This window comes from Synechococcus sp. CS-1329 (assembly GCF_025128055.1).
Classification (GTDB): Bacteria; Cyanobacteriota; Cyanobacteriia; order PCC-6307; family Cyanobiaceae; genus Regnicoccus_A.
Window position 1 is genome coordinate 1 of record NZ_JAHLYS010000036.1, and the last position, 52913, is coordinate 52913.

The 52913-nt window shown below is 67.5% G+C and carries 63 protein-coding genes, 2 tRNA genes and 1 riboswitch (1 of these 66 running past the window's edge); of the genes, 35 read left to right on the forward strand and 30 right to left on the reverse strand.

Annotated elements, in window-relative coordinates; all coding sequences use genetic code 11:
• Together coaBC and KQ304_RS08355 are read right to left on the reverse strand one after the other, a co-directional pair.
• Positions 1-876 (reverse strand): bifunctional phosphopantothenoylcysteine decarboxylase/phosphopantothenate--cysteine ligase CoaBC (coaBC, locus tag KQ304_RS08350; RefSeq protein WP_259736648.1); only part of this gene is annotated, 876 nt, incomplete at its 3' end.
• Entirely contained in the window at positions 866-1078 is a 213-nt protein-coding gene (locus tag KQ304_RS08355) for a DUF2555 domain-containing protein (protein ID WP_259736649.1), read from the reverse strand. The genes KQ304_RS08355 and coaBC, both read right to left, overlap by 11 nt.
• A 138-nt stretch (positions 1079-1216) precedes the next feature.
• Between KQ304_RS08355 and KQ304_RS08360 the strand changes: the two genes are divergently transcribed.
• The 4 genes from KQ304_RS08360 to KQ304_RS08375 all read left to right on the forward strand — a co-directional run bounded on the left by KQ304_RS08360 (position 1217) and on the right by KQ304_RS08375 (position 2216).
• A tRNA-Ala gene (locus tag KQ304_RS08360) sits at positions 1217-1289 on the forward strand.
• A gap of 24 nt (positions 1290-1313) precedes the next feature.
• Complete coding sequence (locus KQ304_RS08365) at positions 1314-1475, forward strand: PCP reductase family protein (RefSeq protein WP_259736650.1); 162 nt, start codon at positions 1314-1316, stop codon at positions 1473-1475.
• A gap of 86 nt (positions 1476-1561) precedes the next feature.
• A complete protein-coding gene (locus tag KQ304_RS08370; protein ID WP_006172336.1) occupies positions 1562-1762 on the forward strand; it encodes a hypothetical protein in 201 nt (66 codons plus the stop codon).
• 115 nt (positions 1763-1877) lie between these two features.
• The gene (locus tag KQ304_RS08375; RefSeq protein WP_311133901.1) at positions 1878-2216 is read left to right on the forward strand and encodes a DUF565 domain-containing protein; all 339 of its coding nucleotides are present in this window, start codon (positions 1878-1880) and stop codon (positions 2214-2216) included.
• On the opposite strand, the gene KQ304_RS08380 is transcribed toward KQ304_RS08375, so the two are convergent.
• The gene (locus KQ304_RS08380; RefSeq protein WP_259736652.1) at positions 2203-3246 is read right to left on the reverse strand and encodes an aspartate carbamoyltransferase catalytic subunit; all 1044 of its coding nucleotides are present in this window, start codon (positions 3244-3246) and stop codon (positions 2203-2205) included. The two genes, KQ304_RS08375 and KQ304_RS08380, sit on opposite strands and share 14 nt — an antisense overlap.
• A complete protein-coding gene (locus KQ304_RS08385) occupies positions 3243-3923 on the reverse strand; it encodes a DNA-3-methyladenine glycosylase (RefSeq protein ID WP_259736767.1) in 681 nt (226 codons plus the stop codon). Before KQ304_RS08385 ends, KQ304_RS08380 begins: the two co-directional genes overlap by 4 nt.
• Before the next feature lie 85 nt (positions 3924-4008).
• On the opposite strand from KQ304_RS08385, the gene KQ304_RS08390 reads away from it, so the two are divergent.
• Positions 4009-4152: a hypothetical protein gene (locus KQ304_RS08390; RefSeq protein WP_259736653.1), complete on the forward strand. Its 144-nt coding sequence runs from the start codon at positions 4009-4011 to the stop codon at positions 4150-4152.
• A gap of 31 nt (positions 4153-4183) precedes the next feature.
• On the opposite strand, the gene KQ304_RS08395 is transcribed toward KQ304_RS08390, so the two are convergent.
• Complete coding sequence (locus KQ304_RS08395) at positions 4184-4483, reverse strand: DUF6679 family protein (protein WP_259736654.1); 300 nt, start codon at positions 4481-4483, stop codon at positions 4184-4186.
• 155 nt (positions 4484-4638) lie between these two features.
• Between KQ304_RS08395 and KQ304_RS08400 the strand changes: the two genes are divergently transcribed.
• Both KQ304_RS08400 and gatC read left to right on the forward strand, forming a co-directional pair.
• Complete coding sequence (locus tag KQ304_RS08400) at positions 4639-5412, forward strand: creatininase family protein (RefSeq protein WP_259736768.1); 774 nt, start codon at positions 4639-4641, stop codon at positions 5410-5412.
• A gap of 58 nt (positions 5413-5470) precedes the next feature.
• A complete protein-coding gene (gatC, locus tag KQ304_RS08405; protein WP_259736655.1) occupies positions 5471-5764 on the forward strand; it encodes an Asp-tRNA(Asn)/Glu-tRNA(Gln) amidotransferase subunit GatC in 294 nt (97 codons plus the stop codon).
• Between the two features lie 15 nt (positions 5765-5779).
• On the opposite strand, the gene crtR is transcribed toward gatC, so the two are convergent.
• The 4 genes from crtR to KQ304_RS08425 form a co-directional block, all read right to left on the reverse strand.
• Positions 5780-6820, reverse strand: coding sequence for a beta-carotene hydroxylase (gene crtR, locus KQ304_RS08410; RefSeq protein WP_259736656.1), 1041 nt, complete (start codon positions 6818-6820; stop codon positions 5780-5782).
• A 35-nt stretch (positions 6821-6855) separates the two neighbouring features.
• Entirely contained in the window at positions 6856-8112 is a 1257-nt protein-coding gene (gene arsJ / locus KQ304_RS08415) for an organoarsenical effux MFS transporter ArsJ (RefSeq protein ID WP_259736657.1), read from the reverse strand.
• Positions 8109-9182: an ArsJ-associated glyceraldehyde-3-phosphate dehydrogenase gene (locus KQ304_RS08420; protein WP_259736658.1), complete on the reverse strand. Its 1074-nt coding sequence runs from the start codon at positions 9180-9182 to the stop codon at positions 8109-8111. The genes arsJ and KQ304_RS08420 overlap by 4 nt, the downstream gene beginning before the upstream one ends.
• 93 nt (positions 9183-9275) lie before the next feature.
• Positions 9276-9905, reverse strand: a complete 630-nt coding sequence (locus KQ304_RS08425) for an EF-hand domain-containing protein (RefSeq protein ID WP_259736659.1) — start codon at positions 9903-9905, stop codon at positions 9276-9278.
• Between the two features lie 36 nt (positions 9906-9941).
• Between KQ304_RS08425 and KQ304_RS08430 the strand changes: the two genes are divergently transcribed.
• Complete coding sequence (locus KQ304_RS08430) at positions 9942-10262, forward strand: helix-turn-helix transcriptional regulator (RefSeq protein WP_259736660.1); 321 nt, start codon at positions 9942-9944, stop codon at positions 10260-10262.
• 6 nt (positions 10263-10268) lie between these two features.
• Here the strand turns inward: KQ304_RS08430 and KQ304_RS08435 are convergent, their stop codons facing one another.
• The 4 genes from KQ304_RS08435 to pstS all read right to left on the reverse strand — a co-directional run bounded on the left by KQ304_RS08435 (position 10269) and on the right by pstS (position 13918).
• Entirely contained in the window at positions 10269-11336 is a 1068-nt protein-coding gene (locus KQ304_RS08435) for a cell wall metabolism sensor histidine kinase WalK (RefSeq protein WP_259736661.1), read from the reverse strand.
• A 101-nt stretch (positions 11337-11437) separates the two neighbouring features.
• Positions 11438-12142 (reverse strand): response regulator transcription factor, encoded by a 705-nt coding sequence (locus tag KQ304_RS08440; RefSeq protein ID WP_259736662.1) that lies wholly within the window; start codon positions 12140-12142, stop codon positions 11438-11440.
• A gap of 34 nt (positions 12143-12176) precedes the next feature.
• Entirely contained in the window at positions 12177-12812 is a 636-nt protein-coding gene (locus tag KQ304_RS08445) for a Crp/Fnr family transcriptional regulator (RefSeq protein ID WP_259736663.1), read from the reverse strand.
• A gap of 125 nt (positions 12813-12937) precedes the next feature.
• A complete protein-coding gene (pstS, locus tag KQ304_RS08450) occupies positions 12938-13918 on the reverse strand; it encodes a phosphate ABC transporter substrate-binding protein PstS (protein WP_259736664.1) in 981 nt (326 codons plus the stop codon).
• A gap of 209 nt (positions 13919-14127) precedes the next feature.
• On the opposite strand from pstS, the gene KQ304_RS08455 reads away from it, so the two are divergent.
• From KQ304_RS08455 to KQ304_RS08475, 5 genes are all read left to right on the forward strand, one after another.
• On the forward strand, positions 14128-14379 hold the full coding sequence (locus KQ304_RS08455) for a Nif11-like leader peptide family natural product precursor (RefSeq protein ID WP_259736665.1): 252 nt from the start codon (positions 14128-14130) through the stop codon (positions 14377-14379).
• 12 nt (positions 14380-14391) lie between these two features.
• Positions 14392-15045 (forward strand): ParB-like protein, encoded by a 654-nt coding sequence (locus KQ304_RS08460; RefSeq protein WP_259736666.1) that lies wholly within the window; start codon positions 14392-14394, stop codon positions 15043-15045.
• A 136-nt stretch (positions 15046-15181) separates the two neighbouring features.
• Positions 15182-16303: a DUF1611 domain-containing protein gene (locus KQ304_RS08465; RefSeq protein ID WP_259736667.1), complete on the forward strand. Its 1122-nt coding sequence runs from the start codon at positions 15182-15184 to the stop codon at positions 16301-16303.
• Positions 16300-17427, forward strand: a complete 1128-nt coding sequence (locus tag KQ304_RS08470) for an alanine/ornithine racemase family PLP-dependent enzyme (protein ID WP_259736668.1) — start codon at positions 16300-16302, stop codon at positions 17425-17427. The genes KQ304_RS08465 and KQ304_RS08470 overlap by 4 nt, the downstream gene beginning before the upstream one ends.
• Before the next feature lie 270 nt (positions 17428-17697).
• Positions 17698-17872, forward strand: a riboswitch (cobalamin riboswitch).
• Between the two features lie 25 nt (positions 17873-17897).
• Positions 17898-18512, forward strand: a complete 615-nt coding sequence (locus tag KQ304_RS08475; RefSeq protein WP_259736669.1) for a HupE/UreJ family protein — start codon at positions 17898-17900, stop codon at positions 18510-18512.
• Between the two features lie 9 nt (positions 18513-18521).
• Here the strand turns inward: KQ304_RS08475 and KQ304_RS08480 are convergent.
• Positions 18522-18603, reverse strand: a tRNA-Leu gene (locus tag KQ304_RS08480).
• Between the two features lie 54 nt (positions 18604-18657).
• Between KQ304_RS08480 and KQ304_RS08485 the strand changes: the two genes are divergently transcribed.
• Together KQ304_RS08485 and ileS are read left to right on the forward strand one after the other, a co-directional pair.
• Entirely contained in the window at positions 18658-19377 is a 720-nt protein-coding gene (locus KQ304_RS08485) for a Ycf66 family protein (RefSeq protein WP_259736670.1), read from the forward strand.
• 102 nt (positions 19378-19479) lie between these two features.
• Complete coding sequence (ileS, locus tag KQ304_RS08490; protein ID WP_259736769.1) at positions 19480-22437, forward strand: isoleucine--tRNA ligase; 2958 nt, start codon at positions 19480-19482, stop codon at positions 22435-22437.
• A gap of 32 nt (positions 22438-22469) precedes the next feature.
• Here the strand turns inward: ileS and KQ304_RS08495 are convergent, their stop codons facing one another.
• Positions 22470-22781: a ribbon-helix-helix domain-containing protein gene (locus tag KQ304_RS08495; RefSeq protein WP_259736770.1), complete on the reverse strand. Its 312-nt coding sequence runs from the start codon at positions 22779-22781 to the stop codon at positions 22470-22472.
• A gap of 365 nt (positions 22782-23146) precedes the next feature.
• On the opposite strand from KQ304_RS08495, the gene KQ304_RS08500 reads away from it, so the two are divergent.
• The 4 genes from KQ304_RS08500 to KQ304_RS08515 all read left to right on the forward strand — a co-directional run bounded on the left by KQ304_RS08500 (position 23147) and on the right by KQ304_RS08515 (position 25512).
• Complete coding sequence (locus tag KQ304_RS08500; RefSeq protein ID WP_259736671.1) at positions 23147-23365, forward strand: hypothetical protein; 219 nt, start codon at positions 23147-23149, stop codon at positions 23363-23365.
• A 113-nt stretch (positions 23366-23478) separates the two neighbouring features.
• On the forward strand, positions 23479-23751 hold the full coding sequence (locus KQ304_RS08505; RefSeq protein WP_259736672.1) for a hypothetical protein: 273 nt from the start codon (positions 23479-23481) through the stop codon (positions 23749-23751).
• A 205-nt stretch (positions 23752-23956) separates the two neighbouring features.
• Positions 23957-24865 (forward strand): sigma-70 family RNA polymerase sigma factor, encoded by a 909-nt coding sequence (locus KQ304_RS08510; RefSeq protein WP_259736673.1) that lies wholly within the window; start codon positions 23957-23959, stop codon positions 24863-24865.
• Between the two features lie 116 nt (positions 24866-24981).
• Complete coding sequence (locus tag KQ304_RS08515; RefSeq protein ID WP_259736674.1) at positions 24982-25512, forward strand: hypothetical protein; 531 nt, start codon at positions 24982-24984, stop codon at positions 25510-25512.
• A gap of 188 nt (positions 25513-25700) precedes the next feature.
• On the opposite strand, the gene KQ304_RS08520 is transcribed toward KQ304_RS08515, so the two are convergent.
• On the reverse strand, positions 25701-27821 hold the full coding sequence (locus tag KQ304_RS08520; RefSeq protein WP_259736675.1) for a glycogen debranching N-terminal domain-containing protein: 2121 nt from the start codon (positions 27819-27821) through the stop codon (positions 25701-25703).
• On the reverse strand, positions 27811-28890 hold the full coding sequence (locus KQ304_RS08525; protein ID WP_259736676.1) for a glycosyltransferase family 4 protein: 1080 nt from the start codon (positions 28888-28890) through the stop codon (positions 27811-27813). The genes KQ304_RS08520 and KQ304_RS08525 overlap by 11 nt, the downstream gene beginning before the upstream one ends.
• A 428-nt stretch (positions 28891-29318) precedes the next feature.
• Between KQ304_RS08525 and KQ304_RS08530 the strand changes: the two genes are divergently transcribed.
• The 3 genes from KQ304_RS08530 to KQ304_RS08540 all read left to right on the forward strand — a co-directional run bounded on the left by KQ304_RS08530 (position 29319) and on the right by KQ304_RS08540 (position 30033).
• Positions 29319-29468, forward strand: coding sequence for a CsbD family protein (locus KQ304_RS08530; protein ID WP_259736771.1), 150 nt, complete (start codon positions 29319-29321; stop codon positions 29466-29468).
• Positions 29469-29478: 10 nt separating this feature from the next.
• Entirely contained in the window at positions 29479-29643 is a 165-nt protein-coding gene (locus tag KQ304_RS08535) for a DUF1328 domain-containing protein (RefSeq protein ID WP_259736677.1), read from the forward strand.
• Positions 29644-29796: 153 nt separating this feature from the next.
• On the forward strand, positions 29797-30033 hold the full coding sequence (locus tag KQ304_RS08540; RefSeq protein WP_259736678.1) for a CsbD family protein: 237 nt from the start codon (positions 29797-29799) through the stop codon (positions 30031-30033).
• A 419-nt stretch (positions 30034-30452) separates the two neighbouring features.
• On the opposite strand, the gene KQ304_RS08545 is transcribed toward KQ304_RS08540, so the two are convergent.
• Entirely contained in the window at positions 30453-30776 is a 324-nt protein-coding gene (locus KQ304_RS08545; protein WP_259736679.1) for a hypothetical protein, read from the reverse strand.
• Positions 30776-31414: a DUF3177 family protein gene (locus tag KQ304_RS08550; protein WP_259736680.1), complete on the reverse strand. Its 639-nt coding sequence runs from the start codon at positions 31412-31414 to the stop codon at positions 30776-30778. The genes KQ304_RS08545 and KQ304_RS08550 overlap by 1 nt, the downstream gene beginning before the upstream one ends.
• Positions 31415-31448: 34 nt before the next feature.
• Between KQ304_RS08550 and KQ304_RS08555 the strand changes: the two genes are divergently transcribed.
• The 4 genes from KQ304_RS08555 to KQ304_RS08570 are packed head-to-tail and all read left to right on the forward strand — an operon-like array spanning position 31449 to position 35846.
• Positions 31449-32756, forward strand: a complete 1308-nt coding sequence (locus KQ304_RS08555) for an FIST N-terminal domain-containing protein (RefSeq protein ID WP_259736681.1) — start codon at positions 31449-31451, stop codon at positions 32754-32756.
• Positions 32757-32762: 6 nt separating this feature from the next.
• Positions 32763-33431 carry a tRNA (guanosine(46)-N7)-methyltransferase TrmB gene (gene trmB / locus KQ304_RS08560; RefSeq protein WP_259736772.1) on the forward strand — a complete coding sequence of 223 codons (669 nt, stop codon included), beginning with the start codon at positions 32763-32765 and terminating at the stop codon, positions 33429-33431.
• Positions 33431-34825 (forward strand): IctB family putative bicarbonate transporter, encoded by a 1395-nt coding sequence (locus tag KQ304_RS08565; protein ID WP_259736682.1) that lies wholly within the window; start codon positions 33431-33433, stop codon positions 34823-34825. The genes trmB and KQ304_RS08565 overlap by 1 nt, the downstream gene beginning before the upstream one ends.
• On the forward strand, positions 34818-35846 hold the full coding sequence (locus KQ304_RS08570) for an N-acetylglucosamine kinase (RefSeq protein ID WP_259736683.1): 1029 nt from the start codon (positions 34818-34820) through the stop codon (positions 35844-35846). The genes KQ304_RS08565 and KQ304_RS08570 overlap by 8 nt, the downstream gene beginning before the upstream one ends.
• Here KQ304_RS08570 and glmM read toward each other — a convergent pair.
• On the reverse strand, positions 35833-37242 hold the full coding sequence (glmM, locus tag KQ304_RS08575) for a phosphoglucosamine mutase (protein WP_259736773.1): 1410 nt from the start codon (positions 37240-37242) through the stop codon (positions 35833-35835). The genes KQ304_RS08570 and glmM overlap by 14 nt on opposite strands.
• A gap of 55 nt (positions 37243-37297) precedes the next feature.
• Positions 37298-37510, reverse strand: a complete 213-nt coding sequence (locus tag KQ304_RS08580) for a hypothetical protein (protein WP_259736684.1) — start codon at positions 37508-37510, stop codon at positions 37298-37300.
• Between the two features lie 64 nt (positions 37511-37574).
• On the opposite strand from KQ304_RS08580, the gene KQ304_RS08585 reads away from it, so the two are divergent.
• On the forward strand, positions 37575-39587 hold the full coding sequence (locus tag KQ304_RS08585) for a lytic transglycosylase domain-containing protein (RefSeq protein ID WP_259736685.1): 2013 nt from the start codon (positions 37575-37577) through the stop codon (positions 39585-39587).
• Between the two features lie 27 nt (positions 39588-39614).
• On the opposite strand, the gene KQ304_RS08590 is transcribed toward KQ304_RS08585, so the two are convergent.
• Positions 39615-40142, reverse strand: a complete 528-nt coding sequence (locus tag KQ304_RS08590) for a hypothetical protein (RefSeq protein WP_259736686.1) — start codon at positions 40140-40142, stop codon at positions 39615-39617.
• Positions 40139-40552, reverse strand: a complete 414-nt coding sequence (locus KQ304_RS08595; protein WP_259736687.1) for an NIL domain-containing protein — start codon at positions 40550-40552, stop codon at positions 40139-40141. The genes KQ304_RS08590 and KQ304_RS08595 overlap by 4 nt, the downstream gene beginning before the upstream one ends.
• A gap of 91 nt (positions 40553-40643) precedes the next feature.
• Here KQ304_RS08595 and KQ304_RS08600 point away from each other — a divergent pair, with 91 nt between their 5' ends.
• Positions 40644-41222, forward strand: coding sequence for a thioredoxin domain-containing protein (locus tag KQ304_RS08600; RefSeq protein ID WP_259736688.1), 579 nt, complete (start codon positions 40644-40646; stop codon positions 41220-41222).
• A gap of 64 nt (positions 41223-41286) precedes the next feature.
• Positions 41287-42009, forward strand: coding sequence for an FAD-dependent thymidylate synthase (thyX, locus tag KQ304_RS08605; protein WP_259736689.1), 723 nt, complete (start codon positions 41287-41289; stop codon positions 42007-42009).
• Positions 42010-42046: 37 nt separating this feature from the next.
• Here thyX and dcd read toward each other — a convergent pair whose 3' ends face one another.
• Entirely contained in the window at positions 42047-42640 is a 594-nt protein-coding gene (gene dcd, locus KQ304_RS08610) for a dCTP deaminase (protein WP_259736690.1), read from the reverse strand.
• Positions 42634-43227, reverse strand: coding sequence for a cob(I)yrinic acid a,c-diamide adenosyltransferase (locus KQ304_RS08615; protein ID WP_259736691.1), 594 nt, complete (start codon positions 43225-43227; stop codon positions 42634-42636). Before KQ304_RS08615 ends, dcd begins: the two co-directional genes overlap by 7 nt.
• Positions 43228-43434: 207 nt before the next feature.
• Between KQ304_RS08615 and ntcA the strand changes: the two genes are divergently transcribed.
• Genes ntcA through KQ304_RS08630 form a run of 3 tightly spaced genes read left to right on the forward strand, consistent with a single transcriptional unit; the run spans position 43435 to position 45917 of the window.
• Positions 43435-44163, forward strand: a complete 729-nt coding sequence (gene ntcA / locus KQ304_RS08620; protein WP_259736692.1) for a global nitrogen regulator NtcA — start codon at positions 43435-43437, stop codon at positions 44161-44163.
• 45 nt (positions 44164-44208) lie between these two features.
• Positions 44209-45471, forward strand: coding sequence for a DUF3084 domain-containing protein (locus tag KQ304_RS08625; protein ID WP_259736693.1), 1263 nt, complete (start codon positions 44209-44211; stop codon positions 45469-45471).
• Positions 45468-45917 (forward strand): resolvase, encoded by a 450-nt coding sequence (locus KQ304_RS08630; RefSeq protein ID WP_259736694.1) that lies wholly within the window; start codon positions 45468-45470, stop codon positions 45915-45917. The genes KQ304_RS08625 and KQ304_RS08630 overlap by 4 nt, the downstream gene beginning before the upstream one ends.
• A 7-nt stretch (positions 45918-45924) precedes the next feature.
• On the opposite strand, the gene KQ304_RS08635 is transcribed toward KQ304_RS08630, so the two are convergent.
• Genes KQ304_RS08635 through psbH form a run of 4 tightly spaced genes read right to left on the reverse strand, consistent with a single transcriptional unit; the run spans position 45925 to position 47515 of the window.
• Complete coding sequence (locus tag KQ304_RS08635) at positions 45925-46182, reverse strand: DUF3146 family protein (RefSeq protein ID WP_006172412.1); 258 nt, start codon at positions 46180-46182, stop codon at positions 45925-45927.
• Between the two features lie 35 nt (positions 46183-46217).
• On the reverse strand, positions 46218-46844 hold the full coding sequence (pth, locus tag KQ304_RS08640; protein WP_259736695.1) for an aminoacyl-tRNA hydrolase: 627 nt from the start codon (positions 46842-46844) through the stop codon (positions 46218-46220).
• A 50-nt stretch (positions 46845-46894) separates the two neighbouring features.
• Positions 46895-47263, reverse strand: coding sequence for a TatA/E family twin arginine-targeting protein translocase (locus tag KQ304_RS08645; protein ID WP_259736696.1), 369 nt, complete (start codon positions 47261-47263; stop codon positions 46895-46897).
• A 51-nt stretch (positions 47264-47314) separates the two neighbouring features.
• Complete coding sequence (psbH, locus tag KQ304_RS08650; RefSeq protein ID WP_259736697.1) at positions 47315-47515, reverse strand: photosystem II reaction center phosphoprotein PsbH; 201 nt, start codon at positions 47513-47515, stop codon at positions 47315-47317.
• 191 nt (positions 47516-47706) lie between these two features.
• Here psbH and psbN point away from each other — a divergent pair, with 191 nt between their 5' ends.
• Positions 47707-47847, forward strand: a complete 141-nt coding sequence (gene psbN / locus KQ304_RS08655) for a photosystem II reaction center protein PsbN (protein WP_006172418.1) — start codon at positions 47707-47709, stop codon at positions 47845-47847.
• Here the strand turns inward: psbN and KQ304_RS08660 are convergent.
• Positions 47816-50824 (reverse strand): alpha-mannosidase, encoded by a 3009-nt coding sequence (locus KQ304_RS08660; protein ID WP_259736698.1) that lies wholly within the window; start codon positions 50822-50824, stop codon positions 47816-47818. The two genes, psbN and KQ304_RS08660, sit on opposite strands and share 32 nt — an antisense overlap.
• A 101-nt stretch (positions 50825-50925) precedes the next feature.
• Here KQ304_RS08660 and KQ304_RS08665 point away from each other — a divergent pair, with 101 nt between their 5' ends.
• Positions 50926-51045 (forward strand): photosystem II reaction center protein I, encoded by a 120-nt coding sequence (locus KQ304_RS08665; RefSeq protein WP_006172424.1) that lies wholly within the window; start codon positions 50926-50928, stop codon positions 51043-51045.
• Between the two features lie 139 nt (positions 51046-51184).
• Positions 51185-52913: the 5' portion of a DUF3769 domain-containing protein gene (locus KQ304_RS08670; protein WP_259736699.1), read on the forward strand. Its footprint extends 1451 nt past the window's final position; 1729 of the gene's 3180 nt are visible here — the first part of the coding sequence; it begins with the start codon at positions 51185-51187; the stop codon falls past the right edge of the window.

The window sequence follows — 52913 nt, forward strand, 5'->3', positions numbered from 1 at the left end:
GCCGCGGCCGTGGTCGGCCACGGCCGCGGCCATGGCCAGCGCATCAGCCGCCGGCTGCAGCCCCTCCAGGGCTTGCCCCATGGCCGCAGCGGTCTCGGCGGGGTGGAGGTGCAGCCCTTCCAGCAGCAGCGGATCGAGGCTGAGGGGACCGTGCACCAGGTCGACTTCAGCGCCCCGCAACCGCGCGGCCTGGGCGAGCATCACCCCCATCCGGCCACTGCTGGGGTTGGTGAGGCAGCGGGCGGGATCCAGCCATTCGCGGGTGGGGCCAGCGCTCACCAGCAGCCGGCGCCCCCGCCAGTCGCGGCGCCAGCCATGCAACCGCAGGGTTTCAAGCCCCAGCAGCAATTGCTGCGGATCAGCCATCCGGCCGGCCCCCTGGCGGTCGCAGGCCAGCAGGCCGGCGGCGGGGCCCAGGGGCAGCACCCGCTCGAAGCCCTGCAGCTCCTCCCAGTTGCGCCGCACCCCGGGGGAGCGCCACATGGCTGTGTTCATGGCGGCCGCCGCCAGCACCGGAGCTTCCGTGGCCAGCAGCGTGCTGGCCAGCAGGGTGTCACCACAGCCCTGCACCCAGCGGGCCAGGCTGGTGGCACTCAGGGGCGCCAGCAGCACCAGCTCGGCCCACTCGGCCAGTTCCACATGCAGGGGCCGGGGCGCCCGGTGGCTCCACTGGTCCTCGTCGAGGTGACAGGGGGCGCGGCTGAGGCTGGCCAGGGCCACCGGGCTCACCAGCCGGGCGGCGCTGGGGGTGAGCAGGCAGCGAACCTGGGCGCCGCGCTGAACCAGGGCACTGACCAGAGCCGGCAACTTGACGGCGGCGATGCTGCCACTGATGGCCACCAGGATCCGGCAGCCAGCCAGCGGCTCACTCCTCATCGAAGGGTTCCTGATCCACCAGATGCACGTAAGGGCGTGCCAGATCCGGGCGGTGGATGGCCAGGGCCCGGATCAGGTGCCAGTCCTGCAGGGCTTCAAAGGGATTGGGGTAGTCGTCGTCATCCAGGCGCTGGGCCAGCTCGGCGATGGCGGCCTCGTCGAAGGCGGCCAGTCGCTCAGGCGTGATCGGGGTTGCGGACACGGGGCCAGTGGAGCGAAGCACCCCTCAATTCCAGCGCATCGGCCCCACCCCTGGGCCAGGGCGGGGCGAGATGGGCGGATGCGCCCACGATCATCGGCCAATCGGCGGTGATAAATTGCCCAAAGGGATACCTCCCCAGGGGAATTAGCTCAGCTGGTAGAGCGCTGCGATCGCACCGCAGAGGTCAGGGGTTCGAGTCCCCTATTCTCCATGCTGACTTCATTGCACGCGGCGGATGGAGTGGACCCCCGAGGCGGAAACCAGGCTCAAGGAAGTGCCTTTCTTCGTGCGTCCCGCCGTGCGGCGCCGGATTGAAAGCCTGGCGCTCGAGGCCTCCCTCACCAGCATCGATCTCGCCTTCTACACCGCCGCCAAGGCCCGCTTCGGCGAGAAGTAGGTGGTCTGGCAGGCCGTTGTGGCCTGGATGGGGCCGCCGAGGCCGGCCATCAGGTAAAAGGGAGGGCAACAGAGGATGCCCCATCCATGTCGCAATCCAAGCGCGAGCAGGTGGTGAGTCACCTGCGCTACATCCGCCAGGAACTCCGGGAGATGCACCAGGGGGTGATGGAAGACGGTCTGCTGCCGGAGGCCGGTGAGGTGCGTGGGGTGATGGCCCAGATGGAGGCGCTGCTGGAGCTGCTGGAAGGCAAGGGCTCGCGCAAGAACAAGGACAGCGAAAGCTGAACGGCGGCGCCCGACTGGCAGGGCGCTCTGAACGGGTGTAAACCTGCGGCAGTCGGCCAGTTGCCCCAGCCTCTGGAGCCAGCAACGGCCCCCACCTTCTTCCATCGGCCCCTTGGTGATCCGCCCGCAGCAGACCCGGTTGCATCGTCAGGTGGCTCTGCAGGGAGAGCGCCTGCGCCATTGGGCGGAGAATCCCTGGCGGCGGCTCTCACTGGTGCTGATCACCGGGTTCGGAGCCTTCTTTTTCGGCGGCGCCGTGGGGATGCTCACCGGAGCCCTGTCCTATCTCGATCCGCTGGCGGCCCTGATCTGCGTGGTGCCGATCGAGGTCTCGATCCGCTGCCGCCGCTGGCTGATGCAGCGCCCCCAGGACCGCCTCACCCTGCAGCTGGTGGATGCGGGCCGCATCGGCCTGCTCTACGGCCTGCTGCAGGAGGGCTTCAAGCTTCTCTGAGCTCGTCGCCGCGGGCAGCCAGCAGGTAGAGCAGGGCCATGCGCATGGGGATGCCATTGCGCACCTGCTCGGCCACCAGGCAGCGCTCGGGGTCATCCAGCAGATCGCCACTCATCTCCACCCCGCGGTTGACCGGGCCCGGGTGCAACACAGGCACCGTCGGCCCGCACAGCTTCAGGCGGGCCTGGCTGAGACCGAAGCGGCGGTGGTAGCTCTCCAGGCTGGTGAGCAGGTGCTCGTGCATCCGCTCCCGCTGCAGCCGCAGGGTCATCACGGCATCGGCCCCCGGCAGGGCCCGCTCCAGCTGCCGCTCGATCCGGATCGTGCCGCGCTGCGCCACCGGATCCAAGGCCTGGCCTGGGGGCGGGGCTGCAACGAACTGGGTGAAGGCCTCGGGCAGCAGCGTGGGCGGGGCGCAGAGCACCACATGGGCGCCGCAGGCGGTGAGCGCCCAGAGGTTGGAGCGCGCCACGCGCGAATGCAGCACATCACCGACGATCACGATCGTGCGGCCACTCAGCGCCGCCGGGGTGGGCTGCTCCGGCGCAAAGTGACGGGCAAGGGTGAACAGATCCAGCAGCCCCTGGCTGGGGTGGCTGTGCAGTCCATCCCCACCGTTGAGCACCGCCACCGGCCGGCCACCGCTGCGCCTTTCCCGGTCGAGGTCGCGGGCCAGGGCCGCCGGAACACCGGCGCAGCGGTGGCGCACCACCAGCACATCGGCGCCCATGGCCACGTAGGTGAGGGCGGTGTCGAGCAGGCTCTCCCCTTTGCTCAGGGAGCTGGAGGAGGGGGAGAAACTCTGCACATCCGCGGAGAGGCGGCGGGCCGCCAGCTCGAAACTGCTGCGGGTGCGGGTGCTGGGCTCAAAGAAGAGGCTGGTGACCTGCCGGCCCTGCAGGGCCGGCAGCTTGCGGGAGCCACTGACGGGCATCACCCGGAAGCGCTGGGCCAGCTCCAGCACGGTGGTGAAATCCTCGAGGCTGAAGGCCGCCAGATCGATCAGGTGCCGATGGGACCAGCCGCTCACGGCTCCAGCTCCGCTGCTACCGCTGCAGGCAGCACGGCGGCGGGCTCGAGGGCCAGGCCGCGGGCCCAGGTGCGGTCAGCGCGGGCCCGGCGGCTGACGCTGCGGCTGGCCCTGAGGTACCAGCGCCAGGGCAGCTCCAGCGCCTGGCTGATGCCGATGCGGGTGGTGGTGACCAGCGGGATCTGGCCCTGCAGCTCCTGCTGCTGCCACCAGGTCAGCAGGGCCGGGGGGCGCGGCAGCAGCCACGCTTCGCCGGTGCCATCCAGCGGCTGGCCGTCGTGACGGCGATCAAGGCCGAAGCGACGGGCCAGCAGGGCGGGACCAGCGGCGGTGCGTTCGGGCTCACCCGCCAGGGCCACGGCCCTCAGCAGAACACCGTTGGCCCAGCCCTCACGGTCGGTGACCACATTCACGCAGTGATGGATGCCATGACTGACGTAAACGTAGAAGCGCCCCGGCGGGCCGAACAGGGTTTCGTTCGAGGGCGAACGGCGGCGGTGGCCATGGCAGGCGGGCTCGCTCTGGCAGTAGGCCTCGGTCTCCACCACCAGGCCCCGGAGCCAGCGCCCATCCTCGAAGCGGCGCAGCAGCTGGCAGCCCACCAGATCCGGACCCACCAGATGGGCGCCCCGCGCAAAGAAGGCGGGCGTCAGCGGATCGACACCCCCGGCAGCGATGGCGGCCCCGGCGGCGGAAGCCGCCAGACTGAGGTTCACCGCTCCGTCAACGGATCGGTCCCCGGCACTCCCTCGCGTCTGTTTCGTGTCCAACGCTCTCTCCAGCTTCAATCTCGGCACCGTGCTGCTGCTCGGCAGCGGTCTGTTCTGCCTGACGACCCTCTACTTCGGCACCCGGGGTGGGTACTACGACAGCGACGACTACGACGGCAACGGCACCGCCCACTGAACTCCATCTCGAGGCTTGCGTGTCGCTGGGCTCAACCCTGGCGACGCAACTGCTCCGATTCGGGGCAGTCTTCGGCGGTTTCGAGATCCTCAGCCCTGGCGGTGCGGCTGAAGAAAGCCAGGCGGGTGCTCACCGCGCCGATCGAGTCGAGACGCACGCTCTCCTCCCAGCTGTGCAACTCGTCGTCGTCCTGCTCGTCGTAGCGCAGGGTGACGAGATCACCGGCGATCTCCACCACCAGCGCCTGCTCGATCCAGCGCTGCTGGTCGCGCAGAAACACCCACACCGGTCGCTTCTCGCTGCAGAACTGATCCAGCTTGCGGTGCAGCATCCTGAGTTCCGGCTCCAGTGGGCCGAGTGCGGATCGGGGCCCGGATTCCTCAGATCCTAGGGATACTTCAAGGGATCCCTCGTTTCGGCCCCGTCGCCGAGCTCCCTCCGGTGACGATCTCCTCGCCCCAGACCACCGCGCCGGCCGGCAGTCCGCTGCCGGGCCCCGCCCAGCATGTGGAGGAGATCCGGCTGCAGCTGCGCAGCTGGCCTGAGGTGGAGGACTATCTGCGGGGATGCAAGGGGGTGATCGTGCCCCTGGGCTCCACCGAGCAGCACGGCCCCACCGGCGCCATCGGCACCGATGCACTCACCGCCGAAGCGGTGGCCTTGGAGGTGGGGCGCCGCACCGGTGTGCTGGTCACCCCCGCCCAGGCCTTCGGCATGGCCGAGCATCACCTGGGCTTCGCGGGCACCATCAGCCTGCAGCCATCCACGCTGCTGGCCGTGATCCACGACGTGGTGCTCTCGCTGGCTCGCCATGGCTTCGAGCGGATCTTCGTGATCAACGGCCATGGCGGCAACATCGCCACCACCCGTGCCGCCTTTGCCGAGGCCTACGCCACGGCCGCCAGCCGCGGCCTGGCGGCCGCACCGGGGCTGCGCTGCCAACTGTCCAACTGGTTCATGGCCGGGCCGGTGATGCGCGAGGCGCGGGAGCGCTACGGCAAGCGCGAAGGGCAGCACGCCACCCCCAGCGAGATCGCTCTCACCCTGCACCTGGAGCCGAGCCTGGTGGCCAAGCAGCGGCCCCTGCCGGAGCCGGCCCCTGCCGGGCCGATCCATGGGCCCGAGGATTTCCGCCGCCGCTACCCGGACGGGCGCATGGGCTCCGACCCCTTCCTCGCCAGCGCCGAAGACGGCCAACGCTTCCTGGAGCTGGCGGCCGAGGCCCTCAGCGCCGATCTGGAAACGTTCCTGAGCGAATGAAGCCGGGGCGCCTGGGCTGCTGCCGCTAGGTTCAGCCCAGACGAGCAACAGCGCTTCGATGGGCAAGATTTCCTCCGACGACGTGCGCAAGGTGGCCCAGCTGGCCCGCCTGGACCTGCCCGAGGCCAAGATCGCCACCTACACCGGCCAGCTGGAGCGGATCCTTGAGTACGTGGCGCACCTGGAGCAGGTGGACACCGAGGGGGTTCCCCCCACCACCCGGGCGGTGGAGGTGGTCAATGTGACCCGCGGCGATGCGGTGGAGCCAACGCCCGTGCGCGAGCAATTGCTGGAGCTGGCGCCCCAGCGCGAGGGTGACTTCTTCCGGGTTCCCCAGATCCTCACCAGCTGAAGCGGCTGGCTGGCCTCAGCCGGCGGAAGAGCGCGGCACCGGTGAGACGGCGGTGCGGTGCAGCAGTGAGAGCAGGTGGCGGCGGGAGCGGGCCGTGGGCATCAGCGCGGCAATCGGGCGCAGGCGGCTGCGGCGGCGTTTGTGGCTGCGGATGCCCAGGAAGATGTCGTAGAGGAAGTTGATGCCGTCGTGGGGGGTTTCGAACAGCCCCAGCCGCTGGGGCGAGCCCTTGGCCTCCAGCAGCGGCTGGGTGGCCCGGTAGGCCGGTTGATACTCAAACCAGGGAATGGACGGCCAGAGGTGATGGATCAGGTGGTAGTTCTGCCCCATGATCAGCCAGTTCATCAGCCGACTGGGATAGACCCTGGCGTTATGCCAGCGGTTGCGCGACTTGAACGGGCGGTGGGGCAGGTAATCAAAGAACAGCCCCAGGGTGACGCCCACCATGAGCGCCGGTGCAAACCAGCAGTTGAAGATGAACGGCTCAAAATTGAACTTGAAGGCAGCCAGCACAATCGAGATGAAAATCGCGCGGGCTATGCCCCACTCCAGCAACTCCCATTTGCGCCAGAGGCGATGGCGGAAGAAGAACACTTCGTGATAGAAGAAGCGCGGTGCAATCAGCCACAGCGGCCCGAAGGTGGAGACGATGTGATCGGGGTCGCGCTTCGGATCATTGACATGGGCGTGGTGCTGCAGGTGCACCCGGGTGAACACCGGAAAGCTGAAGCCCAGCAGCAGCGCGGCACCATGGCCCATCAGCGCATTCCAGAAGCGGCTGGGGTGGGCGGCGTTGTGGCAGGCGTCGTGGATGACGGTGCCCTCCAGGTGCAGAGCCAGGAAACCCAGGCCCAGCAGCAGCGGCAGCGGCCACTGGGGCACGAACCAGCCCCAGATGGTGAGCGCCGCCAGCCCGTAGCCGCCAAGGAAAAGGCCCACGGTGGGGTTCCAGGCCGCGGGGGGATCGAGGAACTCCTTCGGCACCGAGCGCATGGAGGCGCCTGAGGGCGAAGCATCGATGGCAGGTTCCGGCGACAGGGCCAACAGTTGGGTCATCGCCGCAGACCACGCCTCAATAAACGGCTCCCACCTTACGGGCACCAGCCGGTCTGCTGCCGGGCCAGCACGGGCAGGCGCAGGCTCACCAGCCAGGAGAGGCCCACCAGCAGCGCCGAGCACCAGAGGCAGGCCTGCAGGCCGCCCACCAGGAACAGGGCGCCGGAGAGCAAGGTGCCCAGCAGCCGGCCGGCGGCATTGGCCATGTAATAGAAGCCCACGTTGAGGCTCACCGATTCGGCATCGGTGTAGGCCAGCACCATGTAGCTGTGGATCGAGGAATTCATCGCGAACACCACCCCGAAGGCCGCCAGGCCCACCACCACGGCGATGCCGGGGTTGCCAACCTCGCGCCACAGGCTGATGGCGATCAGGGCGGGGATGGCGGTGAGCACGGCGCTCCAGAACTGCACGGCAGACACCCCCGGCGGCGCGCTTTGGCCCCAGCTGCGCCGCAGGGCCGGCACCGAGGCCTGAATGATCCCGTAGCCGATCACCCAGAGGCCCATGAAGCCACCGGCTTCCCAGTACTTCCAGCCCAGCACTGATTGCAGGAACACCGGCAGGGCCACCACGAACCACACATCACGGGCGCCGAACAGGAAGAAGCGGGCTGTCGAGAGCACGTTGATACCCTTGGATTTGGAGAACAGGGCCGTGATGGCGGGCTTCTCCTTCATGCGCCCGATCTCACCAGGCAGCACCAGGGTGATCAGAAAGGAGAGGAACAGGCCGGCGGCCATCGCCCCAACGGCGGCGCTGAAGCCGATCGTGGTGAGCAGCCATCCCCCCAGGAAGAACCCCACCCCCTTGAGGGCGTTTTTGGAGCCGGTGAGGATCGCCACCCATTTGAACAGCTGGTTTTCGCCCCGGCTGTAGTCCTCGGGGGTTTCCGGCACCACCGTCTTGATGGCGCTCTTGGCGCTCATCTTGTTGAGGTCCTTGGCGATGCCGCTGATTGCCTGGGCCACCATCACATAGGCCACACTCCACCAGCGGGGCCAGTCGTCGGCCACCGGAATCAGCATCAGCAGGGCAGCCACCTGCATCAGCGTTCCGGCCCAGAGGGTGAGCCGCAGGCCGAAGCGGGCCCCCAGCCAGCCGCCGTAGAGGTTGGTGACGATGCCGAAGAATTCGTAGAAGAGAAAGAGAAAAGCGATCTCCAGGGTGGAGTAGCCCAGCTGGTGGAAGTGGAACACCACGAGCATGCGCAGGGCCCCATCGGTGAGGGTGAAGGCCCAGTAGTTGGCCGTGACGACCGCGTACTGCTGCAATCCCGTGAGATGTTTCATCGGGCGGCATCTTCCAGGGCGGCACTTTCCAACGCAGCCACGTGGCAGGCCAGATCCGCCATGCGGCAGCTGTAGCCCCACTCGTTGTCGTACCAGGCGTAGACCTTGAGCTGGGTGCCGTTCACCACCAGCGTGGAGAGGGCATCAATGATCGAACTGCGCGGATCGTTGACATAATCAATCGACACCAGCGGCCGGGTTTCGTAGCCGAGGATTCCCTGCAACGGCCCGTTGGCGGCGACCTCGAAGGCGGCGTTCACCTGCTCGGCGCTCACCTCCTGCTGCAGCTCGAACACCGCATCGGTGAGCGAGCCATGCAGCAGCGGCACCCGCACGGCGTGGCCGTTGAGCTTGCCCTCCAGTTCTGGGAAGATCATCCCGATCGCCCGGGCGGATCCGGTGGTGGTGGGGATCAGGGATTGGAGGCAGGAGCGGGCCCGGCGCAGGTCGCTCTTGAAGGCATCCACCACCACCTGGGTGTTGGTGACGTCGTGCAGGGTGGTGATCGAACCGTGGCGGATGCCGAAGCTTTCGTGCACCACCTGCACCACGGGCGCCAGGCTGTTGGTGGTGCAGGAAGCGGCCGTCAGCAGGCGGTGGCGCTGGGGGTCGTAGAGGTGGTGGTTGACGCCGAACACCACGTTCAGGGCTTCCTCGCCGGCCACCACCCCCTTCACGGGGCAGGCCACGATCACCCGCTCAAGGCCCAGCTCTCTGAAGTAGGGCTCGAGGGTGTCGGGGGTTTTGAAGCGGCCGCTGCACTCGAGCAGCAGCTCAACACCGGCGGCCGCCCAGCCCACAGCGGCGGGATCGCTCTGCTGGCTCCAGGCGATGAAGGCGCCGGCCGCGGCCACCCCTCCCGGGAGCAGCGGAACTTTGAACCCGGCGGCTTCGGCCTGCGGGCTGAAGGGCCAGCGGCCATGCACCGAATCAAACTCCAGCAGGTGGGCCGCGGCGCCCGCGTCAGCGGCCGGATCGTTGAGCAGCACCAGCTCGATGCCAGGGCGGCCCCAGAGGGCACGGAACAGCAGGCGGCCAATGCGCCCGAAGCCGTTGATGCCGATCTTCATCGCGCCTGGGGAGGGGACCCAGTCAGCTTAGATCAAGTTTGGTTGATGGATGCAGTCAGTCGCTCTGGCTGGGCTCTTGTTCGCGCGGCCCGCTCAGAGGCGCATCCTTGAGAAGAACACGGTTGTTTCGCCGGGGGTGGCGAAGCCATCGGTGTTGGCATCAATCTGGCGAAACCGTTTCCGGGCCGGCCGCTGAAACTCAAAGAGCTCAACTCGCCCATCATCATTCTCGTCCATGCTGTCGATGAACAGAACGGACAGGTCGTCAACCCCCCGCTCTTTCAAGCTTTGTGATGCCGTGTCAGGGACGACTTCAGAGAACAGGGCACGAACTTCTTCCAGGGTAATGGCGCCATCCCCATCGACATCGAGCTTCTTGAATTTCTCGCCACGATCTTGCAGCACTTCAACTTCCGTGACCCTGCCATCGGCATTGGCGTCCAATTCAAAATACTGCTTGACAGCATCATTGATCGCCGGAGCATTGGCCCCACCAGGAGCGGCAAGCGCTGAGCCGGCAGAGGCCATACCAAAGCAAGCCGTCATGGCAATGAACAGCAACTTTGCCGAGGGGAGAGAATGCATCAGTTCGGTCTTGAGGGGATCAATGCGTTGCAGGCATGCAACGTCCTCACCATAGGGACCTGAGTTAGAACGAGGTCCGAGCTGAACGTCGGCCGGGCAGGCGACAGGAGTGCCATGCTGCGCCGAAACTTCCAGCAATCAACTACAACAGCTGCATTGATCCAGGTCGATCCCATGAGCGTGGCCATGGCGCCCCTGCAGGTCGAGCAGGCCCGCCAGCTGCTCAAGGCCCTCGCCGATCCGCTGCGCCTGCGGGTGATCGAGGCCCTCGGCGACGGCGAGCGTTGCGTCTGCGATCTCACCACTGATCTGGGCCTGAGCCAGTCGAAGCTCTCCTTTCACCTCAAGGTGCTCAAGCAGGCCGGATTGCTGGCTGATCGGCAGGAGGGCCGCTGGATCTACTACCGCCTGCGCCCCGAGGCCCTCGGCGCCCTGCAGGGCTGGATCGCCGATCTGGCTGGCCACTGCAGCACTCCCGCCCAACCCTGCCCCTGAGGCCGCTCAGACCCCCTTCGGCAGCACCATCTCGATCGCGGCGCCGCCGTCGGGATGGTTGCGGGCCTGCACCCGGCCCCCGTGGGTGAGGGCGATCTGCTCCACAATCGCCAGGCCCAGGCCACTGCCGGCCTGCTGGCTGCGCACCCGCGACGGGTCACCCCGGTAGAAGCGCTCGAACAGATGGGCCAGGTCCTGCTGGCTGAGGCCAGGTCCGTGGTCGCGCACCTCCAGCTCCCACCAGAGGCCGCTGCTGCCCACGCTCAGCTCCACCACGGCGCCATCGGGGCTGTAGCGCAGGGCATTTTCAAACAGGTTGAGCAGGGCGCGGTGCAGCCGTGAGGCATCAGCCCAGAGCAGGCTGGCCTGGCGCTGACCGGTGACCAGCCGGACGCCGCGGCTTTCGGCGAGGGGCCTGAGGCTGCTCCAGGCCTCATCGGCCAGCTCCCAGAGGTCGAGCACCTCGTAGCGGCTCTCATCCAGAGGAAGGCTGTTCTCCAGGCGGGAGAGCTCCAGCAGATCGCCCACCAGTTCCTGCAGCCGCTTGAGCTCCCGCTGCAGGCGATCCACCAGCAGAGCACTGCTGCCACCGCCGGAGCCGCCGGCCTCTTGGCCCGTCTCCGTCGCCAGCCGCTCCCCCACCAGCATCAGGGCCGTGAGGGGGGTCTTGAGCTCGTGGGCCACGTCACTCACCCAGCGGCTCTGCTGATCCAGCTGGGATTCCATGGATCGGCGGCTGTTGATCCAGAGCGCCACCCAGCCCTCGCCGCCCGCCAGCAGCACGGCCTCCAGCGGCTCGTTGCCCTGCCACCACTCCAGCCGCTGGGGCCTGCCCCGACGACCCACCAGCCGGATCGCCTCCTCGAGATCCATCTGTTGAATCACGGCGCGCAGGGACTGGCCCCGCACCAATCGATCGGCGGGGAGCTGCAGCAGCCGCTCCGCCCGCGGGTTGATCGCCTGAATGCGCTGCTGAGCGTCGAGCACCAGCCAGCCCTGGGGTGCCCCCTCCAGCCAGGCCAGCAACTGCAGACGGCCCAGCTCCCGGCAGGGGTGACCGGGTGCTGCTCTCATCGGCGCCGGCCCGGCCCCAGCGGGGCCCACGGCCCCGGGCGATCAGCCAGCCGAGCAGCACGCCAAGGCCCAGGGCCAGCAGCAGGGTCATGGGCTTTGGCTCAACCGAAGCGGTAGCCGAAGCCCCGCACCGTCAGGATGTGCTCAGGCGCGGAGGGATTGATCTCGAGTTTCTCGCGCAGCCAGCGGATGTGCACATCCACGGTCTTGGTGTCAACCACGTAGTCGGTGCCCCAGACCTGATCGATCAGCTGATTGCGGCTCCAGACCCGACCCGGGTTCTGCATGAAGAACTCCGCCAGCCGGTATTCCTTCGGGGAGAGGTTCACCGCTGCCCCGCCGCGGGTGACGCGGAACTCATCGGGGTAAAGACTCAGCTCCCCGTGGTGAATGATCTCGCCGACGGGGAAGCGCTCCAATGTCTGCTGACTGCGGCGCAGCAGGGCACGGCAACGGGCCACCAGCTCGCGCAGCCCGAACGGCTTGACCAGATAGTCGTCGGCGCCCAGCTCAAGGCCCAGCACCCGATCCGTTTCCGTGTCGCGGGCGCTCACCATCAAAATGGGCGTGTGGGCATCACCGCGGCGCAGGTGGCGGCAGACATCCAGCCCGCCGACCCCCGGCAGCATCAGATCGAGCAGCACCAGATCGAAGCTGGCTGAACCCGGGCGCTGGGACGCGTCGATCTGCCGGATCGCCTGACGGCCATCAGCGGCACAGGCCACCTCAAAACCTTCCTGTGCCAGTGCCTCTTCAAGCGTGGTGCGGATGCCGTCGTCGTCATCGACGATGAGCAGGCGGGGCATGGGAGCGTCCGGGCCCACGAGCAGAACACTCAAATTAAGTCATCCGTGGCAGGTGGCTGATCACCAGGTGGCGCTGGCCATCAATCGTGAGCCAGCCCTGATCGCGCAGCTGACCGATCACCCGCGTGACCGTGACGCGAGTGGTGGAGAGGGCACTGGCCAGCTCCTGGTGGGTGAGACGCAGGTTGAGGCGCAGACCGTCCTGGCAGGGCTGGCCGTAGTCCTGGGCCAGCAACTCCAGGAAGCCGCGCACCCGCTCCTCCACCCGCCGCAGCCCCAGCAGGGAGAGCAGGGTTTCCGCCTGGCGGTGACGACTGATCACCGCCTGCATCACCGCCATGGCCAGGTGGGGCGCCTGCTCGATCTCGGCGCAGGAGAGGCAGAGCAGGTCGGAATCGGTGAGGGTGCTGGCTTCATAGGCCTGCACACTGGTGAGGGGTTCGCCGAAGGGCTCATTCGGCCCGGCCAGGCCGAGCAGCAGCGGATCACCGTGAATGGTGATGGCTTCGAGTTTGACCATGCCGCGCACCACCAGCCAGATGGTGTTCTTCAGCAGCGGAACCGCGCTGCCGGCTGCGATGTGCAGGAGCTGCCGCTGCCGGTAACTGGTTTCCAGCACCTCACGGATCGCATCGCTGCGGCCCGCATCGCGAAAGGGAGTTGAAACCATGGCTGATCTCCGCTGACACCCCGGAGTGTATGGACGACAACCGACAGGCAAGCAAAGACAAGAAAAGGGGGCGGTTAACCCTTGGCTAAGGATTCACCGCCCCCGGCCCCCGAGGGGCCATGGCTTCAGGAGCCGATGTTGCCCACGGCCTTCTTGGCCGAATTGAGCACCGTGCCGCGCAGGGGAACATAACCGAGGTCATCGGCTTTGTCCTGGGCCTTGGGGCTCAGCAGGAAGGCAATCGCCTGGCGAATACGCGGAGCTTTGGCGCCGTTGCCGCTCTTGTACGCCAGCACCCAGGTGAGGGTGGAGATGGGATAGCTGTCGGCACCGGCGGGGTTGGGATCCTCACCGGCCAGATTGGAGTCGAGGCGGATGTTGTTCAGGGCCGCCGCGCCACTCTTCAAGTTGGGCATCACGAACTTGCCCGCCTTGTTCTGCAGAGCCGCCGCCTTGATCGATCCCTTGACGAAGGCCTGATTGAGGTAACCGATGGAGCCCGAGGTGTTCTGAAGCACACCGGCCACACCCTCATTGCCCTTGCCGCCCACGCCCACAGGCCACTTCACCGACTTGCCCTCGCCCACCCTGCTCTTCCAGGTCGGCGAGAAGGCGGAGAGGGAGTTGGTGAACGCGAAGGTGGTGCCGGAGCCATCGGAGCGATGCACCACCGTGATCTTGCCGGGGGCACACTTGAGTTGCTTCCAGTCGTTGATCACCCCCAGGAAGATCTCAGCCGCCTGCTTCTGGGTGAGCTTGAGAGCACAACCCGGCTTGTTGTAAGCGATGGCAATCGTGCCACCCACCGTGGGGAGTTGCACCACACCACGCTTCACCTTGGCGGCATCGGCGGAGCTGATCGGCTCATCGGTGGCGCCGAAATCAACGGTGCCGGCAATGAACTGACGCACGCCGGCGCCGGAGCCCACCGATTGATAGTTGACCCGAGGGCCACCGCCACTGGCCAGATCGGAGAAAGCCCGTTGATAGAACGGGGATGGGAAAGAGGCTCCTGCACCATTGAGGGCGCTCTGAGCTGTGGCGGCAGCGCCAGCAGTCATGGCGGTCAGGACACTGAAGACAAAGGCCTTCTTCGCGAAGGTCATCACAGGCGCCAAAGGAGTGCGATTCCTGCTTAGCAACGAACTCAGCCTGAGGAATTTATGGCCTGATTAAGCTTGTTTCAAGATCAGATTATTTCAAGATCTGAATTCACGCTCAGTAGCAGGCTGCCCCAGCCGCAGACCGTCCCAACCGTCGGGCGGTCAACCGCCAGCCGGGGTGGAGAGTGGAACTGCCGAATCCACTGCAGGTCATGAGCCAGGACCGCGACGACGTCTTTGCCTTCCTTGCCCAAATCAACTCCGACAGGGAGTTGCGCGATGCGCTGAACCTGGTGGAGTCAGCCGAGGAGGTGGCTCAGCTGGCCCAGGAGCGGGGGCACAGCTTCTCCGCCACTGCCCTGGTGGAGCTGTTCAGCCGCTGCAACGAGGCCCCCAGGGCCCGGATCGGGCTGATGGATGAAAAGCTGATCAGAGTTCACCTCAAGCGTGATCAGCTGCGCTGAGCCACAGCTGCCATGGCGTTGCAACTCCCCCCCTACGACCCCCTGCCCCCGCCCCCCGACGGGACCGGCGGCCTGCTGCAGGTGGCGGTGGCCGAGCTGCGACCCTCCCAGCTCTGCATCGGCCTGGCCGAAATCCGTCAACGCCAGGCTGAGTTCGCTGCTGAATCACGCAAGAACCGTCAGCGCTACCTGCGCCGCAAGCCGGTCCCCCTGGTGCGCGACGCCAGGGGCGCGCTCTGGATGGTGGATCGCCACCACCGCCTGCGTGGCCTGCTGGAGATCGAGCCCGACGCCATGGCCTTCGGCTACGTGATCCTGCAGCTCTCCAGCGAAGACCCCAGCGCCGCGCTGGAGGCGATGGCCCAGCGCGGCTGGCTCTACCTGCACGACGGCCGCGGCCAGGGGCCCTGGCCGCCCGAGCGACTGCCCCGGAGCCTGCTGGGCCTCGACGACGACCCCTACCGCAGCCTGGTCTGGAAGCTGAAGCAGGAGAGGGTGATCGCACCGGCGCCGCTGATCCCCTTTCACGAATTCCGCTGGGGGGCCTGGCTGCGCAGCCGCTGCCTGCCGCCCTTCAGCTCCCTCTGCCTGGAGCCGGCCCTGCCGGCGGCCCGGGCCCTGGCCCGCTCCGCAGCGGCCTCACGCCTGGCGGGCTGGAAGGGCTGAACGGCACAGGCCCGAGCCTGCCTAGGCTAGAAAGGCTCGCCCCCCTTAGCGGAGACCGCTGGTATCCCCGCTTCGATCTGGTCCGAGCGGACCATTCGGTCGCCTCCTCTGAGCCCGATTTCAGGAGTGCCATCGAATGACCAACGCTCGACGAGCGGGAGTCGGCCTGCCGCCGCATCCCACGGCGATCATTTATTGCGAAGGCAACTTCGGCCGCATTGACGGCAAGACCGCCAACGGTCTGGTGCGCCACTCGGAGCACTACCGCATCCTGGCGGTGATTGACAGCCAGATGGCCGGCCATGACGCCGGCATGGTGCTCGATGGCGTGGCCCGCGGCATTCCCGTCTGCGCCAATTTGAGCGAAGCCCTGGCCCAGTGCGGAGGCCAGGTCGATCTGATGATCGTCGGCATGGCCCCGGCCAGCGGCAGGCTGACGCCAGAGCAGAAGCACGTGTTGCTCAGCGCCATCCGCGCCGGGCTGCATCTCATTAATGGGCTGCACGAATTCCTCAACGACGATGCCGAATTCGCCCGGGCGGCAGCGGATCATCACGTCAGCATCAGCGACATCCGGCGGCCGCCGAGTCTGAGCGATCTGCGCATGTTCAGCGGCCGCATCTCCTCCCTGCCCTGCCGCCGCATCGCCGTGCTCGGCACCGATGGGGCAGTGGGAAAACGCACCACCGCCGTGATCCTGACGCGGGCCCTGAACGACGCCGGCATCAAGACGGTGATGGTGGGCACCGGTCAGACCGGACTGATGCAGGGGGCCCGCCATGGCCTCGCCCTTGATGCCATCCCCTGCCAGTACGCCTCCGGCGAGGTGGAGGCCGCGGTGGTGGAGGCTTGGGAGGCGGAACATCCCGAGGTGATCGTGATCGAAGGCCAGGGGGCGCTCAGTCACCCGGCCTACCTCAGTTCGGCCTACATCCTGCGGGGATCACAGCCCCAGGCCGTGCTCCTGCAGCACGCACCGATGCGCCACTGGCTGAGCGATTTTCCCCAGATCCCGATGCCGACGCCGGCCAGCGAGATCGCCCTGATCGAAACCTTCGCCTCCACGCGGGTGATCGGTCTCTGCCTCAACCACGAAGGCATGGGCGAAGCGGAAGTGACCGCAGCGATCGCCCTCTACGGGATCGAACTGGGCCTGCCCGCCACCGATGCCCTCAGGCGCTCCCCGCAACGCCTGGTGGAGATGGTGATCGGCGCCTTCCCCGAACTGCAAGCCACTGCCGCCCGCCTCGGCTCTTGAGCGCCCCGAGGCTGGAGATCCGCCTCGACCGCATCGCCCACAACGCCCGCAGCCTGGTGGCTCGCCTCACCGCCAGGGGGCTGTCTGTCACGGCCGTGACCAAAGCCACCCTGGGGCTGCCCCAGGTGGCGGCGGTGCTGGCGGCGGCCGGAGTGAGCGGGATCGGCGAGCCGCGCATCGAAACCCTGGCGGCCCTGCGGCGCAGCGGCCTGACCCTGCCGCTGACCCTGATCCGCTCGCCCATGCCCAGCCAGGTGGCCCAGGTGGTGGCCCAGGCGGATATCAGCTTGAACACCGAGCCGGCGGTGCTGGCCCTGCTCTCGGCGGCGGCGATCGACCAGGACCATCGCCACGGCGTGGTGCTGATGGTGGAACTGGGCGATCTGCGCGAGGGGATCCTGCCGGAGCGGCTGGAGGGGATCGCAGCGGGCCTGCTGCGCCTGCCCGGCCTCGACCTGATCGGCATCGGCGCCAACCTGGCCTGCCAGAACGGCGTGGTGCCCTCCCAGGCCTCGATGGCCCAGCTCTCGTCGTTGGCCACGGGCCTGGAGAACCGCTTCGGCCTCGTGCTGCCGCTGGTGTCGGGGGGAAACTCCGCCAATCTCCCCTGGCTGTTTGCCGGGGGGAGCCCCGGGAGAATCAACAACCTGCGCCTCGGCGAGGCGCTCCTGCTGGGCCGCGAACCGCTGCAGCGCCGCCCGATCCCCGGCCTGCGCACCGATGCCTTCCGCCTGGTGGCCGAGGTGATCGAAGCCAATCTCAAACCCACCCTGCCCTGGGGCCACTGCCAGCAGGGGGCCTTCGGTGCGCCGCCCACGCGGGTGGATCGGGGCGAGCGCTGGCGGGCGTTGCTGGCCCTGGGCCTTCAGGATGTGGATGCCGCAGGCCTCACCCTGCCGGCGGGCATGACCCTGCTGGGGGCCAGCAGTGACCATCTGGTGCTCGACACCGGCTCCGTGGCGGTGGCGGTGGGAGCGGAACTGAGCTTCGATCTCAACTACAGCGCCCTGCTGCGGGCGATGACCTCACCCTTCGTGGCCCGCACCCTGATCGAGGCACCGATCCAGGCAACGGCGGAGGGCCGTCAGCGGTTGGCCTCCAACCCCGCTGGGGTCAAGGCCTGAGCGGCGCCGAGGGCCGGGTCCAGGCTGGCCAGGTAGCGCTTGCGTTGCCCCGACGCCCAGGGCTCATCGATGCAGACCCCGAGGGGGAGCAACGGGATCGGCTCAGGTGCGGCGCCGTGAGCCGTAGTCAAAGACGTGTCCATGGCTTGGAAGCTAGGCAGCAAGCCCGTTGGCGACTGTGCGCTGCATGGCCAAGGTCAGTGCCAGCGCACACGACAGACGCCGGCGCACGGGTAGATCAGGCCAGGAACAGCCAGGCCGGCCAGCAAGGTTCAGAATGCAGCCGACGGTTCCAGTGGCTCACACCCTGGAGGCAACGAGGAAAGACCGGTGTGCTGTGGTCCTGTGGTCTCCAGCGAATCCGGCACTGTCCCGCAGCTGTGATTGGGTCCCCTCTCCGGGTTTCCCCTCAGTCAGAACGCTCGCCGTCTCAGTTCCCCAACCCACCGGCGCGGACCGTTCCCCCCTTGATGAACCGAGCTCCCAGCACCAGCACCACGTCCCGGGCCCTCTACACCGGCCTGGCGGTGGTGGCCTTCGCCCTGGCCGCCCAGCCGGCCCAGGCCCACGGTTTCGCCCACGGAGGCCTCAGCTCCGGCTTCCTTCACCCCCTCACCGGCCTTGACCACCTGCTGCTGCTGATCGGTGTGGGCGCCGCCTCCGCCGCCATCTCCTCCACCCTGCTGCTCTGGGCCCTGGCAGGTGCCGTGGGCGGTGGTGTGTTCGGAGCGATGGGCGGCAGCCTGCCCTTCGGAGAACTGCTCGCGGCCCTGGCCATCTCCGCGGTGGCCGGCTCGATCCTGTGGTCCGAGCGCCAGGGCTCCAGCCCGCAGCTCAGCCTCTGGGGGGGGCTGGTGGCCGCCGCCGTGGCCGTGCACGCCATGCTGCACGGGCTGGAAGCCCCCAGCGACCAGACCTCCCTCTCCTGGTGGCTGGGGGCGTTCGTGGGCTCCCTGCTGGTGAGCGGTGGCACGCTGCTGGTGCTGCGCCGTCTCCCCTGCAGCGTCACCACCCGGCTGGCGGTGGCCCTGGCGCTCTGCGGTGGCCTGGTGGCCTTCGCTCCACTGGCTGTGCTCCTGCGCTGAACCCAGCCATGCCCACCGGGGGACTTGAACCCCCACGACCGAAGCCACTGGTACCTAAAACCAGCGCGTCTACCAATTCCGCCAGGTGGGCGTGGGCCGACTGTATCGAGCGGCTCAGAATGGCCACACCGCCGCTTCTGTCACCATGCTCGCCACCCTGGGTGGATCCCTGGCACTCCTTGCCGGTCTGCTGGTGCTGCTGCTGCCGCTGCTGGTGCCGGAGCTCAGCCGCCCCCGCGATTCGGTCTGGGGAGCCCTGGTGCTGGTGCTGGGTCTGGTGCTGGTCACCAGCGCCGAGCGCCTCAGCGGGGCACCGATGCTGGCCGTGCTCTGCGGCGGTCTGCTGATCGGCCGGCTGAGCTCGGAGGTGGGTCTGGGTCGCTGGCGCCAGCTCAGCCGCGCTGAACAGGTGCGCCTCACCGGTGTGGAGCGCTGGCGCACCAGCCTGCAGCAACTGGGCGCCGCCCTGACGGGGCTGGTCGGCCTGGCGGGATCGAAGCTGGGGGGAGTGGGCACCTGGCTGAAGGAGCGGCGCGAGGCCAGTGCCAAAGCCCAGACCAGCACCAAGCGCTGGGTTCGCCCCGAGCCTGAAGCGAGCGAAACCGCTGAAACCGCCGAAGCTGCTGAATCCAAGGAAGCTGCTGAATCCAAAGAAGCTGCTGAAACCGCGGAAACCCCTCCAGCTGAACCGAGCGCTGATGCGGCGCCAGCCGAGGAGCCGCTGCTGAATCAGCAGACCATCGACCACGACGTGACCACGGTGGAATCGTTCGCCGAGATTGAGCAGCTGATCGAGCAGGCCGCAGCAGCCGGCGATGGGGGAGCCGACGCCGAGCCGACGGCCGATGACGACGACAGGCCCTGAGGGCTGGGGTCGATAATTCGCTCTTGCTGCCCTCCCGGAGCCGTGACAGTCAGCCCGGTCTCCTACAAGGACACCCTCAACCTGCTGCAGACGCCCTTCTCGATGCGGGCGAACGCCAAAACCCGTGAACCGGAGCTGCAGGCGTTCTGGGCGGAGCTCGACCTCTACCAGCGGCTGAGCCGCGGCAATCCCGGCGAGGTCTTCACCCTCCACGACGGCCCTCCCTACGCCAATGGGCCCCTGCACGTGGGCCACGCCCTCAACAAGATCCTCAAGGACATCCTCAACAAGTACGCCCTGCTGCGCGGCCGGCGGGCCCGCTTCGTGCCGGGCTGGGATTGCCATGGGCTGCCGATCGAGCTCAAGGTGCTGCAGAGCCTCTCCAGCACCGAGCGCTCCGCACTCACCCCGCTCGAGCTGCGCCGCCGGGCCCACGCCTATGCCCTCGAGCAGGTGGAGGGCCAGAAGGCGGGCTTCAGGCGCTGGGGCATCTGGGCCGACTGGGAGCAGCCCTACCTGACCTTGAACAAGGCCTATGAGGCCGCCCAGATCGGTGTGTTCGGCCGCATGGTGCTCGCCGGCCACATCTACCGGGGCCTGAAGCCGGTGCACTGGAGCCCCAGCTCCCGCACCGCCCTGGCCGAGGCGGAACTGGAGTACCCCGACGGCCACACCTCCCCCAGCGTCTACGTGGCCTTTCCGGTGGTGGCCCTGCCCGGCGGGCTCGGCGCCCGGCTCACCGCCCTCGGCCTCACCAGCGCCGAAGCAGCCACCACGCCGGCTGAGGGCGATCTGGCGGTGGCGATCTGGACCACCACCCCCTGGACCCTGCCCGCCAACCTGGCGGTGTCGGTGAATGCCTCGCTGGAGTACGCCCTTTGCCGCGTGGGCGATCAGGGGGCCAACGGCTATCGCACCAGCCGCCACCTGATCGTGGCCGCGGCCCTGGTGGAGAGCCTGCGCAGCAGCCTTGGGCTGGAGCTCGAACCCCTGCTCAGCCTCAGGGGCGCGGAACTGGAGGGGGCCCAGTACCGCCACCCCCTCCTCGATCGCACCAGCCCGGTGGTGATCGGCGGCGATTACATCACCACTGAAGCGGGCACCGGCCTGGTGCACACGGCACCGGGTCACGGCGTCGATGATTTCATCACCGGCCGCAAGGCCGGCCTGCCCGTGCTCTGCCCGGTGGATGAAGCCGGCACCCTCACAGCCGAAGCCGGCCCCTTCGCCGGCCTCAACGTGCTCAAGGACGCCAACCCGGCGATCATCTCCGCCCTCGAGGCCGCCGGCGCCCTGCTGCGCCATGAGCCCTACGAGCACCGCTACCCCTACGACTGGCGCACCAAAAAACCGACGATCTTCCGCGCCACCGAGCAGTGGTTCGCCTCGGTGGAGGGCTTCCGCGCCGAGGCCCTCGACGCCATCGCCGCCGTCGACTGGCTGCCCGCCAGCGGCCGCAACCGCATCGAGGCGATGGTGCGCGACCGCGGCGACTGGTGCATCAGCCGCCAGCGCACCTGGGGCGTGCCCATCCCCGTTTTTTACCACCGAAGCAGCGGCGAAACCCTGCTCAACGCCGACACCCTCGCCCATGTGGAGGCCCTGATCGCCGAGCACGGCTCCGATGTCTGGTGGGAGAGAGAGGAAGCCGAGTTGCTGCCCCCCTCCCTCGCCGCCGAAGCGGCCCAGTGGCGCAAGGGCACCGACACGATGGATGTCTGGTTCGATTCCGGTTCCTCCTGGGCGGGAGTGCTGGGGGGCCTGGGCACGGGAGCCGATCCGGGGGCAGGTTCTGGCGACGAGGCCTGCGAAAACGCCTCAGCGACCGCTGAGGCTCCACCCCTGAACTACCCCGCCGATCTCTACCTGGAGGGCTCCGACCAGCACCGGGGCTGGTTCCAGAGCAGCCTGCTCACCTCCGTGGCCGTCAACGGCCAGGCCCCCTACAGGCGGGTGATCACCCACGGCTTCACCCTCGATGAGAAGGGCCGCAAGATGAGCAAATCCCTGGGCAATGTGGTCGATCCAGCCGTGCTGGTGGAGGGCGGCAAGAACGAGAAGCAGCAGCCCGCCTACGGCGCCGATGTGCTGCGTCTGTGGGTGAGTTCCGTGGATTATTCCGCCGATGTGCCGCTGGGGCCGGGCATCGTCAAACAGCTGGCCGATGTGACCCGCAAGGTGCGCAACACGGCCCGCTACCTGCTGGGCAACCTGCACGACTTCGACCCCAGGCCTGCGGCCGACGGGGGCGATGCGGTGGCGATCGCCGATCTGCCGCTGCTGGACCGCTGGATGCTGGAGCGCACCGCCGGTTTGATCGAGGCGGTGAGCGCCGATTTCGAGCGCTACGAGTTCTACCGCTTCTTCCAGGCCCTGCAGAACTTCTGCGTGGTGGATCTCTCCAACGTCTACCTCGACATCGCCAAGGACCGGCTGTACGTGAGCGGGGCCAGCGACTTCCGCCGCCGCAGCTGCCAGACGGTGCTGGCCCTGGTGGTGGAGCGGCTCGCGGGCCTGATCGCGCCGGTGCTCTGCCACATGGCCGAAGACATCTGGCAGAACCTGCCCTATCCGGTGGCGGAGCGCTCGGTGTTCGAGCGGGGCTGGCCCAGCGCACCGGCCCTCTGGGCTGAGGCCGCCCTGGTGGAGCCGCTGCGGCCGCTGCTGGAGCTGCGCGGGCAGGTGAATCGTCAGCTGGAGAGCTGCCGCGTCAACGGCGATCTGGGGGCCTCCCTGGAGGCCCGGGTGGAACTGGAGCTGGGCAGCGGCGATCGCGCAGAAGCCCTGGCCGCCTCCCTGGAGCTGCTCAACTCCAGCCCCCACCCCTCGGTGGACAACCTGGCCGACTGGCTGATCGTCTCGCAGCTGGAGCTACGCCCCAGCGGTGCCGCGGCCCTGGCCGATCCCCTGGCGGAAGCCAGCGAGGGGGGCATCACCGTGCGCATCGCCCGAGCCGAAGGGCGCAAATGCGAGCGCTGCTGGCACATGGAAACCGACATCGGCACCCATGCCTCCCATCCCAGCCTCTGCGGGCGCTGCGTGGCCGTGCTGGAGGGCTGAGAGCGGCTTGCGAGGTCTTGAAATGGTCCCAGTCAGGACCCAGGACGAGATCCCGTGGTCTGCTCCCGATCAGAACAACCAACCTGATCGGGAGCGGACGGGTGGTTCAGCATCGGCACTCCAGCAGATGAGGGATGCCCCTCAGATGAAGTCCGATGGAGAATCAACTGGCAATTCTGTTCTTCTGAGAGGGCCCACTCCAGCAGATAGGCCGCCAGATTGCTGAGGGATCGCCCCTGTTCGTTGGCAATCTGAGCCAATCCCTCATGAACGCTGTCTGGGATGGTGATACTGATGCGAACGGGAGACCGAAAAGGAGAGGGACCCTGATGTTCAGTTCTCATGGCCACCTCCTCTCCCTGACTCAATCAAAAGAAACGATCGGTTCATGCATGCGACCAGCAGAGCAGGCCAATTGAGCATCAATGGAATGGGACTCCTCACAGTCTCAACCTAACGCTGTTGCGCCATGGCGGCATGCCAGTGGCGAGCCAAGGACCAGGTGGGCGGATCCCATTGCTGCAGATTAGGAACAGATCTGCTGCAGTACTGCTGCAATGCCCATCAACGCCGGGCCGAAACGCAACAGTGCCCAGAATCGGCAGACCTGAGGGGAGCGTCCTGCAGATCAGCCACGCATCGACAGCAGATCGACGGCATCCCTGCCACAGCTCTGTGCCTACCCTGAAGAAGAAGGCAAGGAAACGGCATGGATAAATTAATTGTTGAACTCAGCCTTTCCCCAGGCACGGCCGACGTGATCCAGCGCGTTGCGGAAGCACTGGGAACCAGTGTTGAAGACATTCTGTCTGTTCACCTGGAAACCCTCCGTACAGCGGTCAACTACACCCCTTCCAGATATGGCCACAAGATAAGCTCCACCCCCATGCAAGTCATCATTTCCGAGGAGCTCATGACCGCAGCCTGATCAGATCGAAGGCTTGAAGCTCCCGAGTGAGTCTCGCTGCAAAGAGACTCAATTACAACAGTGCTGTGCAGCGCCAGTCTGCTGCTACTACAGCTCTGAATATCGCTTGAATGATGACCGAGAGACGACGCAGTCAACTCAATGAACTCAATCCCAGGAGTTATGTCTTGTATCGTGTCATCTGTGGCGCCCTGGAAGACTTGCAGCAAGAAATCCTGGCCGGCTCCGCAATCACATCTGACCTCTCGCCCTTGGCCTCAGCCATGCAGGATCGGCGTCTGCTGGTGGAATGGCTGCGAGATCTGGGATTCCCGCCAGCATCGACCTACAACGATTGCGGGATCACCGCAGAAGTTGAGGATGTCTTGATGCTGGGCTCAGCCTGAACTAGCGAAGGGCCATCTCAGGGGGAAAGTGACCAAAAGCTATCCCGACCCCGGCTCAATGGCGCGGCCTGAAAAGCGCATATTTCACATAAACGTGCTGACAAGCTATGGCGATCCTCGGATCAAGCGCATACGTTCTAGATTGAATCAATGAATGAGACGCCTGACAACCAGAAGCCGACGAGTCAAATTCATCTGAGGACATATGCATACAACCCGCCCAAGCAAGAACGCCGCCGGTGATGGTCTCAACGACTATCTGAGACTGATTAAGCGCACGACACTTTTAACTCCTGATGAAGAACTGCACCTGGCCGGAATCGTGCAGGAGTGGCTCAACCATACCAATCCGCCAAAGGCTCTAATAAAAAGTGGCATTAGGGCTAAGAACCGCATGGTATCCGCCAACCTCAGGCTGGTGGCACTGATCGGCCTCAAGTATAAGGACCGGATCGGTAGCCTCCAACTGGAGATGCTTGACCTCCTGCAGGCCGGCAATCTTGGCTTGATCCGAGCCGTCGAACTGTTCGACCCCACTCGCGGCTACAAGTTTTCCACCTATGCCTTCTGGTGGATCCGCGAGGCGGTCACGAATGCGATGCGCGAAGGTGGCAGTGGCATCAGGATTCCAAAGACGATACTCAGTCTCGCCTTCCGCGCTGAGCGCCTGCAAGCCTCCTCCGACCAAGTTCTCTCCACCAGCATGGTTGCGAAGCGTCTCGGAGAATCAGAACGACGTGTGGAGAATTCATTGCGCACTGTACGGGAATGCCGCACCACTTCACTCGACCGAAAGATTGGAATCATAAGCGAAGACATCTGCCTGATGGATTTAATACGCGACGAAAAGAGTCTGATTATGCAGGACGACTACCAATGGCTTCTTATGCATGTTCAGACTCTCGATAGCCGTGAAAAGCATCTGCTCCAACTGCGCTTTGGTGCCGAAAAGAGCCGTTCCTATGCCGAGGTGGCTGATTCGATGGGGATGAGCAAGGGTCAAGTGCAGAGTCTCGAACGGAGAGTGCTGCGCAAGCTCCGTCATCGGCTCACCCCCGTGCCCCATCCTCGCGAGGCTGGAGCTCCATTGACCGAATTCAGCGCAGCCAGTTGATCGAGGCCAAGCGGGGCTGCACGTCTGCCGTTGATCCGGTCCGCCGACAAGCTCAGCCGATGGCTTGAGTGTTTCAATCAGAAGCACAAGGATGAACTTCTAGCACCCTCAACTGGATGGAGGAATCAATGAAACACCCCATGAATCGAAGAAATCAGTATTGGATTGCGGGGCTCTCCGCTGTGGTGGTGGTGGGTGCTCTCGCCTTCCTGAATCAGCAGCAACAGCAGCGTCTTCAGGCCCAGGCCCTCCAGGATCAATCCACCCGGGAGGCACTGCAACGTGAGCAGAGGGAGCTGACGCTCAGGAACAACCTGCAGTCCGCCTCGCAGCGGGAAGCCGCACTTCAGTTGCAGCTGAGGGAAATGGATGTGGCCACCAGCCGGCAACTTGCCGATGCTGCCAACACTGAAGCGGGAGCGAGCCTGCGCCAGGCTGTGATGGCCCAGCAGGAGACCAAGCGTCAGAAGGCGGAAGAGGAACTGGAGGATCTCAGAGCACAACGAATCCAGCTCGAAAAACAGGTCGATTGTGAGCGGATTCAGTTGTCGGTAAATCAACTGAAGTCCAGAGGGGAAACTGATCAAGTGCTCAAACTGCTGAAGCTCTGGAACGCACCATGCCCGAACCTCCAGGCTGCTCGGTAGCGAGCTCGTTCACAGGCTCACGCCCAACCACAGCATGACCCGCTGCTGATGGCTTCTTTTGATCGTGGCCTTAGCAGTGGCTGGCCAGCTTCGGCGATGAGCCAGAAGATCAAGGGGATCGAGGTCGTCGATTCCGGGATCACCCAATGGATTTCAGCGGGTTTTCAGATGGTCACCAAGTCCATTCCTTACTTGGTGACCATCACATCAACACCAGGCGTGCGCCGCCGTACCAAGACGCCGGTGTCGTGCTCGCTGCGATGCAGCTGCAGGTCGATCTCCTCCTCGCCAAGGCGCAGCCCGTTGACTTCCAGCAGGTTGATGCCTTTCGGGAGCGCCGGCTTCCGGAACAGCACCTGCACCCGGCCTGTCTCGGCGTCGCGTCCGATGCCCATTCCGGTGATCGCTTCCAGCAAACCGAACACCGTGCCGCTGGCCCAGGCTTGGGGGCTGCAAGCCACCGGGTAAAGAGTGGGGTCATCGTCGTCGCGACGCGGGAATCCACAGAACAATTCGGGCAGCCGGTATTGCGGCAGCGCTTGGGCCGTGTCGAACAAGCCGGTGAGGATTCGCATCGCCTCTGGCATGTGGCCGTAGCGGGCCAGGCCCAGGGCGATCAAGGCGTTGTCGTGGGGCCAGACCGAGCCGTTGTGATAGCTCATCGGGTTGTATCTCGCCTCTCGTTCATCGAGTGTGCGCACGCCCCAGCCGTTGAAACTGGTGGGTGCAATCAGCTGGCGGGCCACCGACGCCGCTGCGTTGCGGCTGGCGATGCCGGTCCAGAGACAGTGGCCCGCGTTGGAGCTGCGCACAGCACAGGGGGTGCCCTCTCCGTCGAGCGCCAGGGCATAGGTGCCGATGGCATCGCACCAGAAGGCCGCATTGAAGCGACTGCGCAGTTGATGGGCTTCCTCCAGCAACTGCTCAGCTTGGGCGGCACGCCCGAAGCGATGCTCGATGCCCGCCATGGCGCGGCGGGCCCCGTAGGCATAGGCCTGCACCTCGCAAAGGGCGATTGAACCCTCGGCCAGGCGGCCGTCGGCGTGGTGGATGGCATCGTCGGAATCCTTCCAACCCTGGTTGCGAAGGCCGCCTTGGGCCGCGCACTGATAGCGCAGAAATCCGTCCTGGCTACTCGCTTCGGCGGTCCTGATCCAGTCCAGAGCCAGGTCCAGCGCCGGCCGCAGGTGCTGGATGAACGACTGGTCATCGCTGCGCAGGAGATAGTCGCCCGCCAGGATCAGGAACAGAGGCGTGGCATCCACGGAGCCGTAGTAGCGGGCAAAGGGCACCTCCCCCAGGGCCGCCATTTCGCCCAGACGGGCTTCATGCAGGATCTTGCCGGGTTCGGCATCGACGGCCGGGTCGAGGTGGCTGGCTTGATGATCCGCCAGGAAGCCAAGTACGCCTCGGGCCAGGCGCGGCTCCACCAGGAGCATCTGGCGGGCGGCGATCAGCCCATCACGGCCGAAGGGGCAGCTGAACCAGGGAACACCGGCGTAGGGGTAGAGGCCGTGCTCGAGCTGGCTGGAGAGCAGATGCACATCCGACATGGAGCGGGCCACCCAACAGTTGAATGCCTGGTTGTCGGTGGCGATGGAGGCCGCCTGGCGATGACTGTCACGCAACCGCTCGTTCGCCGCCGCCAGTGCGGCATCAAAGGCATCTTCAAACGCGACACAATCTCCTGCGGGATGGAAATCCAGCAGGAGATGGACGCGACGGGTGCAGCGAGGTTCCAGCTGCAGGACCAAGGTGATGTGGGTCTCACCCACCTCCGCCGCCAGACCTCCCACCCGCAGGAGCGTGCGTCGATCCTCCCCATCGAGCCCGCCATAGGCCACTTCCAGAAAGTCCTGGGTGTGCCGACGGACCGTGCGGCCGCGCTGGGGTCGCTTGTGTCCGCGGATCTCGAAGATGTCGCGAAAATCGGCGTCGAAGCGCAGGGTCAACGGCAGCAACACCGCACCGCCGAGGTAACTGGTGAAATCGAGAGCCTGCAAACAGCTCGTGGGGGTGAGAACAGTGCTGCGCTTCAGGTGCACGGACCCGGGCGGGGGCGAACCGGTTCCGTCGATGTCGTTGCTGAGATGGCTCACATGAAGCCCCATCTCCCCACTCTCGGCGGAGCTCAGCACAATCGGGGACTGATCCCAGAGAAGGAGTTCCAGGCGGCTCACATGGCGAGTGCCACGGTGATAGATGCCGGAATCGGGATGGGTCTCGGGGCAGATTTCACCGCGGCGATCGAGCATCGCGAAGGTTTCCCCGTCCTTGAGAACGAACGGGGGGAGCAGATCATGCGGCATGGGAACACGCGGCAAGGAGCCTGGCTGGGGAGGGGCGGCGACGGGTCTCGATCTGGCGTTGGAAGAGACGTTCGTAGTCGGCCGCCTGCCGGGCGACTGTGAAACGCCGCTCGAACTCATGGCGAACCCGCCGGCGATCCAGCTGCTCGATTCCCCGCACCGCCATCACGGCCTCCTCGATTGTTTCCACCAGCACGCCATTGCGGCCGGGCCGAATCACCTCGGGGGTGGAGCCGTTACGCCAGGCAATCACGGGCGTGCCGCAGGCGTTGGCTTCGATCATCACCAAGCCGAAGGGTTCGGGCCAGTCGATCGGGAACAGCAGTGCCAGGGCGTTGCCGAGCAGCTCCTGCTTGCCGACATCATCGACCTCCCCGATGAACTCCACAAGTGGATTTTCATGCAAGAGCGGTTCAATGGCGGCGTGGAAATAATCCAAATCAACAGGATCGATCTTGGCGGCCACCTTGAGAGGCAGGCCCACAGCGTTGGCAATAGCGATGGCACGATCAAGACGCTTCTCGGGTGAGATCCGCCCCACGAAGGCCAGGTACTCAGAGGGTGACGGCTCGAAGCGGTAGAGATCGGTGGGCAGACCATGGGGAATGGTGCCGAGCCAGTGAGCACCGGGGTGAGGGGCCCGCTGAGACTCCGAGATCGACACCAGGGGCACCGGATCAAAATCCCTGTGGAGTCGGTCCACCTCCGGACCAGTCAGGGGCCCGTGCAGGGTATGGAGTTGGGCCACCGGCAGGCGGGCGAGGCCGGGGCGGAGGCCAAGGCCGGTATGGAAATGGAGAAGATCGAAGCGGTCGAGCTGACCGATCACCTGATCCAGCTGGCGACCTTCTGACACCCGTGGATTGCCCCGATAGCCCGCCTGCCTTAGGGCTCGCGGCACGCAGGGGAAGAGCTCGGCGCTGGTGAGTGAGTCACCGCTGGCAAACAGAACCACCTCATGGCCACGGTTGACGAGTTCTTCCGTGAGATAGTGCACAACTCGTTCCGTTCCGCCATATCGCAGCGGCGGCACACTTTCAAACAGTGGCGAGATCTGGGCAATACGCATCGGCTTGCTCTCGAAGAATCAACTGGCAACACATCCCCTGCAAGCCCAGCATGCACATCTGCGGACATCGAGGTGCCGCAGCAGGGGTGTAGCAGCAACCTGCTCGTAGTTGAAACGTAGGCAGGAACCAGTGGCGATGCACCAAGCCAGGGGAATGACCGACACAGAACACAACCTCACTGAATCAAGACAGCACAGCCGCGTCAGCTCTCAACGTTGACTGTTGATGGTGCTGTGGATAGGGGGCATATCTACAGCAGTCAAACACCAGGTTCAGCCCCATAGTGAAAGGAGAGGAGCCAAGGTGTGACAAGCCAAAGGATTTGCCCTTGCAGCGATCCGACCGGCTCCATAGGCTCTGGCATTGATCTCAAAGCCTTGCGGACCTGATCATGAATAAGCTCCAGTTCAAAGGTGAATGGCACGAAATGAAAGGGAAACTCAGGCAGAAGTTCGCCGAGCTCACTGATGACGATTTGGCCTACACCGAAGGCCAGGAAGAGGAAATGCTTGGCCATCTGCAAAAGAAGCTCGGCAAGAGCCAGCAAGAGATTTCCCAGCTGATCAACACTCCTTAGGAGCCCTGTCATGCTTAACTACGCCATATCTTTTTTTGTCATTGCGATCATCGCTGCCGTCCTTGGCTTCAGTGGTATCGCCGGATCAGCCGCGAGCATCGCCCAAATTCTGTTTCTTGTGTTTCTTGTGCTTGCCGTGCTCTCTTTCCTCACCGGCCGGCGTGGCGTGATGTGAATGGCGGTGAGGCATTTTGCATGAGCCGCATCAAGTTCAACCACAGCGCCAAACCTCGTTATCCCATCATCTAGACCACTCATGAATCACCAATTTCGCCTTCTGCGCCAGCTGGCCTCCACTTGCCTTGGCCTGGTCTTCAGCCTGCTGCTGTTGGCCGCTCCCGCCCAGGCTTCAGGAGCCTTCAGCCTCAGCGCCTCAGCCTTGCCCGTGGCCGCCATCGCCGGCCGCCTTAAGGCTGACGCCAAGGACTTCGAGGGCAAGACCCAGGAATCGATTGGCAACGTAATTGGCAGCCAAGGAGATCGTATCGCCGGCAAGGCGAAGCAGGCCGAGGCCAAAGTGAGGAATGCCGTCGAAGACGTTAAGGACAAGGCCGGAATGGGCTGAGCCAGCATCAGCCGAACACCCCGGCATCACGTCTGAAGATGCCATGCCGGGACCTTGAAAATTCGAATTGATTCGAGCCTGGCGCCAGAGAAGAAGCATGTTCCGCTCCTGGCATTCTCCAAAACAATGACCCCTTGACACTTTAGTCCTCGCCACTCCAGCGCTCGCCGAAGTGAGTTGATCATTTGTGACAACCAGCGCACCAACATCTCTGCACTACTGCCACAAGCATCAACTCAACAGCCAGAAATATGACGACGATGGCAGCCGCGACGACAGCGGCAATGCTCCATATCAAAATAAAGAACTAGCCTTAAAATCTCTTCGGGCTGGCTTATTGGCTTTCCCGTCTACAGACCCAATCGCGGAAGCTCGCATCCCCCGTCATCGGGTAGATCCTGAGCGCTGGTGAGTTTCGTTCACCAGCGCTCAGGATCCAGGAATCTCTCCGCCGGTTCTGGTCCAGCCAGCACCACCTCAGACTCTGGGTTCATGGGCCCCTGCAGAAGCTCGGCGCTCCCCAGCCTCGCCCCCTCCGGCAGCGCCGGCTGATCGGGATCGAAGGCGGTGGGATGGGTCACGCTGCTCGAAAAGCCACGAAAGATCAGCAGTTCAAACTCCTCCTCTGCCCCTTCTTCCCCCCCTGGACCCATCAACGAGGGCAGCGTGCCCCGCAGGCGCAGCACCCGGTCGGGCCGGCCGCGGCTGATCTCCTCAAGCTGGGCCAGCCAAGCAACCACCATCAGAACCCTCCCGCCACCCGCCCCTGGCGGGGCAGACGCACCAGGATCCACTGCAGCAGACCCACCACATAGGCCACCAGGGCCAGGTAGCCGAAAAAGGCGGTGAGGGTGGGGGTGAGGTCGGCGCCGAACACGAAGGAAAACACCTGGGCGGCACCAGTGTGCAGGCGACGTGGTGCCTCCAGCCAGGTCTGGCAGAGGACGCTGCCCGCCGCGCCCAGGCCGCAACCCATGGCACCCGCGCCCAGACCGGCCCCCAGCAGGCCAAAGGCCGTGAGCGCCCAGCGCCAGCTGCGCAGGGTGAGCGGCAGCGGGCGCCAGGGGGGCAGATCAGCCAGTTCCTCGTTCAGATCCACCCAGAACCAGAGCGAGGCCACCATCAGCAGCCTGGCCACGATCATCAACGGATAGGCCAGGGGTCGGGCATCGACGAACAACAGCACCGCGATCGCCAGCAGGCTGGCCACCTTCCAATAAATGCCCATCAGCCGCAGCAGCGCCCCCTCCCGCCGCCACGCCGCCCAGACCAGCAGCACCAGAGGCAGAGCCAGGGTGAAGACCACCGCCAGGCGGAAGTCGAGCCACACCAGGGTGCGGTACAGCAGGTCGGGCACAGCTTGGGTACGGGAAGGCGCCATTATCCGCGCCATGCTTCACCAGTAGGTTCTTTTGATGCCTGCGACTCCCCTGTTCTCCTGGCTCCGCCGCGGTGATGAGCAGGCGTCGTGCCGAACGGCACTCTCGCGTCTGCCCTCCCTCGAAGACGCCGTCAGCGAGGTGGTGCAGCAGCTCCATGCCAAGGGCTTCGGCGCCGCGGTCCGGGGCGAGGCGGACCTGGCCCTGGTGTTCTGCTCCACCAGCTACGCCAGCGACCTGCAGCGGCTGATGCCCCTGTTGCGCTCCCGTCTGAAGGCCCGCCACTGGCTGGGCGCCGCCGGTGGTGGCGTGGTGGGCACCGGGGCGGGCGGCAGTGCCCATGAAGTGGAGCAGGAGCCAGCCCTGAGCGTGATGCTGCTGCGCCTGCCCGGGGCGGAGCTGCAACTGTTCGGGCTCGACACCGATCAGCTGCCCGACCTCGACGGCGACAGCCGCGCCTGGATCGACTGGGTGGGGGCTGATCCGGAGCGGGCCGACGCCATGGTGCTGCTGGTGGATCCCACCTGTCAGGCCATCAACGACCTGATCAGCGGCCTGGATTACGCCTTCCCGGACCTGGCCAAGGTGGGGGGCATCGCCGGCCCCCACAGCGCCAGCCATGGATCCCTGCTGCTCGACGACCGGGTGGTGACCGGAGCCGTGGGCTGCCTGATCGGCGGCAGCTGGACCATCGATCCGGTGGTGGCCCAGGGCTGCCGGCCAATCGGCCCGGTGTTCGAGATCGAGCAGGCCGAGCGCAATGTGGTGCTGCAGCTCAGCCGCGGCGACCAGCAGAACACCCCGGTCAACTGCCTGCAGACGATCCTGCAGACCCTCAACCCGGCGGAGCGGGAACTGGTGCGCCACTCGCTCTTCCTCGGCGTGGCCCGCAACAACTTCAGCCTGGGCGGCACTGACGACGGCGGCGAGAGCACGGCCTTCCTGGTGAGAAATCTGATCGGCGTGGATCCCCGCAACGGGGCGGTGGCGGTGGCCGAGCGCCTGCGGGTGGGTCAGCAGGTGCAGTTCCAGCTCCGTGATGCCGACGCCTCCCGCCAGGAGCTGCGGCAGCTGCTGCGCAGCCAGGCCAGAGGATCCGAACCGCCCCTGGCCGGTCTGCTCTTCGCCTGCCTGGGCCGCGGCAAGGGGCTCTACGGCGAAGCCGATGGCGACGTGAGGATTGCCCAGGGGGAGTTTCCGGAGCTGCCCATGGCGGGGGCCTTCTGCAACGGCGAGATCGGTCCGGTGGCGGGCAGCACCTATCTGCATGGCTACACCGCCAGCTGGGGCTTCCTGGTGCCACGCCCGGGCGCCGCGGCGTCAGCAGAGCCGCCGGAGGCCTGAGCGGTGGTGCGCCAGCACGTCAATCCCCTCTCGCGGGTGCACCAGCAGCCGCTTGAGCTGCCAGCACCGGCGGACCTGTTCGAGCGGCCACAGCAGCCACTCCACCTCGACATCGGCAGTGCCCGCGGCCGCTTCCTGCTGGCGATGGCGCCGCTCCAGCCTGAGTGGAACTTCCTGGGGGTCGAGATCCGCCGGCCGCTGGTGGAGGCCGCCGAGCGCGACCGCCTGGCGCTGGCCAGCGGCAATCTGCGCTTCCTGTTCTGCAACGCCAATGTGAGCCTGCTGGGCTGGCTTGGGGCCCTGCCGGCCGGGCGACTGCAACGGGTGACGATTCAGTTCCCCGACCCCTGGTTCAAGAACCGACACCACAAGCGGCGGGTGCTGCAGAGCGATCTGCTGGAGGCCCTGGCCGCGGCCCTGCCGGCCGGGGGCGAGCTGTTCCTGCAGAGCGACGTGACCGCGGTGATCGAGCCGATGGTGGCCCTCAGCGAAGCCAGTGGCTGGTTCCTGCGTCCGCCGGAGGATGGGCGCCCCTGGCGGGCTGACAACCCTCTGCCGGTGGCAACGGAACGGGAGCGGATCGTGCTCGCCCAGGGGCTGCCGGTGTACCGGGTGCTCTACCGGCGCAGGGCCGAGGCCGCCCATAATCCGTCGGCCAGCCACGCCGGCCACTGATGTCCACCCCCACCGCCCACGCCATCGCCTCAGCGGAGCGCGAGGGGCAGGTGCCATGGCTGCTGCGTTGGCAGGGTCTGTTCGCCCGATCCGCGGCCGGGCCCCTGGCCAGGAATCTGCCGCTGCTCTCCGGGCTGGTGCTCTGCGCCTTGATGGCGGGGCTGCCGCTGGTCACCCGGGCCGGACTGAGCCTGCTGATCCTCTCCAGTGGCCTGCTCTGGCTGATCTGGGCCCTGTGCACCCCCGCCGGACGCCTCGGCCGGATCAGCGGCTGGCTGTTGGTGATGCTGGCGTTGGCGGTGATCTCCACCGGCTTCTCGCCCGTGCCCGTCGCTGCCGCCAAGGGCCTGCTCAAACTGCTCAGCTACCTGGGCGTCTACGCCCTGATGCGTCAGCTGCTGGCCAGCGCTCCCCTCTGGTGGGACAGGATCGTGGCGGCCCTGCTGGGAGGGCAGCTGATCACAGCGGTGATCGGCATCCGCCAGCTCTACGGCGACAGCTCCGCCCTGGCCCGCTGGTCGGATCCGAACTCGGTGGCCGAGGGCACGGTGCGGATCTACAGCACCCTCGACAACCCCAACCTGCTGGCGGGCTATCTGCTGCCGATCCTGCCCCTGGCGGCGGTGGCGCTGCTGCGCTGGCAACGCCCGATGGCCCGCCTCTATGCCCTCTCAGCACTGCTGATCGGTGCGGTGGCCCTGCTGCTCACCTACAGCCGTGGGGGCTGGCTGGGCATGGTGGGGGCCCTGGGCAGCCTGGCCCTGCTGCTGGCTCTGCGGGCCAGCCGCCACTGGTCACCCCTGCTGCGCCGGCTGTTTCCCCTGCTGCTGCTGCTGGGGGGCGGCCTGGCGCTGGTGCTGGCGGTGAGTCAGATCGAGCCGCTGCGGGTACGGGTGCTGAGCCTGGTGGCGGGCCGGGAGGACAGCTCCAACAACTTCCGCATCAACGTCTGGATGGCGGCACTGCAGATGGTCCAGGACCGGCCCTGGCTGGGCATCGGCCCCGGCAACGCGATCTTCAACCTGATCTATCCGCTCTATCAGCAGCCGAAGTTCAACGCCCTCAGCGCCTACTCGATCCCGCTGGAGCTGGCGGTGGAAGGGGGCATTCCCGGCCTGCTGGCGGGCCTGGGTCTGCTGCAGAGCAGCCTGCGCCAGGGCCTGGCCCAGCTGCGGCGTGAGCATCCCCAGGCGTTGCCGGCCCTGGGGGCCGTGGCAACAATCGTGGGCCTCTGCGTGCAGGGCCTCACCGACACGATCTTTTTCCGCCCCGAGGTGCAGCTCACCGGCTGGTTCTGCCTCGCCACCCTGGCCACCCTGCCGCCGACAGCGGCAGCAGCAGCTTCAACAACGACAACAACAACAACAACAACGACGACAACGGTCGATGGCTGAGCCGCTCCTGCTGGCGGGCTTCGATGCCGGCCAGACCCACACCATCTGCCGCCTGGCCCAGCGCGGCAGCGATGGCAGCCTGCGGGTGCTGGGCGAAGGCGATGGCCCGGGTGTCAGCCACCTGGCCGCCGCCGGCGGCCAGGAGCGCTTCAGTGCCGCTCTGCGCCTCAGCCTGGAGCGGGCCTGCGCCGCTGCCGCCGGCAAGGGTGAGCGGGGTGGCGCTGAGGAGCCGCCCCAGGGCTTCTCCATGGCCCCGCAGGCCGCCGTTGTTGGCGCCAGCGGCATCGAGCAGGGCAGCTCGGTGCAGCGCCTCGGCACGACCCTGGCCGCCGCTGCGCTCGGGTTGGGGCTGGAGCGGGTGCTGGTGAACGGAGATGAGCGCACAGCCCTGCACGGAGCCTTCGGCGGCGGCCCGGGGATCGTGGTGATCAGCGGCACCGGCTGCATCGCCCTGGGGCGCAACCCGAGGGGGGAGGAACATCGCTGCGGTGGCTGGGGCTGGCTGCTGGATCAGGCCGGCTCCGCCTGCGACATCGGCCGCGATGCGCTGATCCTCTCGCTGGAGATGGCCGACGGCCGCCGGCCCGAGAGCGACTTTCGCCGCCGCCTCTGGGCGGACCTGGGAAACGGCCCCATCACCCCCCAGCGGATCAAGGCGATGGTGGTGGAGCCGGAGTTCGGCGCCGCCGGCTTCGCGCGCCTGGCCCCGGCGGTGCAGGCCCTGGCGCAAGCGGGCCAGGGCGACGCCACTGCCGTGCTGGAGCGGTCGGCCCAGGGCCTGGCGGAGCTGGTGGCAGGCGTGGCCCAGACCCTGGGCCTGGAGGACGGCGAGGTTTGCGGCCTGGGCGGAGCTCTGGAGCATCTCAGCCTGTTCAGGGCCGCCTATCAGCGGCGGCTGAAACTGGTCTTACCGCAGGCGCGGCTGGTCTCCCCCCGCGGAGATGCCTGCCAGGGAGCCCTGCAGCTGGCTGAGCAGCTTCTGAGCCAGGAGCTCAACTCCGCTGCGCTCAGGCCCGGTTGAGGTGAGCCGCGGCCAGGGCCGCCAGATGCGATGACCAGTGATCCACCGCCTCCTGCTCCGCCGCCTCCACCATCACCCGCAGCAGCGGTTCAGTGCCGCTGGCGCGCACCAGCACCCGGCCGCTGCCAGCCATGGCCGTCTCGGCCTGCTCAACGGCCTGGCGCAGGGGGTCGCAGCGCTGCCACTGCTGGCGGGAGCTGCGATCGGGCACGGTGACGTTGACCAGAGCCTGGGGGTAGGGCCTGAAGCTGGCCTCCATCCAGTCGGCCAGCGAGCCGGCGCCGTTGTGGATCAGCGTGGCCACCTGCAGGGCGGTGAGCAGCCCATCGCCGCTCATGCCATGCCGGGCCGAGAGGATATGACCCGACTGCTCACCACCGAGGCCGGCTCCGCTCGCGGCCATGGCCGCATGCACGTGCTGATCGCCCACATCGGTGCGCTGCAGCAGCCCGCCCCGGGCCTGCCAGGCCCGCTCGAAGCCCAGGTTCGACATCACGGTGGCCACCAGCAACTGGCCGGGAAGGTCGCCGCTCTCCAGCAGGGCACCGCCCCAGAGGTAGAGCACCTGGTCGCCATCGACGACCCGGCCCTTGCCATCGACCGCCATCATCCGATCGGCATCGCCATCGAAGGCGAAGCCCATCTGGGCGCCCGATTGCAGCACCGCCTGGCGCAGGGCCTCCAGGTGGGTGCTGCCGCAGGAGACATTGATCCGCTGTCCGTCGGGTTCGCCGTGCAGCACGGTCAGGTCAGCCCCAAGGGCCCGGAACACCTCGGCCCCGCAGGCGGTGGCTGAGCCCCAGCAGAGATCCAGCACGATGCGGCAGCCATCCAGGCGCCGCCCGCCCACGCTGGCGATCAGCGTCTCGCGGTACTCCGCTAGCAGATCCTCTCGCTGGTGGGCCGGGCCACAGCCACGGGGGCCGCTGAGGCCCGTGGACTGGATGGTGACGGCCTCCTCGCCGCGCAGCCCCGCTTCGATCGCCGCCTGCAGGGTTCGATCGATCTTGTCGCCCGTAGGCCCGAACACCTTGATGCCGTTGTCACCGGGGGGGTTGTGGCTGGCGGAGACCATCAGGCCGCCGGCAGCCCCACTCCTGCGGATCGTGCCGGGCACCGCCGGAGTGGGACACAGCCCCAGGCTCCACACCTCCCGCCCGGCGGCCGTCAGCCCGGCGGTGAGGGCAGCGACCAGCATCGGACCGCTGTTACGGGAGTCCATGCCGATCAGCACCGGGCGCTGGGGCGGCAGCACCCGGCCGCACCAGTAGCCCACCTGCAGGGCCAACAGCGGTGTGATCAGGCTGCCCACCTGCCCCCGGATGCCATCGGTGCCGAAACCGGTGCAGCCCTCCCCGAGGGGTGCACCGATGGGGGAAGAAGCCAGCTCCAGCATCAGCGGGGGAAGGAAGGAAATCAGGCTAAGCCGATCGGCAGCCACGGCCACAAGCTCAGCGCCAGCGCCTCGGCCACCAGGCCCAGCACAGCAGCTCGACCACCGCCCAGAGCAACAGGCCACCCACCACCCATCCCGGCAACCAGAGCAGGGGCATCAGCGGCCGCAGCAGGTAGATCGCCAACGCCACCGCGAGCACCAGCAGGGCCCGGCGGCGGCCTGTGGCGCCGGGGGGTTTGGCCGGCCAGCGGGGCCAGGGCAGAGGCACAGGCCTGAGCGGAAGAGGCAAACCCCAGAATGCCAAAGCCCCAGCGGCCTGCCCCGCCCTGCCTGTGCCGAACCCCTCTCCAGCTGGCCGCCGCAGGCCCCTGATCCTGGCCTTCACCGTGGCGGGCACCGCCGCAGTCCTGGTGCTGGGGCGTCTGCTGCTGTTGCAGCGCCCCCTGCTCTCCCCCGACAGCTCAGCCCTCAGCCTGGAGCGCATCCGCCGCTGGGATCCCGATCCCGAGCGGCGCCGGGAGGCCAGCCTGCTGCTGCTGCCCGCCAGCAGCAGCGACGATCCCACCCGCCAGCGCCAGTTGCTGCAGGGGCAGGGCTGGGGACCAGGCCCACTGGCCGCTGTGGCCCTGAAGCGAAACGCCCTGGCTCTGGAAGCCCAGGGCGTTTCGGCCGCATCGGAGTGGAGGGAATTGCTGCGGCGATTCCCCCAGGCGCCCCCCAGCGCCGATGCGCTCTATTCCCTTGGCCGCGAGGACCCGGGCCAGCGCCAGGAGCTGCTGCGCCGTTTCCCAGCCCACCCGGCCGCCCTGGCCGCCGCCCTGGAGCTGGGGCCCAGAGCCGACCAGCGCCAGCAGGGGGCCCTTCACCTCGCCCGCTGGGGTCCGCGCTGGCCCGGGGCGGGCGCGCGCCTGCGTCAGGTCTGTGCCCGGCCAGTCACGCCCCTGAACGCCGCCCAGCGCAGCACGCTGGCCGCAGGACTGGCCCGACTCGGGGATGGACGCAGGGCCCTGAGCTGCCTCGGCTCAGAGCGGGCCGAGCCCGACCAGGAGCTGGAGATCGCGCGCGCCCTGCTGCGGGGAGGCCCCGCCGAGGCCAGCGCTGGGGTGTTGCGCCTGCTGGCGCTGAGCCAGGACCAGAACCAGCCGCCGGAGGCCCCAGAAGCCCTGCGCCTGCTGGCCGAGACCCCCGCCCCCACGGTCACCCCGACCCTGTTGCAGCAGCTGCCGGAGCCCCTGCGCCTGAGCGCGCCGGTTCAGGCCCGCCTGGCGCTGGACGGCGGCGGCGACTGGCGGCCGGTGCTGCAGCGCTGGCCTGAAGATCCCGCCAGCTGGGACCTGCAGTGGGACCTGGCCCGCGCCGCCCTGCTCAAGGGCCAGACCGGTGAGGCCCTGGCACTGCTGCAGGCCCTCCCGCCCGACAGCCTGCCGCCGGTGCTGGCGGTGCGCCAGCTGTTCTGGCTGGGCATGGCCCAGCAACAACTGGGGGAGCAGCCCGCCGCCCGCCGCAGCTGGCAGGCGGTGCTGCAGCGCTTGCCCTGGAGTTACTACGCCTGGCGCAGCCGGGTGCAGCTGGGCGAGCGCCCCGAGCTGCGGCTGAGGGCCAGTAGTGGCCCCACAGCCCTGGCGGCCGAACCCTGGCGGCCCCTGCAGAGCGGCCAGCCGGCCCTCGATCAGCTCTGGCGTCTGGCCCTCAATCTGGAGGCCTGGGAGCACTGGCGGCAGGAGCGCCCATCGGCTAGCCCCAGCTCCCCCGAGGAGCTGACCCTGGAGGGGCGGCTGAGGCAGGGGGTGGGTGACGACTGGACCGGCCTGGGCCAGCTGGATGAAGCGAGTCTGCGCTGGGCCGGCGCCGACTGCCCCACCACCCTGCCCCTGCAGCGGGCGCAGCTGCCCGTGCGCCACAGCGATGCCTTCAGTGCGGCGGCGGCCCGCCATGGGCTGGATCCCACCCTGTTGCTGGCGGTGGCCAGGCAGGAATCCCGTTTCACCCCCGGGGTGGAATCGGTGGCGGGCGCCATCGGCCTGCTGCAGCTGATGCCAGCAACGGCGGCGGAGCTGGCCGGGGAGCCGCTCAGCGGCGATCAGCTGCGCGAGCCCGCCTTGAATGCCGAGCTGGGGGCGATGTATCTCAACCAGCTGCTCAGCCTCTGGCAGGGCAATCCCTTTCTGGCGGTCGCCAGCTACAACGCCGGTCCAGGGGCGGTGGCCGGCTGGCGCGATGCCAGGCTCCAGAACGAGCCGGAGCTCTGGGTGGAGGCCATCCCCTTCCCGGAAACCCGGCTCTACGTCAAGAAGGTGCTGGGCAATCTCTGGGGCTACCAGGAGAAGCCCAGACGAGCCTGCTGATCGGTCTCAGTCGGGCGGCCTCGGGCCTCAGCTGACGCCCTTGATCGCTACCGCTCCCAGCAGCCCGCCCAGCTGCAGCTCCCGGCCGATCCAGACCCCGATCATCACGTAGCCCGAAAGCGCGAGGGCCGTGAGCAGGGGAGCCGGCACCACCCGGATGCGGATCAGATCCAGGCGGGCGAGCAGCACGGCCGTGGCCAGGATCACCACATCGGCCAGGGCGCTGAGGTGCAGCAGGTAGAGGCCGCCGATGGTGACCAGCAGCAGGCTGATGATCAGGGTGATCACCCGGCTGGCGGCCATCAGCGCCGAGAGCTGGCTCAACAGCAGGTCGGGCACCGAAGCCACCACCACCACCAACACCGCCTGCAGGCACTCCACCGTCCAATACAGACCGTGGACCGGATCCTGCTCCGAATGCAGCAGGCCCTGCACTGGAGCATTCACCACCCAGTGGACGCCCAGATAGATGCTCACCAGCAGCAGCAACAGCAGAAACGGCGCCCTCAGGGGCAGCAGCGCCAGGCGCAGGATGCCGTTGATCACACCGCTCATCGGACCTCCAGCACCAGATCGATGGCGTCCACGGGACAGCTGGGGATGCACTGCTCGCACACCAGACAGTGCTGGGCCCTGAACTCCAGTCGCCAGGTGGGCGGCAGGCTGCGCAGGGCACCACTGGGGCAGACGCTGGAGCAGATGCCGCAGTCGACGCAACGGTCGCGGTCGATGCGGATCTCACCAGGGGCGCGATCCAGGCCCAGGCCCAGATCCTCCAGCCACTGCTCGGCGGCATCGAGCTCATCGATGTCGCCCGAGAGCTCCACCACCATGGTGCCGCTCTGGTTGGGAGCGATCTGGGCCCGCAGGATCTTGGCGGCGATGTCGAAATCCACGGCGAGCCGGTAGGTGATCGGGTGATGCACCGTTTCACGCGGGAAGTGGATGGTGAGGCGACGCTTCACCGCAACCGGGAGGGGAATCCCAGGCTATCGACCCTTTTCAAACGGGCAAAGCTGCCAGAGTGCCCGCGGTCCAGGTTCCCTGCCCGCCACGATGACCCTGCCCAAACCCGCAGCTGAGGCCAGTGCCCCCCTGGGGCGACGTGAGCGGATGCTGCTGGCGGCCATTGCCGCCGCCCTGGCGCTGCTGCTGTTCGGCCTGCGTGGGGGCCTGCAGCCCCAGGCTCCCATGGAGCAGCTGGCCCGGCGTTCGCCGGAGCTGCCGCTGGCCCTGGCCAGCGGGCGACCCACGATCGTGGAGTTCTACGCCGACTGGTGCGAAGCCTGCCGTTCGATGGCGCCGGCGATGGCGGCCCTCGAGAACGAGCACCGCGGCGAGCTCAACGTGGTGCTGCTGAATGTGGACAATCCACGCTGGAGCCCGGAGATCGATCGCTACGCGGTGAACGGGATTCCCCAGCTGGAGCTCTTCGACCGCAGCGGCCGCTCGATCGGGCGTTCCCTCGGGGCCCGCAGCCGCCCTGAGCTGGCCTCGATCATGACCGCGTTGATCGAGGCAACGCCCCTGCCGCTGCTGGCTGGCGTCGGCAACCTCTCGCCCCTCAGCGGCGGCGAGGCCCAGGGCTCAGACCAGGCCGCAGCAGCCCAGGCCGGCCCCCGCAGCCACGGCTGATTCCGCCGCCACCCTTCAGCGCCGCCCTTCAGCGCCATCCTTCCCCTATCCGCCCTGCTGAGCCATGGACCGTTTCCGGGTCGAGCTGATCGCCGCCACCCCCAACCCCCAGCAGTGCGTCTATGCCGCCATGCACCAGGACTACAGCGAGGGGTTCGTGGCGGCTGACCGCAGCGGGTGGCCCGATGAACGCACGGCGGGTGAGGTGTGTGTCAAGCGACTGCTCTCCGGTGAACGCGGCCACTACGGCCCGCTGGAACATGCCCAGATCGTGCTCAACGTGGGCTGGTTTCCCCACTCCGTGATGCAACAGGCCCGCACCCACCGGGTGGGGGTGAGTTTCGATGTGCAATCCATGCGCTACACCGGCGATCGCATCTGCAAGGCCGCCGATGGGAGCCTTGATCTCGAAGAGGTGTTCTATCTCCGGCCGATCGGCGATTACAGCGATCGCCAGGGCAAGAAGTACAGCTACGACGGGACGCAGCGCGCCCTGGATCTGGAGCTCTGCCGCAGGGCCGCCGAGCGCTACCGCGACCTGCTGGCTGCCGGATTCGCCGAGGAACACGCCCGCGGCATCCTCCCCTTCGACTACCGCCAGCATTTTGTGGTGAGCTTCAGCCTGCGGGCGTTTCTGCACTTTCTCGACCTGCGCGCCAAGTTGGACGCCCAGCTGGAGATCCGCCAGCTCTGTGATCTGATGTGGCCACACCTCGAGGCCTGGGCGCCGGAGATCGCGGCCTGGTACAGCCGCGCCCGCCTGCACAAAGCACGCCTGGCCCCCTGATCAGCCTCCCCCAGCCGGGCCTGCGGGCCCCGCCCGCTCAGACCCTGGCCAGGGTGACCCGCTCCGGCTGATGCTGATACTTGCCGGCGCGGTCCTGATAGGTGGTGTCACAGGGATCGCCTTCGAAGAACAGCAACTGGGTGATGCCTTCATTGGCATAGATCCGGCAGTCGGCGCCGGAGGAATTGCTGAACTCGAGGGTGAGATGGCCCTCCCAGCCGGCCTCCGCCGGGGTGGTGTTGACGATGATGCCCAGCCGGGCGTAGGTGCTCTTGCCCAGACAGATGACGGTGATCGTGGGCGGGACCTTCAGCTTCTCAAGGGCCACTCCCAGACCATAGGAATGGGCCGGCAGGATGAAGTACTCACCATCGTCGTCGTGATGGAGGGGGGCAGGCTCGAGGTTGTCTGGATTGAACCGCTTCGGGTTCATCACCGTGCCGGGCACGTGGCGGAAGATCAGGAATTCCCGCGGCGAGAGGCGCAGGTCGTAGCCGTAGGAGGAGCAGCCGAAGCTCAGCACCGGCCGGGAGGCGGTCTCCGGCTCCAGATGCCGCACCAGGGTGGGCTGGAAGGGCTGGATCATCCCATCGGCGGCCAGGGCGTTGATCCAGCGGTCGTTCTTCAGCACGGGGCACCTCCGCGCCGCAGCTGGGTGACCTGATCCGCCATGGCCAGCAGCTCCAGGGGAATGGACGGGCCCGTGAGGATCACATCGAGATGGGCGGGCCGCTGCTCCAGGGTGCTGATCACCTCCTGGGGAGCGAGGAAACCCAGCTCGATCGCCAGCCCCAGCTCATCGAGCACCATCAGCTCCACCGCAGCCCCCAGCAGCTGTTGACGGCTGAAGGCCCACACCTCCTGCACAGCGGCGCGCACCGGCTCAGGCTCCTGGCCAGCTGGCCGGGTGAGGCAGGAGGCCACGGCAGGGCGCAGCCACTGCAGCCGGCCGCAGAGCCTGAGGCTGTGCTCGGGCCCCTGCTCCACCCCGCCCTTGAGAAACTGGCTGATCAACACGCGGCTGCCCAGCCCGGCGCTGCGCAGGGCCTGGCTGAACACCCCACCGAAACTGCCGCGGAAGGGAGCCGTGTGCACCTGCAGCAGACCTTCGGGCCTGGCGGGCGCCGGCCGGGGCCGCGGCGGCACGGGCCGGGATGGGCCCACGGCGCGCAGGGGATGGCGCGACTCGGTGGAGGCGTTGCGCAGGCTGGTCGTCATCAACACCCCAAGGAAAGCGCGAACCTGAATGTAGCGGTGTACGGACCGCCAGCAAGGTTCAGCCACCATCCCTAGCGCGAACACCTGTACTGCAGCCCGGAGCAAAGCTGGGCCGGGCCTGGATGGATGCGATTCATTGGTGTCCGTCACTACATGGCGCGCCATGGGCGATCCTTACGGTCCATCTCACACCTGCTCCGCCGAAACATGGTTGGCGCGATGCGCGGATTCAGTCGCACCGGCGGCCCATCAACACCGGCCCCCGTTGGCCTCGCCGCGGCCGCCAACGGAGCGAGCACGCTGCTGGATGTGATGCGTGGCCTCAGTGGCTGCGTGATCGAAACGGTGGAGCGGGGCAAGACCATCTTTTTCCCCGGCGATCCGGCCGAGCGGGTCTATTTGCTGCGCCGCGGGGCCGTGCGCCTCTCGCGCGTGTACGAATCAGGCGAAGAGATCACCGTGGCCCTGCTACGGGAAAACAGTCTGTTCGGGGTGCTCTCGCTGCTCACCGGCCAGCGCTCGGACCGCTTCTATCACGCGGTGGCCTTCACCCGGGTGGAGCTGGTGGCGGCACCGGCGGGTTCGGTGCGCCGGGCCATCGAGCAGGACTCCGCTGTGGGGCTGCTGCTGCTGCAGGGTCTCTCCTCGCGCATCCTGCAGACCGAAACCATGATCGAAACCCTCACCCACCGGGACATGTCGTCGCGGCTGGTGAGTTTTCTGCTGGTGCTTTGCCGTGATTTCGGCGTGCCCGGCAGCGAAGGCATCACCATCGATCTGCGCCTCTCCCATCAGGCGATCGCCGAAGCGATCGGCTCCACCCGGGTGACGATCACGCGCCTGCTGGGCGATCTGCGCCAGGCCGGTCTGGTGCAGATCGACCGCAAGAAGATCACGGTCTTCGATCCGGTCGCCCTGGCCAAGCGCTTCAGCTGAACCGGTAGCGGCCGCGACTGATACTGGACCTTCACGCACAGCGCTGTGTCCGGCTGGCTGCTGATTCTGGCCCTCCTGGCCCTGGGAGGGGTGCTGGCCACGCTGGGGGACCGGCTCGGCAGCCGGGTGGGCAAGGCCAGGCTCAGCCTGTTCAACCTGCGGCCACGCAAGACGGCCGTCTTGATCACCGTGCTCACGGGCAGCCTGATCAGTGCCGTCTCGCTCGGGCTGATGCTGGCGGTGAGCGAACGCCTGCGCGTTGGGCTGTTTGAGCTCGACGCCCTCGAGGCCAGATTGCTGGAGAGCCGCAACACGCTGCGCCGCAGTGAGAAGAACCTGCGCCGCAGCCGCCAGGAGCAGGCGCGGGTGGAGACAGCCCTGCAGCAGGCCCGTCGCGACCGGGAGCAGACCCGCCGTCAGCTCACCGCCGCCGAGATCCAGGCGCGTCAGTTGCGCGGCGAACTCAAGCCCCTGCAGGCCCAGCGGCAGCAACTGCTGGCCCAACGACAGCAGTTGCTGGGCCAGCGCGATCGCCTCAATCAGGACATCCGCGCCAGGGACCAGGACATCCGCACAACCGAGGCGGAGCTGGCCCGGGTGCGTGGCCTGATCACAGCCGGCGAAACCGAGCTCAAGGGACTGGAGGAGAAACTGATCGCCCTGCGCCGCGGCGATGTGGTGATCAGCAGCGGACAACCCCTCGCCAGCGCCAAGGTGAACCCCCGCAACGCCAGCGAGGCCAGCGCGGCAGTCGTGGCGCTGCTGCGTCAGGCCAATCTCAATGCCTTTCAGCGGGTGCTGCCCGCAGAGGCCCCCAACCGCCAGATCCTGCTGGTGCCTCGCCAGGACATCGCCACCCTTGAAGCGCGCCTCTCCCGCGGTGGGCCCTGGGTGGTGAGCATCCTCTCGGCCGCCAATGTGCTCCGCGGTGAGGACCAGGTGCTGGGCTTCCCTGACCTCAGACCCAACCGCCAGGTGCTGCGCCGGGGTGATCTGATGGCCTCCACGGTGCTGGAGGGCAATGAACGCTCCAGCGAGCAGGTGCGCAACCGTCTCAACCTGCTGTTGGCGGCCTCCTTCGCCAAGGCCCAGCGCCAGGGCTCGATCGCCGATGGTGTCCAGTTCGATGTGGCCACCTTCAACCGGCTGGGACGGGAACTGAGCGAGCGCCCCCTCGGCCAGACCGTCACCCTTGAGGCCGTGGCAGTGCGCGATGCCGAAACCCCCGACCCGCTGGTGCTGGAACTGCGCCTGGCTGGGGGGGCCAGCGAGCCAGGGCTGGAGCGGCAGGGTCCGGGGCGGCCATGACCCACCTCAGCGCGCCGGATCTGCCGCGCCAGGGCGCCCTGGCCGGCCTCGACCCGGGGCGCAGCAAATGTGGGCTGGTGCGCACCGACCGAGAGCGGCAGCAGCTGCTCGACTCCCTGGTGATCCCTCCTGAGCAGGCCTGGGACCGGCTGGAGGGCTGGCTGCGGCAGGGCGACGTGGCGGCGGTCATCCTCGGCAATGGCACCGGCAGCGCCCTCTGGCACCAGCGGCTGCAGCCGCTGGTGCCGGTGCTGCTGGTGGAGGAGCGTGGCTCAACCCTGGCCGCCAGGGAGCGTTTCTGGCAGCTTCACCCTGCCCGTGGCTGGCGCCGGCTGTTGCCGCACGGTCTGCGCCAGCCGCCCCGTGACTGGGATGACGTGGTGGCCCAGCTGCTGCTGGAGCGGCTGCTGGGCCACCCCCTGGCCCTGGCGAGAGAAACGCGCTGAAGCAGCCCTAGAACTTGGCCCGCACGGTGAAGGCATAGTCGCCGCCGGGCTCCAGCTGATAGTCCACCTGGAGCAGAAAGCGCAGCAGGGCGTCCTGAATCAGGGCACGGCCCAGGGAGGGCTCCACCGTCAGCTCGCCCCGGCCAAAGGCCCAGCGGAAGGTCCAGTGGAAACCGCCGGCGGCCACCTCCCCCTCCAGCAGCTGATGACTGAAGCTCTGATGCAGCACCCGCAGCTGGGCGGTGGTGGCGGGCAGGCGGCTCAAGGGTCAGCTCACGGGGCGTCGGGGCGATTCCAGCGTCAGACAGAGGTGGGCTGAAAACTGTTCAGGCGCGTGCCAGCCCGTTCATAACCCCAGCGGCCGATGAAGCTGACACCATCGAGCACCTCGATCAGCACCTGCTGCAGCAGGGGCAGTTCGTCGACCTCGAAGCGGCCCAGCACATGGGAGATCGTACGGGCTTTGCGCAGGGCTGGGTCCAGGGCCGGGGCGCCGATGCCAATGCGCAGGCGGGCAAAATCCTGGCTGCCCAGGTGGCTGATGGCACTGCGCAGGCCGTTATGGCCGCCGGCGCTGCCGGAGCGGCGCAGGCGCAGGCGCCCCAGGGGCAGGTCCATGTCATCCACCAGCACCAGCATCTGGTCGGGGCGCAGTCCGAACCAGTCGAGCGTGGCCCGGATCGAGCGACCGCTGTCATTCATGAAGGTGCTGGGCTTCAGCAGCCGCAGGCGAGTGGAGCCCTGGCCCAGGTCAGCGAGGCTTCCCTGCAGCTTGCCGTTGGCCCGAAAGGAGGCCCCCTCACGCCGGGCGAGCTGATCGAGAGCCATGAAACCCACGTTGTGGCGGGTCTGGGCGTACTTCTCGCCGGGATTACCGAGCCCGACCAGCAGCTGCAGGTCAGGCAAGGGTGCAGCGGAGGAGCTCATCACGGGCGCCCGCCAAGGAGGAGGCAGGCCTTGAAGGGCGGCAACAACGCTCAGCTGGTGGGAGAGGAGGCGCTGGGCTCTGGTTGGCCGGCATCAGAACCAGCGGCAGGCTCAGTCGCCGGCGCTGCAACAGGAGGTTCTGCAGCAAGGGGTTCTGCAGCAGCAGCCAACGGTTCTGCGGCCGCAGGAGCCAGGGTTTCAGCCGCGATGGGCTCTGCGCCGAGGCTGCTGGCGGACACGGTTTCGGTGTCGACAGCGTTGCGAAACTCCTGCTCGAACTCCTTGGATGCCGACTGGAATCCTTTGAGGGTGCGGCCCAGCGTGCGGCCCAGCTCAGGCAAACGCTTGGGCCCGAACACCAAGAGGCCGATGGCGGCGATCACCGCCATCTCCGGAAGACCGATCCCGAAGAAGTTCATGGAAGGAGGGGTCTCAGGTGAGGTTCAGCGGCGAGGGGGCGATCCCGGCGATCAGCCCATGCCGTTCCAGTTGACGGTGATGCCGTCGAGGAGCAGGGAACGGTTGTAGAGCTGCAGGATCACCAGCAGGAAGACCAGGAACAACGCCATGAAGACGCCCATGACCGGTGTGGTGCCCCAGCCGGGCACGACCTTGCCGTACTCCGAGTTCAGGGGACGCAGCAGGTTTCCCAGGGGGGTGCGTTGGGCCATGGCTGTGGTGTCCTCTCTGGCACAAGGGTTGAGCCCGTTACTGTAAGGGTCGAGCGGCGGCAGGCGCAGCCCTCGTCGAGAGTTGTGACGGACCGGCGGCCCCTCGGGGCTCCGCCTGCCGCCAGCGCCGCCCCAACGCCGCCTCGCCGCACCCCGGGTTGAGCCGGACCTGTCCTCCACCAGCACCACCCTTGAGCGAAACCTCCCCAGCCATCTCCGTGGCAATCACCGTTCTGGTGGCACTCCTCGCCCTTACCGGGTTCGGCGTTTACACCGCCTTCGGTCCCCCCTCCAAACAGCTCACGGATCCCTTCGACGACCACGACGACTGATCCGCCAGCTGGCCAGTTGCCAGGGCGCCACCCAGGTGAGCGTTGGGCCGCCAGGGCTGGCGGCCGCCGCTTCCGGTGGAACTGTGGTCGCCTCTCCCAGCCCGTCAATGCGCTCCAGCGGCTCCCACCCGCCCGCCAGCTCCAGCCAGCGGCGACAGGGGGAGAGGTTCTGCACGGTCAGCCGGGCCAGGCCCTGACCTTCGCTGATGCAGCTGATCAGGCGCAGGTCGGGGTGACCCAGCTGCAGCGCTGATCCCGGCACGGCTGCGGTCCAACCCTTGGCCGGCCGCAGCCAGCAGGGTTCGCGGAAGCGCCGCGCCGCCACCGTCACGCCGGCCTGGCGCCAGCCCTGGGCACAGGGCATCAGAGCCAGACGCAGGCGCTGGGGCCCGTTATCGGCGCCGGGGTCGGGCCAGGTGGGCCCGCGCAGCAGCGAAACACCGAGGGCCTCAGGGCTGCCGGACACTCCCTGGGGCCCATCGAGCAGCACCGCCAGGCCGCCGCCTGGGGCCTGGCTCGCCAGCCAGCTGATGGCCGGCACCTCCCAGCGGCTGGCTTCCCGTGCCGTGGCGGCCGCTGCGACCCGCTCGATCACGCCCGCACTGGTGTCGGCCGCCCAGCGCACGGCCTGGTGCTGCAGCGGCAGCTCCAGGCGCAGCAGTTCATGGCGCTGGCGCCAGTCGACCCGCAGGTTGAGCTCCAGCCAGGGGCAACCGGCCCGCAGCTGCAGGTCGAGGCGCAGGGCGCTGACGCCGCAGCGGCCGCGCCAGACCAGGCGGCTGCAGAGCGGACCCACTTCTGCCAGCACCGGGCCCGGCTCCCAGTCCAGAGGCAGGGGGTGCTGGCGGTAGTCGGCGGCCAGATCCCAGGCATCCCAGAATTCACCGCGATCGATCCAGCGCCGCCACTGCAGCGGCTTGGCCAGCTGGGGACTGTGGTCGGCGCCCCAGAGCTGCTCAAGGCCGAGGGGACCGAGCTGGGCCCAGAGCAGGCCATTGCCCAGCCGCCAGCGCCCACCGGCCCCAAGGCTCTCCAGCCGCACCGGATGGGCGATCGAGGCCTCAGCGTCAGCGGCCAGGGGCGGCAGTGCCCCAGGCCGCTGACGCTGACGGCTGAGCTGGAGGGCCGCCACACCGCCGGGAGAGGGCAACTGCAGCCAGTGGCCGCCCGCTGGGGCGGGCTGCGAGGGCAGGGGTTGCCCCCCCAGGGTCCAGTGGCCCGACGGCAGGCGCAGGGTGAGGGGGGCCGGCGGCAGGGGCTGCAGCTGAACCCACCACCACGGTTCCGCCTCGCCTCCCGGCTCAACCTCAGAGCCCTGCTCCTGGGCCTTGGCCCCAGCGGGCTCCAGCCAGGCCCGCAGCGCCCGGTCACGGCGGCGGGAGGCCTGGCGGCGCGCTGCCCGCCACTGGGGTTCAGCCTGCTCGAACACCTCCGGGATGGAGGTGCCCGGCAGGATGTCGTGAAATTGCTGGAACAGCAGCTCTCGCCAGCCATTCGGATCCGCAGGATCAGCGGGCTCCCCGAGCAGGACAGCGGCGAGGTCAGCCTCGCGCAGCAGCCGCTCCAGGCTGCGGTTGTGGCGCTTCTGGTCGGGGCGGCTGGTGGCGCAGCCCCGGTGCAGCTCCAGGTAGAGCTCATCACGCCAGACGGGCAGCTGGGCGCCCAGGGGCTCCAGCCGCTGCAGGTAGTCGCGCAGGCTGCCGTGCCGCTGGGGCGCCGTGGCCACGTCGTCACGCCAGAGGTCCAGCTGTTCCAGCATTTCGCGGGTCGGCCCGCCACCGTGGTCCCCCACCCCCGGCAGCCACAGGGCCTCGGCGTCGCCCGTGGCCGCCTGCCACTCCAGGCGGTAGCGCTCCATCGCCAGGGGATCGCCATCGGTGCCGATCGGGGCACTCATCAGGGCCAGCACCTCGGCGCCACAGCGGCTGCGCCAGCGGAAGAGCCTGTGGGGAAAAGGGTTCGTGGCGTTCCAGGCCAGCTTGTGGGTGCAGAACCAGCGCACACCGGTGGCCGCCGCCACCGCCGGCAGGCCGGCGGCGAAGCCGAAGCTGTCGGGCAGCCAGGCCAGCTGGTGCTCCCACTCGGGGAAGGTCCGGCGGCTGTAGGCCTGACCCTCCTGGAACTGCCTCAGCAGCGAGGCCGAATCGAGCAGCACGCAATCGCTCTCCACCCAGGGGCCATTGATCGGCTCCCAGCGGCCGGCGCGCATGGCGGCACGGATCCGCTCGAACAGTTCAGGCCGGTGACGCTCCAGCCAGGCGTAGAGCGCCGGCGTGGAGTGGCCGAAATGAAGATCCCGGTGCTGCTCGATCAGATCGAGGGCCGAGCGGAACGTGCGCTCAGCGGCCTGCCAGGTGTCGGCCACCGGCCAGAGCCAGGCCAGGTCGAGGTGGGCGTGGCCGAGCAGATGGAAGGAGCCGAGCGGTCCAGCAGGCGCGGCCTGGCGCAGCTGCTCCAGCTCCAGCCGCGTGGCCACCAGCAGACCGTCCGGGTCAGCCGGATCCAGGGGCTCCGCCTCGATCCGGCTGAGCATCAGGGCGCCGTCGTCGTGGAGGGGGCTGCGCAACTCCAGCTCCAGGCGCAGGGGTGCCCCCTCCCACCAGCGCTGCGGCAGGGCCCAGCGGCAGGAGCTGTCAAAGAGATCACCGCGGTGAACGGTGCGGCCGTCGACCCGGAGTTCGGCGGCGTCAGCCCACCAGCGCAGGGCCAGGCGGGCCAGCGCTGGAGCCCGCCCGCGCCAGCTGGGGGGGCAGCTTAGCTCCTGCACCAGCCGCCGGGTCTGCCCACCCCGCGGCCAGGCGATCAGCCCGCGGGCGTGCCAGTCGGGACGATGAAGTCGGGCCCAGGGGTCGGCCAGGGCTCCCTGCCAGCAGCCATCAGCTCCCTGCCGCTGCCAGGCGGAGAGCAGGTCAAGTTTCGAACGTGATCGAAACGTTTCAATCTCAGGGGGAAGCTGGGGGTCCAGGGCCTGCGTCATCGATCCCGGCCATCAGTGACCCATAGGATGATGCGGCTGCCGCGGGGTCGTTCTGACCCAACCTGGCGCCTGTCACTCCCTGTCACCCGCCGGACGGAACCATGCTCGCCCTCAAGATCTCCGTTTACTCGGTCGTTTTCTTTTTCATCGGCATCTTCGTCTTCGGCTTCCTGGCCAGCGATCCCAGCCGCACCCCCAGCCGCAAGGACCTCGAAGACTGAATCTCGTCCGCTCACGGTGGGGTCAGTGCACTAACCCACCTGAGCCGAGCAGCTGCAGCTACAGGGGCATGGCAGGATCGGCCGCGGTCCTGGAGATGTGGTGCCCCCAGCAAGGCTTATCCGGTGGACCATCGGGCTTGTGGGCGCGGCAACCCTGGCAACACCGGCGCTGAGCCGGGCTCAGGACCTGGGCTCCGAGTCGCCGCCGGCGCGCCAGGCTGAAGCTGATCTCAGCGACAGTGAGCCCTCAGCACCTGAGGCACAGCCCACCCAGCCCGCAGAGGGAGCAGGTCCGGCCTCCGCTGCACCGGCTCGCAGCGAAGCGGCCACCACCAGCCCAGCCGCTGCCACGCAGCAACCGTCTGCGCCGATCGCCAGTCCGGCCGAAGCCCCTGGCCCTGCGTTGCCTGGGGTTGAACCGGCTGGGGGCCAGCCGCCGGGTCCCGCAGGGGCCCGTGAAGCCGTTCCTGCAGGCACTCCTTCAACGATCCCGCCCAAGGAGCTGAAGATCAGCGCCGATCAGCAGGGGTTCGACGTGGTGATCAACCGCTTCGTGGCCAGCGGCAATGTCAAGGCCGTGCTGGCCGGCGGCCGGTTGATGGCCGATCGCCTCGAATACGACACCACCACCCGAACCCTCTACGCCACGGGCAGCGTGCGTTTCTGGCGTGGCCGGCAGTACGTGCAGGGCAGCCTGCTGCGCTACGGCCTGATCGAAGGAGAAGGGGAGATGGAGGACGTCTACGGCGTTCTCGACCTCGAGACCAGCCTGGAGGATCTCGATGTGGAGCAGCCGGCCTCCCTACCGCTCCCCAAACCCGAGCCGATCGCCTGCCCCACGGTGCTGCCCGAAATTCCCGACTGGCACCCGCACCCCTGGAGCGCCACCCTCTGGGGCGGGCAGATGTTCCACTCCGATTTCGGCGAGACCTTCTTCGGTCAGGGTGTCTTCCGACCGGAGCGGGTGCTGGGCGTTGGCCTGCAGAAGCGACTGATCAAGGCCGGCCCCTTCGCCCTTGAACTCGATTTCAATGCCCTCGGCCACTGGGCCTCCGCCCAGCGGGGTGGGCGTTTCACCGGCCCCTTCTCCTCCTCCGAAGTGGCCAACCTCTCCACGTCCGCCCAGACCTTCGGCGAATTCACCGGTGGCATCGGGCTGAGGGCCTGGCTGCAACCCTGGTTGAGCCTGGGTTTCGTGCAGGGGGTGAGCCTCAACACCAACCTCAGCAACTACGAGGACACCTATCGGGAGAGGTCGGCCCGCCTCCTCAATTACCTGGGCTTCGAGATCGAGGGATCTCTCTCACCCCAGTGGTCGATGGTGGGCAGGATTCATCACCGCTCCGGCGCCTTCGGCACCTACAACGGCGTCAGAGAGGGCAGTAACGCCTACCTGCTGGGCCTGCGCTATCACTTCGGTGGAGATCCACCGCCTCAGGAGGATCCCCAGGCCACGCTGCGCCCTGCCAAGGGCTGCCCCAACCGTGGCGCCGAGCCTCCGGAGCGCCCCCGCTCTCTGCCCGAAGCTCTCGAGCAGACAGCCATGGGTGGCGAGGCCCCGCTGCCGGCAGCAGAGCCCCCATCCCTCCCTGCGGCCACGACGGCAGCGGCTGATCGCCCGACCTCGTTCCGCGCCATGCGCGAGCAGGAGCGCCAGCGGGCCGCCGCCGCTGCAGCCATCGAGCAACGCATCTCCGATGTGCAGCAGCGGGAAGGGCTGCAGATCGAGCGCCGCCGGGGAACTGGAACCAGCAATGATGTGGCCACCGACCAGGACAGCGACTTCGGACCGTCGCTGCCACCGCAGGTGCGGCGATTGCGTTCGGAGAACAATCGCCAGGCCGTGCAGGGCACCCTCACCCATCTGC

Bases quoted from the DNA above. Each gene is read 5' to 3' on its own strand.
- KQ304_RS08365 (WP_259736650.1), top strand. From the start codon at position 1,314: ATGGAGTGGACCCCCGAGGCGGAAACCAGGCTCAAGGAAGTGCCTTTC.
- KQ304_RS08370 (WP_006172336.1), top strand. From the start codon at position 1,562: ATGTCGCAATCCAAGCGCGAGCAGGTGGTGAGTCACCTGCGCTACATC.
- KQ304_RS08395 (WP_259736654.1), bottom strand. From the start codon at position 4,483: ATGCTGCACCGCAAGCTGGATCAGTTCTGCAGCGAGAAGCGACCGGTG.
- gatC (WP_259736655.1), top strand. From the start codon at position 5,471: ATGGGCAAGATTTCCTCCGACGACGTGCGCAAGGTGGCCCAGCTGGCC.
- crtR (WP_259736656.1), bottom strand. From the start codon at position 6,820: ATGACCCAACTGTTGGCCCTGTCGCCGGAACCTGCCATCGATGCTTCG.
- arsJ (WP_259736657.1), bottom strand. From the start codon at position 8,112: ATGAAACATCTCACGGGATTGCAGCAGTACGCGGTCGTCACGGCCAAC.
- KQ304_RS08420 (WP_259736658.1), bottom strand. From the start codon at position 9,182: ATGAAGATCGGCATCAACGGCTTCGGGCGCATTGGCCGCCTGCTGTTC.
- KQ304_RS08430 (WP_259736660.1), top strand. From the start codon at position 9,942: ATGAGCGTGGCCATGGCGCCCCTGCAGGTCGAGCAGGCCCGCCAGCTG.
- KQ304_RS08435 (WP_259736661.1), bottom strand. From the start codon at position 11,336: ATGAGAGCAGCACCCGGTCACCCCTGCCGGGAGCTGGGCCGTCTGCAG.
- KQ304_RS08440 (WP_259736662.1), bottom strand. From the start codon at position 12,142: ATGCCCCGCCTGCTCATCGTCGATGACGACGACGGCATCCGCACCACG.
- KQ304_RS08445 (WP_259736663.1), bottom strand. From the start codon at position 12,812: ATGGTTTCAACTCCCTTTCGCGATGCGGGCCGCAGCGATGCGATCCGT.
- pstS (WP_259736664.1), bottom strand. From the start codon at position 13,918: ATGACCTTCGCGAAGAAGGCCTTTGTCTTCAGTGTCCTGACCGCCATG.
- KQ304_RS08455 (WP_259736665.1), top strand. From the start codon at position 14,128: ATGAGCCAGGACCGCGACGACGTCTTTGCCTTCCTTGCCCAAATCAAC.
- KQ304_RS08460 (WP_259736666.1), top strand. From the start codon at position 14,392: ATGGCGTTGCAACTCCCCCCCTACGACCCCCTGCCCCCGCCCCCCGAC.
- KQ304_RS08465 (WP_259736667.1), top strand. From the start codon at position 15,182: ATGACCAACGCTCGACGAGCGGGAGTCGGCCTGCCGCCGCATCCCACG.
- KQ304_RS08475 (WP_259736669.1), top strand. From the start codon at position 17,898: ATGAACCGAGCTCCCAGCACCAGCACCACGTCCCGGGCCCTCTACACC.
- KQ304_RS08485 (WP_259736670.1), top strand. From the start codon at position 18,658: ATGCTCGCCACCCTGGGTGGATCCCTGGCACTCCTTGCCGGTCTGCTG.
- ileS (WP_259736769.1), top strand. From the start codon at position 19,480: ATGCGGGCGAACGCCAAAACCCGTGAACCGGAGCTGCAGGCGTTCTGG.
- KQ304_RS08495 (WP_259736770.1), bottom strand. From the start codon at position 22,781: ATGAGAACTGAACATCAGGGTCCCTCTCCTTTTCGGTCTCCCGTTCGC.
- KQ304_RS08500 (WP_259736671.1), top strand. From the start codon at position 23,147: ATGGATAAATTAATTGTTGAACTCAGCCTTTCCCCAGGCACGGCCGAC.
- KQ304_RS08505 (WP_259736672.1), top strand. From the start codon at position 23,479: ATGACCGAGAGACGACGCAGTCAACTCAATGAACTCAATCCCAGGAGT.
- KQ304_RS08510 (WP_259736673.1), top strand. From the start codon at position 23,957: ATGCATACAACCCGCCCAAGCAAGAACGCCGCCGGTGATGGTCTCAAC.
- KQ304_RS08515 (WP_259736674.1), top strand. From the start codon at position 24,982: ATGGAGGAATCAATGAAACACCCCATGAATCGAAGAAATCAGTATTGG.
- KQ304_RS08520 (WP_259736675.1), bottom strand. From the start codon at position 27,821: ATGCCGCATGATCTGCTCCCCCCGTTCGTTCTCAAGGACGGGGAAACC.
- KQ304_RS08525 (WP_259736676.1), bottom strand. From the start codon at position 28,890: ATGCGTATTGCCCAGATCTCGCCACTGTTTGAAAGTGTGCCGCCGCTG.
- KQ304_RS08530 (WP_259736771.1), top strand. From the start codon at position 29,319: ATGAAAGGGAAACTCAGGCAGAAGTTCGCCGAGCTCACTGATGACGAT.
- KQ304_RS08535 (WP_259736677.1), top strand. From the start codon at position 29,479: ATGCTTAACTACGCCATATCTTTTTTTGTCATTGCGATCATCGCTGCC.
- KQ304_RS08545 (WP_259736679.1), bottom strand. From the start codon at position 30,776: ATGGTGGTTGCTTGGCTGGCCCAGCTTGAGGAGATCAGCCGCGGCCGG.
- KQ304_RS08550 (WP_259736680.1), bottom strand. From the start codon at position 31,414: ATGGCGCCTTCCCGTACCCAAGCTGTGCCCGACCTGCTGTACCGCACC.
- KQ304_RS08555 (WP_259736681.1), top strand. From the start codon at position 31,449: ATGCCTGCGACTCCCCTGTTCTCCTGGCTCCGCCGCGGTGATGAGCAG.
- KQ304_RS08565 (WP_259736682.1), top strand. From the start codon at position 33,431: ATGTCCACCCCCACCGCCCACGCCATCGCCTCAGCGGAGCGCGAGGGG.
- KQ304_RS08570 (WP_259736683.1), top strand. From the start codon at position 34,818: ATGGCTGAGCCGCTCCTGCTGGCGGGCTTCGATGCCGGCCAGACCCAC.
- glmM (WP_259736773.1), bottom strand. From the start codon at position 37,242: ATGCTGGAGCTGGCTTCTTCCCCCATCGGTGCACCCCTCGGGGAGGGC.
- KQ304_RS08590 (WP_259736686.1), bottom strand. From the start codon at position 40,142: ATGAGCGGTGTGATCAACGGCATCCTGCGCCTGGCGCTGCTGCCCCTG.
- KQ304_RS08600 (WP_259736688.1), top strand. From the start codon at position 40,644: ATGACCCTGCCCAAACCCGCAGCTGAGGCCAGTGCCCCCCTGGGGCGA.
- thyX (WP_259736689.1), top strand. From the start codon at position 41,287: ATGGACCGTTTCCGGGTCGAGCTGATCGCCGCCACCCCCAACCCCCAG.
- KQ304_RS08615 (WP_259736691.1), bottom strand. From the start codon at position 43,227: ATGACGACCAGCCTGCGCAACGCCTCCACCGAGTCGCGCCATCCCCTG.
- ntcA (WP_259736692.1), top strand. From the start codon at position 43,435: ATGGTTGGCGCGATGCGCGGATTCAGTCGCACCGGCGGCCCATCAACA.
- KQ304_RS08630 (WP_259736694.1), top strand. From the start codon at position 45,468: ATGACCCACCTCAGCGCGCCGGATCTGCCGCGCCAGGGCGCCCTGGCC.
- pth (WP_259736695.1), bottom strand. From the start codon at position 46,844: ATGAGCTCCTCCGCTGCACCCTTGCCTGACCTGCAGCTGCTGGTCGGG.
- KQ304_RS08645 (WP_259736696.1), bottom strand. From the start codon at position 47,263: ATGAACTTCTTCGGGATCGGTCTTCCGGAGATGGCGGTGATCGCCGCC.
- psbH (WP_259736697.1), bottom strand. From the start codon at position 47,515: ATGGCCCAACGCACCCCCCTGGGAAACCTGCTGCGTCCCCTGAACTCG.
- KQ304_RS08660 (WP_259736698.1), bottom strand. From the start codon at position 50,824: ATGACGCAGGCCCTGGACCCCCAGCTTCCCCCTGAGATTGAAACGTTT.
- KQ304_RS08665 (WP_006172424.1), top strand. From the start codon at position 50,926: ATGCTCGCCCTCAAGATCTCCGTTTACTCGGTCGTTTTCTTTTTCATC.